Source organism: Pseudomonas sp. CBZ-4, from assembly GCF_000346755.1.
Lineage (GTDB): Bacteria > Pseudomonadota > Gammaproteobacteria > Pseudomonadales > Pseudomonadaceae > Aquipseudomonas.
In genome coordinates, this window is the sequence record NZ_ANNV01000170.1 from 1 (window position 1) to 49387 (window position 49387).

Consider the following 49387-nt stretch of genomic DNA (forward strand, 5'->3'; position numbering starts at 1 on the left):
ACTGATAGACCGCTATCGCAGGCAAGCCAGCTCCCACATTTTGATCCGGTTTCTTCAGGTAGACCTGATTAGACCGGCGCAGGCGCCCGACGCTTGTCCGGCTGTTGCCAGCCATCTGCCGCCGCTTCTTCAATCGCTTGCTGGATCGCTTTCTTGCGTTTCTCTTCGGCACGACGGCTGAAGAACCACACCAGGAAGGTCACCAACGACACCGCCAACAGAATCAAGCTGGCCACGGCGTTGATCTCGGGTTTAACCCCCAGGCGCACCGCCGAGAATACTTCCATCGGCAACGTCGTCGAACCCGGCCCCGACACGAAGCTGGCAAGTACCAGGTCATCGAGGGACAGCGCGAACGACATCATGCCGCCCGCCGCCAGCGACGGCGCGATCATCGGGATGGTGATCAGGAAGAACACCTTCCACGGCCGCGCCCCGAGGTCCATTGCCGCTTCTTCAATCGACAGGTCCAGTTCACGCAAGCGCGCCGACACCACCACCGCCACATACGCCGCGCAGAAGGTGGTGTGGGCGATCCAGATGGTGACGATGCCACGCTCTTGCGGCCAGCCGATCATCTGCGCCATCGCCACGAACAGCAGCAACAGCGACAGACCGGTGATCACTTCCGGCATCACCAACGGCGCCGTCACCAGGCCGCCGAACAGCGTGCGGCCCTTGAACTGGCTGATACGGGTCAGCACGAATGCCGCCAAGGTACCCAGCGCCACCGCCGCCACCGCCGTGTAGCAGGCGATTTCCAGGGAGCGCATCACCGAACCCATCAGCTGGGTGTTGTCCAGCAGGCCCACGTACCACTTGATCGACCAACCGCCCCACACCGTCACCAGCTTGGATTCGTTGAACGAGTAGATCACCAGGATCAGCATCGGCAGGTAGATGAACAACAACCCCGCCACCAGCATGAAGCTTGAGAAACTGACGCGCTTCATATCTTGCCCTCCATCTCTTTGGCTTGGCTGCGGTTGAACAGGATGATCGGCACGATCAGGATCGCCAGCATCACCACCGCCAGGGCAGACGCCACCGGCCAGTCACGGTTGTTGAAGAATTCTTGCCACAACACTTTACCGATCATCAGGGTTTCCGGGCCGCCCAGCAGTTCCGGGATCACGAACTCGCCCACCACCGGGATAAACACCAGCATGCAGCCGGCGATGATGCCGTTCTTGGACAGCGGCACGGTGATCTTCCAGAAGCTGTTGAAGGTGCTCGAACCCAGGTCGGACGCGGCTTCCAGCAGGCTCTGGTCGTGTTTCACCAGGTTGGCGTACAGCGGCAGGATCATGAACGGCAGGTACGAATAGACCACGCCGATATACACCGCAATGTTGGTGTTGAGGATCTGCAGCGGCTCGTTGATCAACCCCATGGACATCAGGAAACCATTGAGCAGACCGTTGTTGCTGAGGATACCCATCCACGCATACACGCGAATCAGGATCGCGGTCCAGGTCGGCATCATGATCAGCAGCACCAGCACGGTCTGCATCTCTTTGCGCGCGGTGGCAATGGCGTAGGCCATCGGGTAGCCGATCAGCAGGCACAGCAGCGCGCTGAAGAACGCCATTTTCAGCGAGCCCAGGTAGGCGGCGATGTACAGCTCGTCGCCCGCCAGCAAGCTGTAGTTCGCCAGGTTCAGCACCACTTGCAGCTTCTGCTCAACGTAGGTGTAGATCTCGGTGTACGGCGGGATCGCGACGTCGGCTTCGGCGAAGCTGATTTTCAGGACGATGAAAAACGGCAAGGCGAAGAACAGGAACAGCCACAGGAAGGGAATCCCGATGACCACCTGCTTGCCGCTGGGGACAATGCGCTGCAAGCGCCGCTTGAGTTTTTTTGTGTTCATGAGCGCAATACCACGCCGCTGTCGTCTTCCCACCACACGTACACCTGGTCACCCCAGGTTGGGCGCTGGCCACGGCGTTCGGCGTTGGCGACAAAGGACTGCACCAGCTTGCCGCTCGGCAGCTCCACGTAGAACACCGAGTGGCCGCCGAGGTAAGCGATATCGTGGACTTTTCCGCTGGACCAGTTGTGCTCGCAGGTCGGCATTTCGGTGGTGACCAGCAGCTTTTCCGGGCGGATGGCGTAGGTCACCGACTTGTCTTCCACCGCCGTGGCGATGCCGTAGCCCACGTAGATGTCGCGGTCCAGGTCCGGGCACTTGAGCACCGCGTGGCCTTCGGCGTCGTCCACCACCTGGGTGTCGAAGATGTTGACGTTGCCGATGAACTCGCACACCAGGCGGCTGGTGGGGGTTTCGTAGATGTCGATCGGGCTGCCGATCTGGGCGATCCAGCCCAGGTGCATGATCGCGATGCGCTCGGCCATGGTCATGGCCTCTTCCTGGTCGTGGGTCACCATCACGCAGGTCACGCCGACGCGCTCGATGATTTCCACCAGCTCCAGTTGCATCTGCGAACGCAGCTTCTTGTCGAGGGCGCCCATGGGCTCATCGAGCAGCAGCAGTTTCGGGCGCTTGGCCAGGGAACGGGCCAGGGCCACACGCTGGCGCTGGCCGCCGGACAACTGGTGCGGCTTGCGCTTGGCGTACTGGCTCATCTGTACCAGCTTGAGCATCTCGGCCACGCGCGCATCGACCTCGGCCTTGGGGATCTTGTCCTGTTGCAGGCCGAAGGCGATGTTCTGCGCCACGGTCATGTGCGGGAACAAGGCGTAGGACTGGAACATCATGTTGATCGGCCGCTCGTAGGGCGGCATATCGGTGATGTCCACGCCGTCGAGGTAGATGCGGCCCTCGGTCGGGCGCTCGAAACCTGCGAGCATGCGCAGCAAGGTGGACTTGCCCGAACCCGAACCGCCGAGCAAGGCGAAGATCTCGCCTTTCTTGATTTCCAGGGACACATCGTCCACGGCAATCGTCTCGTCGAACTTCTTCGTGACCCGGTCGATTTTGACCAGCACCTTCTTAGGTGTCTGGTCGCCCTCGAGGGCTTTCTTATAGGCGCCGGAGGCAACTGCCATTTACGAAACTCCCAACAAAAATGTCTGTTCGCCCGAAGCAGGCGAACCTTGGATAGTTTGGGCTTTACTTGCCCGTCTTGACCTTGGTCCAGCTACGGGTCATTAAACGCTGCACTTTCGGGGGTAGCTCGAAGTTGACAAATGTCCGGTCGAGAACCGCCTGCGGTGGGTAAACCGCTTCGTCGGTGCGTATCGATTGCTCCATCAGCTTGTCCGCCCCTGGATTAGGGTTGGCATAACCGACGTAATCACTGACCTGAGCGATCACCTCAGGCTGCAGCAAATAGTTGATGAAGGCGTGGGCTTCCTTGACGTTGGTGGCATCCTTGGGGATCGCCAGCACGTCAAACCACAAGTTGCCGCCTTCTTTCGGAATTGCGTAGGCGATGTTCACGCCCTTGCCCGCCTCGGCCGCGCGGGCCTTGGCCTGGAACACATCGCCGGAGAACCCGGCGGCCACGCAGATATTGCCGTTGGCCAGGTCGGAGATGTATTTCGAAGAATGGAAATAGGTCACGTAGGGCCGCACTTTCAGCAGCTTTTCTTCGGCCTTCTTGTAGTCGTCCGGGTTGGTGCTGTTGGGGTCCAGGCCCATGTAGTTGAGCACCGCCGGCAGCATTTCATCCGCCGAGTCCATGAACGACACACCGCAGGTGGCCAGCTTCTTCATGTTCTCCGGCTCGAACAGCACGGCCCAGGAGTCGATCTTGTCGACGCCCAGCACTTCCTTCACTTTATCGACGTTGTAACCGATGCCGTTGGTGCCCCACAGGTACGGCACGGCGTACTGATTGCCCGGGTCGTTCTTTTCCAGGCGCTTGAGCAGCGCCGGGTCGAGGTTGGCGTAGTTGCTCAACTGCGCCTTGTCGATCTTCTGGAACGCGCCCGCCTTGATCTGCTTGCCCAGGAAGTGGTTGGACGGCACGACCACGTCGTAGCCGGTGCGCCCGGCCAGCAACTTGCCTTCCAGGGTTTCGTTGGAGTCAAACACGTCATACACGGGCTTGATGCCGCTGGCCTTTTCGAAGTTGGCCAGGGTGTCGGTGCCGATGTAGTCCGACCAGTTATAAATATGCACCGTCGGTGCGGCCTGCACGCTCAGCGTCAGCGTGATACCTGCACCCACCAGCATGGCTTGGCGAAATAAAGAAATTGGCAAGTGGAGGTCCTCTTAAATAGTTGGGCCTTGAAGTTGTTGCCCGGCAACAAAACCGGCGCGCAACTTACCCTCGATAAACCGATCCGGCAAAACTTTCTGTCATTTAATGTGTGGGAGCTGGTTTATGTGGGAGCAGGCTTGCCCGCGATGGCGGTGTGTCAGCCAGCATCTGTATCAACTGATACACCGCTATCGCGGGCAAGCCCGCTCCCACAAAAGAAACCTCCCACAGGTCCTACGGGTTATTTACCCGACTTGATCTTGGTCCAGCTGCGCGTCATCAAGCGTTGGGTTGCCGCTGGCAAATCGGCAATGGCATACAACTTGGCTTGCACGTCCGCAGGCGGGTAGATGCCTGGGTCGCTGGTGATTTCTTTATCCACCAGGGCAGTGGCTTTTTCGTTGCCGTTCGGGAAACGTACCGAGTCGGTGATCTTAGCCATCACTTCCGGCTTGAGCAGGTAGTTCATGAACGTGTAGGCGCCGGTGACGTTTTCGGCATCCTTAGGGATGGCGACCATGTCGAAGAAGCTGCCAGCACCTTCTTTCGGAATGTCGTAGGCAACCTTGACCTTGCCACCGGCTTCGGCAGCGCGGGACTTGGCTTGCTGGATGTCACCCGAGTAGCCCACCGCCACGCAGATGTTGCCGTTGGCCAGGTCGGAGATGTACTTGGAGGAGTGGAAGTAGCCGATCGATGGGCGGATCTTGAGGAACAGTTCCTCGGCTTTCTTCAGGTCGTCCGGCTTCTGGCTGTCGGTCGGCAGACCGAGGTAATGCAGGGCGATTGGCAACATTTCGGTTGGCGAATCGAGGAAGCTCACACCGCAGCTTTTCAGCTTGGCGATGTTCTCAGGCTTGAGCAGCACGTCCCACGAGTCGATCTTGTCCACGCCCAGCGCAGCCTTGACCTTCTCCGGGTTGTAGCCGATGCCGATCGAACCCCACATGTACGGGAAGGCGTGCTTGTTGTCCGGGTCGCTGACCGACACGGCTTTGAGCAGGGATTTGTTCAGGTTGTCGTAGTTGGACAGCTTGGACTTGTCCAGCTCCTGGTAGACACCGGCCTTGATCTGCTTGGCGAGGAAGTTGTTCGACGGCACGACGATGTCGTAGCCGGACTTGCCTGCCAGCAACTTGGCTTCCAGGGTTTCGTTGCTGTCAAAAACGTCGTACACCACTTTGATGCCCGACTCTTTTTCAAAGTTGGCAATGGTGTCCGGTGCGATGTAGTCGGACCAGTTATAGACGTGCAGCACTTTATCGTCGGCCTGGGCCGCGCCCGCCATTGCGCCCATCAGGGACAAGGCGAGGAGGGTCTTGCCAGCGTTCTTCAAACCTAATGCCTTCATTTGGTGATGCTCCAATTTTTCTTTTTTGGGCCACATGCTTACTAAGTTCTGCGGCCCGTCTAAAGGGCAACAAAACAGGGCGACAGTCTGGCAAGTTCAGGGGCCGGCTTTCAACCAAAGCCCCTACATTTATAACCGCCCGGAAGCAGCGCCTCCTGAGCCTAGCACTTAGCCCTGCAATGCCGCCAAAGTCAGGTCCAGGCACTGGCGAGCCTTGGTGACCAACTCGTCGATTTCCGCCTTGCTGATCACCAGCGGTGGCGAAATGATCATGGTGTCGCCCACGGCGCGCATGATCAGGCCATTTTCGAAGCAGAACGTGCGGCAGATCATGCCAGCACCACGGCCTTCGTAACGCTTGCGCGTGGCCTTGTCCTGCACCAGCTCGATGGCGCCCAACATGCCCACACCGCGCACTTCACCCACCAGTGGGTGATCCGCCAGTTCCCTCAGACGTTTCTGCAAATACGGTGCCGTTTCGTCATGCACGCGGCTGACGATTTTTTCATCGCGCATGATGCGGATGTTTTCCAGGGCCACCGCCGCTGCCACCGGGTGGCCGGAGTAGGTGAAGCCGTGGTTGAAATCGCCCCCTTCGTTGAGCACCGCCACCACTTCATCGCGCACGATCAGGCCGCCCATGGGGATGTAACCCGAGGTCAGGCCCTTGGCGATGGTCATCATGTCGGGCTTGAGGTCGTAGAAATCGCTACCGAACCACTCACCGGTACGGCCGAAACCGCAGATCACTTCGTCCGCCACAAACAGGATGTCGTACTTGGCGAGGATTTCCTTGATGCGCGGCCAGTAGGTGGCGGGCGGCACGATCACGCCACCGGCGCCCTGGATCGGCTCGGCAATAAAGGCACCGACGTTGTCCACGCCCAGTTCCAGAATCTTCTCTTCCAGCTGGTTGGCGGCCCACACGCCGAATTCTTCCGGGCTCATGTCGCCGCCTTCGCCAAACCAGTACGGCTGGGCGATGTGGCTGATGCCTGGGATCGGCAAGTCGCCTTGCTCATGCATATAGGTCATGCCGCCCAGGCTGGCGCCGGCCACGGTGCTGCCGTGGTAGCCATTCTTGCGGCTGATGATGGTTTTCTTGTTCGGCTGGCCTTTGATCGCCCAGTAGTGGCGGACCATGCGCAACATGGTGTCGTTGCCTTCGGAGCCGGAACCGGTGAAGAACACGTGGTTCATGCCGGCCGGCGCGATGTCGGAAATGGCCTTGGCCAGTTCCAGCACCGGCGGGTGAGCGGTCTGGAAGAACAGGTTGTAGTACGGCAGTTCTTTCATCTGTTTGGCGGCGGCGTCAGCCAGTTCATCGCGACCGTAACCGATCGCCACGCACCACAGGCCGGCCATGCCGTCGAGGATCTTGTTGCCTTCGCTGTCCCACAGGTAGACGCCGTGGGCTTTGGTAATGATGCGCGGGCCTTTCTCTTTCAATTGCTTGAAGTCGCTGAACGGCGCCAGGTGGTGCTCACTGCTCAAGGCTTGCCATTCACGGGTTTGCGGGTTGTTGCTGGACATACCAATCTCCTAGACTTTTCAGTGAAGGGCGCGCCGTTTAAAGGGCGCGCCCGGCGCATCAGACGGCGAAGAGCAGGAATTCCCGCTCCCACGAGCTGATCACGCGCTTGAAGTTTTCATGCTCGGCCCGCTTGACCGCGACGTAGCCTGTGATGAATTTCTGACCCAGGTATTTCTCGATGGTCTTGCTGTTTTCCATGCGCTCCAGGGCGTCTTCGATGGTCAACGGCAGGCGCAGGTTGCGTCGCTCGTAACCACGGCCGACGACCGGCGCGCTCGGGTTATGGCCTTCGACCATGCCGATGTAGCCGCACAGCAAACTGGCGGCAATCGCCAGGTACGGGTTGGCGTCGGCGCCCGGCAGGCGGTTTTCCACACGACGGTTCTGCGGGCCGGCATCCGGTACGCGCAGGCCGACGGTGCGGTTTTCTTCGCCCCATTCCACGTTGACCGGCGCCGAGGTGTCGGGCAGGAAGCGGCGGAACGAGTTCACGTTGGGGGCAAACAGCGGCAGCAATTCGGGGATGAATTTCTGCAGGCCGCCAATGTGGTTGAGGAACAGTTGGCTCATGGTCCCGTCTTCATTGGAGAAGACGTTCTTGCCGGTGGCGATGTCGATGATGCTCTGGTGCAGGTGCATCGCGCTGCCGGGCTCGCCGGTCATCGGCTTGGCCATGAAGGTGGCCGCCACGTTGTGCTTGAGCGCGGCTTCACGCATGGTGCGCTTGAACACCAGGATCTGGTCGGCCAGGGACAGTGCATCGCCGTGACGGAAGTTGATTTCCATCTGCGCGGTGCCGTCCTCGTGGATCAGGGTGTCGAGGTCCAGCTCCTGCAATTCGCACCAGTCGTAGACGTCTTCGAACAACGGGTCGAATTCGTTCGCCGCTTCTATAGAGAAGGACTGGCGACCGGTCTCCGGGCGCCCGGAACGGCCAATCGGCGGTTGCAGCGGGAAGTCCGGGTCTTCGCAGCGTTTGGTCAGGTAGAACTCCATCTCCGGCGCCACGATGGGCTGCCAGCCTCTGTCGGCGTAGAGCTGGAGGACTTTCTTGAGCACGTTGCGCGGCGACAGCTCGATCGGGTTGCCTTGCTTGTCGTAGGTGTCGTGGATCACCTGGGCGGTCGGCTCGATGGCCCACGGCACCAGGTACACCGCGTTCTGGTCGGGGCGGCAGATCATGTCGATGTCGGCCGGGTCGAGCAATTCGTAATAGATGTCGTCTTCGACATAGTCGCCGGTCACGGTCTGCAACAGAACGCTCTCGGGCAGGCGCATGCCTTTTTCGGCGATGAACTTGTTGGTCGGCGAGATCTTGCCCCGGGTGATGCCCGTGAGGTCGCCAATCATGCATTCGACTTCTGTGATCTTGTGGTCTTTCAACCAATCGGTGAGCTGGTCGAGGTTGTTACTCATAAATGCCTCTGGGCTGGGTTTCCTGACATCCATTAAAGGTCAGGCGTTGGTTGACGCAGCATCCGCGTCGCGTTGCATCGCCCGCTTTCGACAGGCGGTGCCAAATGCCTGGAAGATCGCGAGATAGTGCGGGTTAGAGCTTACCTGCCATTCGGGGTGCCATTGCACTCCTAAAGCAAAAGCCTTGCCCGCTGTTACAGAAAAAGCTTCGATCAGGCCATCCGGCGCAGTGGCTTCGACCTGCAAGCCGGGCGCCAGGCGGTCAACGCCCTGACTGTGGATCGAGTTGACCTGAATCGTCGGCGGCAAGCCCAGGCTGGCCAAAACGCCGTTCGGCGCAATCGCCACGGCGTGCGCCGGGCCGTACTGGATCGCCAGCGGCTGGGTGTCGTCTTCGCGGTGGTCCATCATGCCGGGCACTTCATGAACCTTCTGGTGCAGGCTGCCGCCAAAGGCCACGTTCATCTCCTGGAAACCCCGGCAGATGCCCAGCACCGGCACACCCGCCGCAATCGCGGCACGCAGCAGCGGCAGCGTGGTCTGGTCCCGTGCAGAATCATGAGCAGTCCCGGGCGCGCTGGCCGGACCGTCGTAGTGAAAGGGTTCGATATTGGAGGGGGAGCCGGTAAATAGAATGCCGTCCAGACCGTCAAGAATATTGGCCGGTTCGAACAAATCCCCAAGGGACGGAATGATCAATGGCAAGCCCTTGGCAGCGGTGGCCACTGCACGGACGTATTTGTCGCCACTGATGTGATAAGCATGCAGACCGACCTGTTTGGAGCAGGCGGTGACGCCGATTAACGGCAGGCGAGACATGAAGCACCCCGGTATTATTGCTGTTATGGGTTTGAATCGAGCTTAGCCTTGTTCATTTTTTTACACAACACCCCCGTAAAAAATCCTACACGGCCCGCTCAAGCCCGCGAGTCCTACTCGCTTCAAACCGATAAAACCGCCCCAAAACGCCGCAAAAAAGCCCTCGCGGCGCTTTTTTAGGGCAAAAAAGGCCTCGCTTGACTTCGGCATGCCGTTCGGGTTGACTGAAACCAGAAAAGATCAATGATTGATATTTTTAACAACAAAGGTGTTGCATCATGTCGGTACCCCCGCGTGCCGTTCAGCTTAACGAAGCGAACGCGTTCCTTAAGGATCATCCTGAGGTTCTGTACGTAGACCTTCTAATTGCGGATATGAATGGTGTGGTGCGCGGCAAGCGCATCGAACGCACCAGCCTCCACAAGGTTTACGAGAAGGGCATTAACCTGCCTGCCTCTTTATTTGCCCTGGATATCAACGGCTCGACGGTGGAAAGCACCGGCCTGGGTCTGGACATCGGTGATGCTGACCGAATCTGTTATCCGATCCCTGACACCCTGTGCAATGAACCCTGGCAAAAGCGCCCAACCGCGCAACTGCTGATGACCATGCACGAACTTGAAGGTGAACCTTTCTTCGCCGATCCGCGCGAAGTGCTCCGCCAAGTTGTAAGCAAATTTGACGACCTCGGTCTGACCATCTGCGCCGCCTTCGAGCTTGAGTTCTACCTGATCGACCAGGAGAACGTGAACGGCCGCCCACAACCGCCCCGCTCGCCGATCTCCGGCAAACGCCCGCACTCGACACAGGTCTACCTGATCGACGACCTCGACGAATACGTCGATTGCCTCCAGGACATCCTGGAAGGTGCGAAGGAGCAAGGCATCCCGGCCGACGCCATCGTCAAGGAAAGTGCCCCGGCGCAGTTCGAAGTGAACCTGCACCACGTCGCCGACCCGATCAAGGCTTGCGACTACGCGGTACTGCTCAAGCGCCTGATCAAGAACATCGCCTACGACCATGAGATGGACACCACCTTCATGGCCAAGCCTTACCCAGGCCAGGCAGGCAACGGTTTGCACGTGCACATCTCCATTCTGGACAAGGACGGCAAGAACATCTTTGCCAGCGAGGATCCCGAGCAGAACGCCGCATTGCGCCACGCAATCGGCGGTGTGCTGGAGACCCTGCCCGCCCAAATGGCGTTCCTGTGCCCCAACGTCAACTCCTACCGTCGTTTCGGCGCACAGTTCTACGTGCCGAACTCGCCGTGCTGGGGCCTGGACAACCGCACCGTGGCGATTCGCGTACCGACCGGCTCGTCCGACGCCGTACGTATCGAACACCGTGTCGCCGGCGCCGACGCCAACCCTTACCTGCTGATGGCCTCGGTCCTGGCAGGCGTGCACCACGGCCTGACCAACCAGATCGAGCCCGGCGCACCGGTGGAAGGCAACAGCTACGAGCAGAACGAACAGAGCCTGCCAAACAACCTGCGTGATGCCCTGCGCGAGTTGGATGACAGCGAGGTGATGGCCAAGTACATCGATCCTAAATACATCGATATCTTCGTCGCCTGTAAGGAAAGTGAGCTGGAAGAGTTTGAACACTCCATCTCCGACCTTGAGTACAACTGGTACCTGCATACCGTCTAAACGGCGGCTGCATTAAAAGAACGCCGCAGGCTTTTGGTCTGGGGCGTTTTTTTATGGTTTTTTCCAGGTAGACCGAGGTGGATTCATCGCAGGCAAGCCAGCTCCCACATTTTGATCTGTGAACACATTCAAGTGTGGGAGCTGGCTTGCCTGCGATGGCGGCCTTGAAGACAACACCCATTACTGCTCATACAATGCCCCCTGCCTTGTAGGAGACATCCATGACCACCCGCCCCGCCGCCCCTCGCAAACCCCGTGCCCGCAGCCAGGCACGGATCGACGCGATCCTCGACGCCGCCCGCACCTTGCTGGCTGCCGAAGGCGTGGCCAGTTTGTCGATCTACAGCGTGGCCGAGCGCGCGCAGATCCCGCCGTCGTCGGTGTATCACTTTTTCGCCAGCGTGCCGGCGCTGCTGGAAGCGTTGACGGCAGATGTCCACGCCGCCTTCCGCGCGGCGATCCAGGCCCCCATCGACCATGCTTCACTCAAGCACTGGCGGGACCTGTCCTACATCGTTGAACAGCGCATGCTGACCATCTACGACCACGACGCCGCCGCACGCCAGTTGATCCTGGCGCAGCATGGGCTGACGGAAGTGACCCAGGCGGATCGTCAGCATGATCTGGAATTGGGCGACCTGATGCTGACCGTGTTCAACCGGCACTTTGACGTGCCGACACTGCCAACCGATGTGGATGTGTTTGCCTTGGCGCTGGAGCTGAGCGATCGCGTGTATGCGCGTTCGGTGCATCAGCATGGGCTGATCACGCCGCGCATGGCGGAGGAAGGGATGCGGGTGTTTGATGCTTACGTGGGGCTGTATTTGCCGGCTTATCTGCCTAAGCGTTGAGTCTTGTGGTGGCTGGGCTGGCCTCATCGCAGGCACGCCAGCTCCCACATTTTGATTTGTGAATACAGTCAAATGTGGGAGCGGGCTTGCCCGCGATGACGGCCTCAATTACGCCGCCAATCACAACTTGGCAATCGACACCTCAGTCGACTTAACAAACGCAATCACCTCACTGCCAATCACCAATTCCAGCTCTTTGACCGAGCGCGTGGTGATCACCGAAGTGACGATACCCGACGCCGTCTGCACATCGATTTCCGACAGCACGTCGCCTTCGACGATTTCCTTGATGGTGCCTTTGAACTGGTTACGTACGTTGATCGCTTTAATAGTCATGTCGTTCTCTCTTCGTGGGACGCGTGAGTTATTGAGCCCAACGCAATTGCGTAGGCAGCGGTGAAACAGGTTCGGGTTCCGGTGGCGTGCCGGGCAGCGACAGCACACGGTTGAGCACTTCGGCTTCCAACGCGGCCAGGCGATGTGAGCCGCGAGCACGTGGGCGTGGCAGGTCTACGATCAGGTCCAGGCCGATTTCGCCGTCTTCGATCAAGATCACCCGGTCGGCAATCGCCACGGCTTCGCTGACGTCGTGGGTGACCAACAACACGGTGAAACCGTGTTTCTGCCAAAGGTTTTCGATCAGTTGCTGCATCTCGATGCGGGTCAGCGCATCCAGCGCGCCCAACGGCTCGTCGAGCAACAGCAAACGCGGCTGGTGGATAAGAGCACGGGCCAGTGCCACGCGTTGCTTCTGGCCACCAGACAACGCCGCCGGCCACTCATTGGCGCGTTCGGCCAGGCCTACTGCTTCCAGGGCTTCCAAGGCTTTTGGGCGCCAGTTGCCTTTAAGGCCCAGGCCGACGTTGTCGATGATCTTTTTCCACGGCAGCAGGCGCGCTTCCTGGAACATCAACCGCGTGTCTTCAAGCGCTTCGCTCAGCGGCGCGGAGCCGGCCAGCAGCTCGCCGCCGCTGGCTTTGTCCAAACCAGCCAACAGGCGCAGCAAGGTACTTTTGCCGCAACCGCTGCGGCCGACCACGGCCACGAACTGGCCCGCCGGAATATGCAGATCAATCTCTTTGAGCACTTCCCGCGCACCAAAGGCCTTGCGCAGTTTGCGCACCGCCAACGGGATGCCCTTGAGCAGGCGCGGAGGTTGTTGAGCCGTCATGCCGCACCTCCTTTGTTCACTTGATACGCCGGATGCCAGCGCAACCACACACGCTCCAGGCCGCGGGCGGCGAGGTCGGCGAGCTTGCCGAGGATGGCGTACATGACAATCGCCAGCACCACCACGTCGGTCTGCAGGAATTCCCGGGCGTTCATCGCCAGGTAACCGATACCGGAGCTGGCCGAAATGGTTTCCGCCACGATCAACGTCAGCCACATAAAGCCCAGGGCAAAGCGCACGCCCACGAGGATCGACGGCAGCGCGCCCGGCAGGATCACCTGGCGGAACAGGCTGAAGCCGGACAAACCGTAGCTGCGCGACATTTCCACCAACGCCGGGTCGACGTTGCGAATGCCGTGGTAGGTGTTGAGGTAGATCGGGAACAGCGTGCCGAGGGCGACGAGGAAAATCTTCGCCGTCTCGTCAATGCCGAACCACAGGATCACCAGCGGAATCAACGCCAGGTGCGGCACGTTGCGGATCATCTGCACCGAGCTGTCCAGCAGGCGCTCGCCCCACTTCGACAGGCCGGTGATAAAGCCCAGGGCCAGGCCGATGCTGCCGCCGATGACAAAACCCAGGCCCGCGCGCCAGCCACTGATGGCCAAGTGCGTCCAGATCTCGCCGCTGGCGACCAGGTGGACGCCCGCTGCGATCACCGCGCTCGGCGCCGGCAGAATGCGCGTGGACAACCAACCGGCCGACACCGACAACTGCCATATCGCCAGCAACAGAATCGGCAGCACCCAAGGCGCCACGCGATGGCTCAATTTTTCATAGTTCATGGGCTGCCTCAGCTCGCCGACGCAGCTTTGGGAAGGATGTCGTTGGCGACCATTTCGCCGAACGGGCTCACATACCCGGCGCCCTTGGGCAGCTCGGGACGTTCGATATCCAAGTGGGGGAACAGCAATTCGGCGACGCGATACGACTCTTCCAGGTGTGGATAACCGGAGAAGATAAAGGTGTCGATGCCCAGCGCCGCGTATTCATTTACCCGCGCCGCCACGGTTGGGCCATCGCCCACCAGCGCAGTGCCGGCGCCGCCACGCACCAGGCCGACGCCGGCCCACAGGTTGGGGCTGACTTCGAGGTTGTCGCGGCTGCCGCCGTGCAAGGCCGCCATGCGCTGCTGGCCCACCGAGTCGAAGCGCGACAGCGAGGCCTGGGCGCGGGCGATGGTGTCGTCGTCCACATGGGAGATCAGTTTGTCGGCGGCCTGCCATGCCTCTTCGTTGGTTTCGCGCACGATCACATGCAGGCGGATACCGAAGCGCAAGGTGCGTCCGAGGTTCTCGGCCTTGGCCCGTACTTGCGCAATTTTCTCTGCAACGGCCGCCGGCGGCTCGCCCCAGGTCAGCACCATTTCCACTTGTTCGGCTGCCAGATCCTGGGCCGCTTCGGAGGAACCGCCAAAGTACAGCGGCGGACGCGGTTGCTGGATCGGCGGATAGAGCAACTTGGCACCTTTGACGCTGATGTGCTCGCCGTCGTAATCCACGGTTTCGCCTTCCAGCACGCGGCGCCAGATGCGGGTGAATTCCACCGAGGCCTGATAACGCTCTTCGTGGCTGAGGAACAAGCCATCGCCCGCCAGTTCTTCCGGGTCACCGCCGGTGACCAGGTTGAACAACGCACGCCCGCCGGACAGGCGGTCGAGGGTCGCAGCCTGACGCGCGGCCACCGTCGGCGAAATGATGCCGGGGCGCAGGGCGACGAGGAATTTCAAACGCTGGGTCACCGGGATCAGCGACGCCGCCACCAGCCACGAATCCTCGCAGGAACGCCCGGTGGGGATCAGTACCCCGCCGAAGCCCAGGCGATCAGCGGCCTGGGCCACTTGCTGCAAATAACCGTGATCAACGGCGCGAGCGCCTTCGGCGGTGCCAAGGTAATGGCCGTCGCCGTGGGTAGGCAGGAACCAGAAAATATTGAGGCTCATGGAGTTGTCTCCTGAAGTAGTCGGATTACGGCGCTTTGGCAACGGCGGCGGGTGGCGTCCAGATCACGTCCTTGATGCTCAAGGGTTTCGGGATCAATTTGAGTTGGTAGAAGGTGTCGGCGATTTTTTGCTGGGCGGCGACCACTTGCGGCGTGAGGAACAGCGCGCCGTAGCCTTGGCGTTTCACCGAGGTCAGGGTGATGTCAGCCGGCAGGCCGAGCAGCGGCGCGACTTGATCGGTGACTTCCTGCTGGTTGGCCTTGGACCATTCGCCCACGGCGCGCACTTCCTCGATCAGGGCCTTGACCACTTCCGGGTGTTTTTCCGCGTAAGGCTTGGTGGCCAGGTAGAACTGATGGTTGTCGGCGATGCCGGTGCCGTCACGCAGGGTGCGCGCTTGCAGTTGTTTCTCGGCGGCGGCCTGGTACGGGTCCCAGATCACCCAGGCGTCCACGCTGCCACGTTCGAACGCGGCACGAGCGTCGGCGGGCGGCAGGAAGACGGTCTGCACGTCGGTGTATTTAAGGCCCGCGTCTTCCAGCGCACGCACCAGCAGGTAGTGCACGTTGGAGCCTTTGTTGAGCACGATTTTCTTGCCCTTGAGCTCGGCCACCGATTTGATCGGCGAGTCTTTCGGCACCAGGATCGCTTCGCTGGTCGGCGCCGGCGGCTCGTAGGCGACGTAGAGCAGATCGGCGCCAGCCGCCTGGGCAAACACCGGTGGGGTTTCGCCGGTGACGCCAAAGTCGATGGAGCCGACGTTGAGGCCTTCAAGCAATTGCGGGCCGCCTGGGAACTCGGTCCACTGCACGTTCACGCCCTGGGCAGCGAGGCGCTTCTCCAGCGTGCCCTTGGCCTTGAGCAGCACCAGCGTGCCGTATTTCTGATAACCGATCCGCAGGGTCTCGGCGGCTTGGGCTTGAACAATGGCGCCGAAGGACACAGCCGCAGCAAACAGTGCGACCAGACCACGACGCAAGATGACAGTGCGCATGGCGCTCTCTCCAATCAATGCGTTTAGGGGGTTGGCTGCACCTGCTTGGCCGTTGGCGGCTGAGTAAGGTGAGTACTTCCAGGTTTCGATGTGGCTTAAATGCTCCAGCGAGCACTCAACAAACGTTCATTCAACAGATTCGGGTCCAGCGGTTTCGGGCGACGGGCCATGGCGCCGTAGAGCGTTTCCAGGGCCTCGTGCAAGCGCTGCTCGAGCACCGGCACCAACTGCGCCTGGGCGCTGCCTTCGGCGTAGGCGATCTGGCTGTCTTCGGCAAAGATGCCGTGGAGCAATTCCTGGGCCTTGAGCGCCGACAGCACCGGCTTCAAGGCGTAATCCACCGCGAGCATGTGGGCGATGCTGCCGCCGGTGGCCATTGGCAACACGATCTTGTGGGCCAGGGCGCGCTCGGGCAGCAGGTCGAGTACAGTCTTCAACGCACCGGAGAACGACGCCTTGTACACCGGCGTGGCAATCACCAGGCCATCGGCGTTGGCGACTTGCTGCAACAGGTCGATGACCTTGGGGCTGTCGAAGCGCGCGTGCAGCAAGTCTTCAGCCGGGAAGTCCCGTATCTGGTAACTCACCACTTCCACGCCTTTGTCTTGTAGCCACTGACGGGTTTTTTCCAGCAAGACCCCGGAGCGGGAACGCTGGCTGGGACTGCCTCCAAGTGTTACGACCAACATGCAGGAATTCCTTGAGCTAGTGCCGGCGGTTCGCTGTGTGGCGATGGCGCCAAGATGGGACAGACCATATCAGCAGATTTATATATCTTTAAATCTTATTTTTTCATGTGTTTATTCTTTAAATGCATATGGGCTGTATGAAACGCCGGGCGAAAAAAAAGGCCGTGGAAACGGCCTGAAAACCCCTGCATTGTGAGACGGGTCCTGCTTGATGGAGGTGGTGTCTGGACTGGCGCTATCGCGGGCAAGCCCGCTCCCACAGTTGACCGCATTCCCCTGTGGGAGCGGGCTTGCCCGCGATGGCGGTATCAGCGGTTAGGCTGAGGTGTCAGGCGCAGGTAAGGCTTCACTGCACGGTAACCCTTCGGAAAGCGCTTCTTGATCTCGTCCTCATCCTTGAGCGACGGCACGATCACCACTTCATCACCGTCCTGCCAGTTGGCCGGCGTGGCGACTTTGTAGTTGTCGGTAAGCTGCAACGAGTCGATCACCCGCAGGATTTCATGGAAGTTACGCCCGGTACTGGCCGGATAGGTAATGGTCAGGCGAATCTTCTTGTTCGGATCGATCACGAACAGCGAGCGCACGGTGAGGGTGTCACTGGCGTTCGGGTGGATCAGGTCGTAGAGGTCCGAGACTTTGCGATCGGCATCGGCCAGGATCGGGAAGTTGACGATCGTGTTCTGGGTTTCGTTGATGTCTTCGATCCACTTGTGGTGCGAATCCACCGGGTCGACGGACAGCGCGATGGCCCTGACGCCGCGCTTGGCGAACTCGTCCTTGAGCTTGGCGGTGAAGCCGAGTTCGGTGGTGCACACCGGAGTGAAATCCGCCGGATGGGAAAACAGCACGCCCCAGCTATCGCCCAGCCATTCGTGGAAACGAATCTTGCCGGCGCTGGAATCCTGTTCGAAGTCGGGGGCGATGTCGCCCAGTCTTAGGCTCATGGTGTGGCTCCTGGTGAGTGCTTATGGAGCCTACTGTGCATGGGTTGCAGATTATTTAAAAAGAATAAATATCTACTTATCTAGACGATAAAGGAATATTAAAAATCTGTTCATTGGACGCCACAACGGGCGAGGAGCACCATCCGCTGCAAGGTTCGAGAAGGCCTTGAGACGCTGTACAAAGAGGGGTTCAGGAAGGGCTTGCGGGGGTTTAGCCCGACTTGAAATGCAAGACACCTTGCCCGGCATCGCGCCGGGCAAGGTTTAACAACAGTCTTACAGGATCGGCAGGGTGTAGCTGACGATCAGACGGTTTTCGTCTTGGTTACGCTGGGAAGCCACGTCGGAACGCAGCGAAGCGTTTTTCCAGGCAACGCCCAGACCTTTGAAAGTGCCTTCCGGTACTACGTAGCCCAGGTTGAAGTCACGTTCCCACTCGCCTTTGTCACCGGTCGCAGTGGCAACGTTGTCGCCCTTGAGGTACATGACGGAAGTGGTCAGGCCTGGCAGGCCGACAGCAGCGAAGTCATAGGCGTACTGGGCCAACCAGGTGCGCTCGCCGGCACGTTGGAACTTGCCGATCTGCACGTCGGTGATCAGGTACGAGGAAGCACCGTCACCCTGGTTGAGGAACGGGAAGTCGCTCGTGCCGTTTACGCGCTGATAGCCGGCGCTGATCGCGTGGCCTTGCAGGGCGTAGGTGAACTTGGCGCTCCAGGTGCGGTTATCGACTTCACCGTTGTTCTGGTAGCCAGAAGCGCGGTAGCCGGCAACACGACCTTCCTGGCTGGCGTTCTTGCCATCGGAGTCACTGTTGAAGTAACGCAGGTCGGTCTTGAACACGCCCACTGGCAATGCCCAGTTGTGGGACAGGCCCAGGAAGTGCTGCTTGTAGAAGTCGGACAGGTTGCCGTAGTAGTACTGGGCAGTCAGGTCCTTGGTGATCTTGTAGTCACCACCGGCGTAGTAGAACTCGTTGCTGCGGGCGTTGGCGGTAGCGGTGCGGGTAGCGCCGTTGGAACCAGCGATGGTCAGCGAGTCGTTGTTCGACGAGTTACGGCCCTTGGCGTGTTCCAACTTACCGCCAACCAGGGTCAGGTTGTCGATGTCGTTGGAGGTGATCTGGCCACCTTCAAAGGTTTGTGGCAGCAGACGACCGTCGTTGGAGGTCACAACCGGCAGTTTTGGCTGCAGGGTGCCCAGCTTCAATTCAGTCTTGGAGATCTTGACCTTGCCGGTCAGGCCGATGCTGCCGAAATCGTTCACCGCACGACCGTCGCTGTCGCTTGGGAACACAATGCCGCCCTTGTTGGCGCTATTGTTGTTGTAGGCAGTGCCTTTACCGGAGTCCAGACGCACGCCGTACAGGCCAATGGCGTCAACACCAAAACCAACGGTGCCTTGGGTGTAGCCGGAAGCGAAGTTGAAGATGAAGCCTTGGCCCCATTCTTCTTGCTTGTTCGGCTTGGCGGTGCCGTCACGGTTGTCTTGGTTGATGTAGAAGTTGCGCGCAGTAACGCTCGCCTTGCTGTCTTCGATGAAACCGGCAGCGCCTGCTTGCTGGGCGATTGCGCCCAAAGCTACAGCCAAAGCCAAGGTGGACTTATTCATGTACCGCTCCTCTCATTTCTAATTTTTGTATTTCTTTGGTCTCGGGTCTGACGCCCTCGATCCACAGATGCGCGATTAGCACCGGATAGTGACTGACAAGTCAATCGTAACCTTGTGTGTCTACTACCTTCGTCTAACAGCAGTTAGATTTGGTCCCTGCAGGGTAATGAGTTTTTCATACACCCAAAAAGAATTGTTTCATTCTTTTTCATACGATTTGGGAATAAGCCTTTTCATGGCACGGAAGGGTCAGGGTAGACGCCCCGTTCCATAAGCTAATTCCTAAAGGGTATTTGTTAGCACTTTTTTAGATCGCTTAGTGTGGCCGTAGGGTTTCATACGTCACCCACGATCAAAAAGGCGACGCCATCATGGCCAAACGCGCATCCTCCCGTCAATTTGTTACAGTTTTTGTATCGCTTATATTTTTTTTGCTACCCAAGCCGTCGATTCAACACTGAACCGCGAGTTGTGACCGCTGTGCGCAATCTACCCATCGTCGCGCTTAACGTATCGGCGCAGATCAATACTTCTGAAGCATTGGCAAGGCGAGTGGACGGGCGGCGAAGTTCTTGAAGGAACAGGGGGAAGGTTGAGGGGGTGCTGCCGGATTATTCGGCCTTTGCGACCGACAACTTTATCCAAGAGTAAACGCGATTACCTGTGGGAGCTGGCTTGCCTGCGATTGCATCACCTCGGTCTTGCTGAAAGACCGAGTTGTCAGCATCGCAGGCAAGCCAGCTCCCACAGAAGCCAGGCCTGGGCTGGATCAGAGGGCCTTTTCGAAGATCTTCGAATTGCGCTGGTAGTTGTACAGCGACGCCCGCGCCGACGGCAGGCGGTCCACGCTGCTCGGCACAAAGCCCCGCTCGCGGAACCAGTGCGCAGTACGCGTCGTCAACACGAACAAGGTCTTCAAGCCCTGCGCCCGTGCACGGGTCTCGATGCGCTCCAGCAATACATCGCCGCGTGCGCCGTGGCGGTATTCGGGGTTCACCGCCAGGCACGCCAGCTCGCCCGCGTCCGAATCGGCGATCTGATACAGCGCCGCACAGGCGATGATCATGCCTTCACGCTCGACCACGCTGAACTGCTCGATCTCACGCTCCAGCACTTCCCGCGAACGGCGCACCAGAATGCCCTGCTCTTCCAGCGGGCTGATCAAATCCAGCAAACCGCCCACATCTTCGATGGCCGCTTCACGCACCTGCTCGAACTGTTCCTGGGCCACCAGCGTACCGCCGCCGTCCCGGGTGAACAGCTCGGTGAGCAGCGCGCCATCTTCGGCGTAGCTGACGATATGGCTGCGCCCTACCCCGCCACGGCACGCTTCGGCGGCGGCATCGAGCAGTTCGGCCTGGTAGTTGTTGCCCAGGCGTTGCAGGTGCGCCGGCACTTGTTGCGGGCGCAACTCACGCACCAGGCGGCCGTTTTCATCGATCAGACCCTTGTCTGCGCCAAACAGCAGCAGCTTGTCGGCACCCAGGTCGATGGCGGCGCGGGTGGCGACGTCTTCGCAGGCCAGGTTGAAGATCTCGCCGGTGGGCGAATAACCCAGCGGCGACAGCAGCACGATGGAGCGCTCGTCCAGCAGGCGGCCGATGCCCTTGCGGTCAACCCGGCGCACTTCGCCGGTGTGGTGGTAGTCCACGCCTTCCAGCACGCCGATCGGCCGCGCGGTTACCAGGTTGCCGCTGGCCACGCGCAGGCGCGAGCCCTGCATCGGCGACGAAGCCATGTCCATCGACAAGCGTGCTTCGATGGCGATCCGCAGGTGGCCGACCGCGTCGATCACGCACTCCAGCGTCGCTGCATCGGTGATGCGCAGGCCTTCGTGGTAAGCCGGGGTCAGGCCACGGGCTTCAAGACGGGTTTCGATTTGCGGGCGCGAACCGTGCACCAGCACAAGCCGCACGCCCAGGCTGTGGAGCAGCACCAGGTCGTGGACGATATTGCCGAAGTTGGGATGTTCCACACCATCGCCGGGCAACATGACCACAAAGGTGCAGTCGCGGTGGGCGTTGATGTAAGGAGAAGCGTGACGAAGCCAATTAACGTAGTCGGGCATAACACCTGGGCCTGTAATAAAAAGCAGCCGAAAAAGGATCATTCATGAAAGCGCACAGCGGGCTGATGGTTATCGTCGGAACAGGCTTGGCGACACGCTCACTCTCCTCAATATGGACGAACAGGCAGGGGTTAATTTATGCGGGTTTCAGGCAGTAATGTTCGATCAGTTCCCGCAATAGACGCACTGTAGGCGTCAAGCGTGACATTTCGAGGTACTCGCCCGGCTGGTGGGCGCAGGCGATATCGCCAGGGCCGAGCACCAGGGTTTCACAACCAAGGCGCTGAAGATAAGGCGCTTCGGTGCCGAACGCTACTGCTTCGGCACGATGACCGGTCAAACGTTCCGCAACCCGCACCAGTTCAGCGTCTTCAGGCTGTTCGAACGGCGGCACTTCGGGGAACAGCGGCGCGTAGTCGATCTGCACCTGATGGCGCTCGGCCAGGGGTTCGAGCTTCTGGCGGATCGCAGCGCGCAACACCTCGGGGTCCATGCCCGGCAGCGGGCGCAGGTCGAACTCCAGGGAGCACTGGCCGCAGATGCGGTTGGGGTTGTCGCCACCATGGATGCAGCCGAAGTTCATCGTCGGCTGCGGCACGCTGAACTGCGGGTTGCGATATTGGCCCTGCCACACCTGGCGCAAACCGCGCAGTTCGCTGATGGCATCGTGCATGGCTTCCAGGGCGCTGTGGCCCAGGCTCGGGTCCGACGAATGGCCGCTGCGGCCGAGGATGTCGATGCGCTCCATCATCACGCCTTTATGCAGGCGGATCGGCTTGAGGCCGGTGGGCTCGCCGATCACCGCCGCACGGCCCAGCGGGCGCCCGGCTTCGGCCAGCGCGCGGGCGCCGGACATGGAGCTTTCTTCATCGCAAGTGGCGAGGATCAGCAACGGTTGCTTGAACGGCTGATCCAGCAGCGGCAGCACGGCTTCAATCGCCAGCGCGAAAAAGCCCTTCATGTCGCAGCTGCCCAATCCCACCCAGCGGCCGTCAACTTCCGTCAGTTTGAGGGGATCGGTCTTCCACAGCGCCGCATCATAGGGAACGGTATCGCTATGCCCCGCCAGCACCAGGCCGCCGGGGCCGCTGCCAAAGCTGGCGAGCAGGTTGAACTTGCCGGGGCTGACTTGCTGGATGTCGATGGCAAAACCCAGGTCCCCCAGCCAACTGGCGAGCAAATCGATCACGGGGCGGTTGGTCTGGTCGAGAGACGCCTGGGTGCAACTGACCGACGGCGCGGCAATCAATGCGGCGAACTGCTCTTTCATAGACGGTAATGGCATGCGCGGTCTCTCAACTTCCCGGATGAAGCCCACTATAGAGCCATCTGCACGACACAATAAACCGTTGCGGCGCGTTGCCGGGCTCAGTCCTGTACACTGCACGGCCTTGGCAGCCACTCTTTTTCCCGGCTGCGCTCCCGATCCTGGATTTTCCGGCCATGCAGAAAGAAACCGAAATCAAGCTCCGCGTCAGCCGCGAAACCCTCGCCGCGCTGCGTGAGCACCCGCTACTGAAAAAACGCAACAAAAGTGGCTGGGAACGCCGTGAGTTGATGAACCAGTATTTCGACACCCCCGAGCGCGACCTGGCCCAGGCCAAAGTCGCCCTGCGCCTGCGCAAGGACGGTGACGAGATCATCCAGACCCTCAAGACCCGTGGCCAGAGCGTCGCCGGCTTGTCGGAACGCAACGAGTACAACTGGGACCTGGCCAAAGCCAAGCTCGACGTGAAGAAACTCGACGGCGAATGCTGGCCCGAGCAACTGGCCGAGCTGGACAAAAAGACCCTCAAGCCAATCTTCACCACCGACTTCGTGCGTGAACGCGCCGAGATCGCCTGGGGCCGTGGCAAGGCCAAGGTGGTGATCGAAGCCGCCCTGGACCTGGGCCACGTTGTGGTCGGCAAGCAGAAAGAAGAAATCTGCGAGCTGGAACTGGAACTGCGCGAAGGTGAACCGGCCGCCCTGCTGGAACTGGCCGCCGAACTGGCCGCGACCCTGGCGCTGATGCCGTGCGACATCAGCAAGGCCGAGCGCGGCTACCGCCTGTATGACGCCAGCAGCTACTCCCTGAGCCTGCCGGCGCCGCAGATCCACGCCGAAATGCCGCTGGACGACGCCTTCGCCGCGATCATGTGGCACCTGCTCGGCAGCAGCCAGCGCCTGGCCGAGCAATACCGTTTCAATGGCCACTGGCGCCTGCTGCAAGACTGGGTCGAGAACCTCGGCGAACTGCGCGCCCTGATCGGCAGCCTCGGCCAGGCCGCACCGCGCCAATCCACCAGCGAACTGCGCAGCGCCCTGGATGCCCTGCTGGAAGACTGGCGCCCGCTGGTGCAAGCCGGTGATGACGACGAAGACATCCGCAAAGCCGCCCCCGAGCAATTCGTTGAAGAATTGGACGACGTGCGCTGGGGCCTGTTCTCACTGAACACTTCGCGCTGGCTGCTGGCCCGCACCTGGACCGCCGAACGCAACGTGCGCGGCAACCGCCAGGGCGCAGCGCAAATCACCAACTGGCTGCCGCGCCTGCTGGCCGACGACGCCGTCGCCCTGCAACTGCCGCGCTACCAGCAACAGCCGGAAGACCTGGCTGAGCAACTGCCGCGCATCGAACGCATCCAGGCGTGGCTGCACCATGCTCGCCACGTAGTGGATATCCCGGAAATGGACCGCTTGTACGGCGAGCTGAACAAGCTGGCGCAACTGGCCAACCAGCCGATTACCGATGAGTCGCTGGATGCGCGTATGCACCAGGCGATTGCGGTGTATCAGAACCGGGCGTGGAAGACCTTGTTGCGTTTGTAAGGACGCTATCGCGGCGGTGCGACGATTCGACAAGCCCGCTCCCACATTTGACTGCATTCCAGAGTTGGAACGCGGTCAAGGTGGGAGCGGGCTTGCCCGCGATGAGGCCAGCCCAATCAGCGCAATACTGGCAAGCTAGTGGTGGACTTGATCTCCGACAACGCCACAATCGAATTGACCTCCTGAATCCCCGGCACCATCGACAACTTCTCAAAGAAAAACCGCTCGTACGCCTCGATATCCGCCGTGACGATACGCAGCAGAAAATCCACCGCCCCCATCAGCACATAACACTCCAAGACTTCTGGAAACCCGCGAATCGCGTCGGTGAATTCAGTGAAGTTGGAGCGCCCGTGAGCGTTGAGTTTGACCTCGGCGAAGATCTGCGTGTTGAGGCCGATCTTCTTGCGATCCAGCAGCGTCACCTGTGCGCGAATCACGCCCTCTTCCTTGAGCCGCTGGATCCGCCGCCAGCACGGCGACTGGGACAGGCCGACCTGTTCAGCGATCTGCGCACTGGAGAGCGAGGCATCCTCCTGCAGCAAGGCCAGGATGCGGCGGTCGTAGGCGTCCAGCTCGCTGTGCATATAAATACCTTCTATGGTGCTTTTATTGAATTGAATGATTCGATATTTCGAAATACTGGCTCATCTTAGATAAGAAATCTCCGTTGGCGAATGTAAAAATTTCTCCCGTCGAATCTGGAGAATTCCCATGCACGCCGTCGAAACCACTCACTCCGTCACCCGCGTCGATGCGTGGGCCGTCAACAGCGCCCATTGCCAGGCGCATTACCAGATCGTCGCCGAAGCGGAGCCGGATGTGCTGTGCCGGGTGCTCAACTATTTCGCCCTGCAATGCCTCACCCCACAGCAGGTGACGGTGAACCGCGAACAGGACCTGCTGACGATCGACATCACTCTGGACGGCCTGAGTTGGCACCGTGCCCAGGTGATCGGTGAAAAGATTCGAAACCTGATCAGCGTGTGTTCGCTGGAACTGTGGCCGGCTGATGCCGTGCGGGCTGCGGCGCTGGTGGCGGCGGCTCAGTAAAAGTCTGCAATACACCCTGGGAGGAAGATTTTTCGGGGCTGACTAGCCTGGGATTACGTCCAACACCTCCCAGGAAAACCTTGATGCCTGCTGATCAGCGATTGGAATTGCTGCCGTTGTTGCCGCCCTTGATCGACGCGGGGCTGGTGACTGCCGATATGGCAAAGCGCCTGTCTGCGCTTGCGCCCAGCCACACCCAGCACCCCCTGGAAAGCATCGCTGCCCTGGGGCCGTCGCTGGAAAGCCTGACCCAATGGCTGGCTGGACACGCCGGGCAACCGTATTGGCGCATCGACCCGCTGAAGATCGACGTGGCGACCATCGTGCCATTGATGTCCCACGCCTTCGCCCAACGCCACGCCATTCTTGCCGTGGCGGTGGATGCGCACACCGTCACCATCGCCAGCGCCCAGCCATTCGTCACCGGTTGGGAAGCGGGGTTGGCCCAGGTCCTCAAGCGCTCGATCAAGCGCGTGGTGGCCAATCCCCAGGACATCCAGCGCTGCATCGGTGAGTTTTATCGGCTGGCGCAGTCCGTCAGCGGCGCCGATCAAAAGATGGCTGCACCGGGCCCTTTCGAACTGCTCAACCTCGGCGCCAGCGACCAGGAGCCCGACGCCAACGACGCCCATATCGTCAATATCGTCGACTGGCTGTTGCAGTACGCCTTTGCCCAGCGCGCCAGCGATATCCATATAGAACCGGGCGGTGAACTGGGCCGCGTGCGCTTGCGCATCGATGGGCTGCTGCACGACGTGTACCAATTTCCGCAGCAGGTGACGATGGCGGTCGTCAGTCGCCTGAAAAGCCTGGGCCGGATGAACGTGGCGGAAAAACGCAAACCCCAGGACGGTCGGGTCAAGACCAAGGGCCCAACGGGCACCGAGGTTGAACTGCGCCTCTCGACCCTGCCCACCGCGTTCGGCGAGAAACTGGTGATGCGCATCTTCGACCCCCAGGTGCTGCTCAAGGACTTCGACCAGTTGGGCTTATCCACCGAGGACCAACGGCGCTGGCACACCATGACGCACCAGGCCCACGGCATCATCCTGGTCACCGGCCCGACCGGTTCCGGCAAGACCAGCACGCTCTACACCACGCTCAAGCAACTGGCGACCCGCGAGGTCAACCTGTGCACCGTGGAAGACCCTATCGAGATGGTCGAACCGGCGTTCAACCAGATGCAGGTCCAGCACAATATCGACCTGACCTTCGCCAGCGGCATCCGCGCCCTGCTGCGCCAGGACCCGGACATCATCATGATCGGCGAGATCCGCGACCAGGAAACCGCAGAAATGGCGATCCAGGCAGCACTGACCGGGCACCTGGTGCTGGCCACCCTGCACACCAACGACGCACCCAGTGCAGTCGCCCGTTTGCAGGAGCTGGGAATTGCTCATTATTTGATCAGGGCTACCCTTATAGGAGTGATGGCGCAACGCTTGGTAAGGCTGTTGTGCCCCCACTGCAAACGCATGCGCGAAGGCGCCCATGAGGCCGTTGGCTGCGGGGAATGTCGAAACAGTGGTTACCGGGGACGTGCCGGCGTCTATGAAATCATGGTGCTGGACGAACACCTCAAGGCGTTGATCACCCCCGGCGCCGACGTGCAGGCCTTGCGCCAGAGCGCGATGGCCCAAGGCATGTGCAGCCTGCGCATGGCCGCCACGGAAAAGGCCAGCGCCGGCCTGACAACAGTGGCCGAAGTGTTGCGGGTCACACCCGGGGATTCAGAAACAAATCCTTTGATTGTTGCGGCGTGAAACCGTTTTTATCGGTGACAACACCGTTACACTCCGCTCACTGACAACATCGGATAGGGAATCGCTATGCAGATCGGAACCGTACTGCTTATTTTCGTGGGCTTGGCCGTGGCCTTGCTCATCATGGGCTTCAAGGTGGTGCCCCAGGGCTACCAATGGACGGTCGAGCGTTTCGGCCGCTACACCAACACCCTCAAGCCCGGCCTGAACATCATCATCCCGGTCATGGACCGCATCGGTCGCAAGATCAACGTGATGGAAAGCGTGCTGGATATCCCGCCACAGGAAGTCATCACCGCCGACAACGCCACCGTGCAGATCGACGCCGTGTGCTTCTTCCAGGTGGTCAATACCGCCCAGGCCGCCTACGAGGTCAACAACCTCGAACACGCCATCCGCAACCTGCTGCAAACCAATATCCGTACCGTCCTCGGCTCCATGGAACTGGATGCGATGCTCAGCCAGCGTGACGGCATCAACGAGAAACTGCTGCGTACCGTCGATGAAGCCACCGCGCCATGGGGCATCAAGATCACCCGGATCGAAATCAAGGACATCAGCCCGCCAGCAGACCTGATGGCCGCCATGTCCGGCCAGATGAAAGCCGAGCGGATCAAGCGTGCACAGATTCTCGAAGCCGAAGGCCTGCGGGCGTCGGCGATCCTGACGGCCGAAGGCAAGAAGCAGGCGCAGATCCTGGAGGCCGAAGGCAGCCGCCAGGCAGCATTCCTCGAATCCGAAGCCCGTGAGCGTCAGGCCGAAGCCGAAGCGCGCGCGACACAAGTAGTGTCGGAGGCAATTGCTTCGGGCAACGTGCAGGCGGTCAACTATTTCGTCGCGCAAAAATACATCGACGCCCTCGGCAAGCTGGCCTCGGCCAACAACAGCAAGGTGATCCTGATGCCGCTGGAAGCCAGCCAGGTGATCGGCGCGGTCGGCGGTATCGGCGAGATCGTCAAGGCGACCTTCGACAGCAAGAAAGGCTGAGGCGACCACCATGTGGGATTTCCTGCAGCATCTGTCGTTTTGGGATTGGCTGGCACTGGGCACGGTGCTGCTGATTCTTGAGGTCTTCGGCGCCGGCGGTTACCTGTTGTGGATGGGTATCGCAGCGGCGGCCGTGGGTGTGATCAAGTTCCTGGTGCCGTCCCTGGGGCTGGAATGGCAACTGCTGCTGTTCGCGGTGCTGTCGTTACTGACGGCAGTGGGCTGGTGGAAGCGCCTGCGCAGCAGCGCCAGGCCCAGCGACCAGCCCGGGCTGAATGAACGGGGTTCGGAGCTTGTCGGCCGTGTCTTTGTGGTGCATCAGCCGATTATCGATGGCCGGGGCAAGGTCAAGGTCGGCGATGGCGTATGGATGGTGACCGGTCCTGACAGCCCTGCAGGCGCTCAAGTCCGGGTGGTTGGCCAGGACGGGGTGATTTTAAAGGTTGAAACTGTTTAGTCACTGATGGAACTCGGGAGGCCTGACTACAATCATAAAGTACAGATAACCACCCGGAGTCACCCATCATGCGTCTCAAATATGCAGTCGCAACCCTCGCTGTGCTTTCCCTCCCTGTCGGTTCAGCCATGGCCGACAGTTTCTGGCGCAATGTCATCTCGTCGGGCGCCACTACTGGCTCGACGTACCTGACCTTCAAGGAGCACAAGCTGGTGGTCGCTGCGCAAGATGACGCGGGCAGCTTTGTTGCCAGCGACGGCGGCATTCGTGGCCCGTACCTGGAAGCCGCGATGCAGAAAGTCCGCGCCGACAACCCTGGCCTGCAGGCCACGGACATGGAGCTGGCCAACGCCATCCTCGCGAAAAATGCCGTCACCGAGTAATACTCGGCCCATAAAGAATGCCGCTTTTAAGCGGCATTCTTATATTCGTTCTTACAGCCATCAGTGCTGATAACTACACATACATTCTGCTTTTCGCCAACTGATCGAGATAGGTCCTGTCGTGACAGGCAGGGGCCAGATCACAAGCTATGGATTCCTTTTATACAAAGCGAATCACTGCCCATGCAAAAGCTTGTCTACGCAATACTTCTCGCGACATTCACAACCTCTCACGCGCAAGCAGAAAGCTGGTACGGCTCGGCAAAACTCAACAGCGCCCGCCAAAGCCTCTCGAGTGCGTTACTGACCAGCCCCCGCGTCACCGAGCGAGTGCAAGCCCCCGATAGCACCAAGTCACTCGTCGCCTCGTTTGCAGTGGGTTATGCCTTTACCGATGGCTGGCGTATGGAAGGGGAATACACGATGCCAAACAGCTCCGCGTTCAAATCCTACTGGGCGCCCTTCAATGCCAACGTCAACAACCTGCAGGTCAACAGCCAGCGCTTGATGCTCAATGGCTACAAAGACATTCCGATCAACCATTGGTTATCGTTTTACGGCATGGCTGGGATGGGGGTTGCACGGATTGAGGCCAAGGGCTACCAAACCATTGATACCCGCCGTTTCGCCAATAACCGCCAGCATAATTTCGCCTACAGTGTGGGCATGGGCCTGGAGGCCAAGGCCAACGAACAACTCACCCTGGGCGCCGGATACCGATACGTCGCCATGGGCGATGTAGAAACCGGCTACAACACCTTCGCCAATCGAATAAATGCCCGGGATGAACAGCTCAAAGGCAAACTCAAGGAGCAGAATGTGTTTCTGGAGGCACGTTTGTCCTTCTGACTTGCCAAAGGGAATGCCGCTCATCAAGCGGCATTTCCATCGTCACCATGACGATTCATTCACGGGCGACAGGCTATATTCAGTCGAGCCGTGCAACCATGCCGGTTCTGATAAGCCTTTTCTCATCGCCAATCTGAAACGGATGCCTTCGTCGTCATGAGCCAACAGCCCTTCCTGCCGTTTTCCAAACCCACCATCGACGAAGCCACTATCTCGGCAGTCGGCGATGTACTGCGCTCGGGCTGGATCACCAGCGGGCCGAAAGTGCAGGCATTCGAAGCCCAGCTGTCGGAATATTTCGGCGGCCGGCCGGTGCGCACCTTCAACTCGGGCACCTGCACCATGGAGATCGCCCTGCGCATCGCCGGGATCGGCCCGGGCGATGAAGTCATCACCACGCCAATCTCCTGGGTCGCCACGGCCAATGTGATCCTGGAAGTGGGTGCTACGCCGGTGTTTGCCGATATCGACCCGGTCACCCGCAATATCGACCTGGCTCAGGTCGAAGCGGCAATCACGCCGCGCACCAAGGCAATCATCCCGGTTTACCTGGCTGGCCTGCCGCTGGATATGCCAATGCTTTACGCGCTGGCCAACAAGTACAACCTGCGCATCGTCGAAGACGCCGCCCAGGCCCTGGGCTCCAGCTGGGATGGCGAACGCATCGGTGCCACCGGGGACTTCGTGTCGTTCAGCTTCCAGGCGAACAAGAACATCACCTCTTCCGAGGGCGGCTGCCTGGTATTGAACAATGCCGAAGAAGCGCGCCTGGCCGAGAAGTATCGCCTGCAAGGCGTGTCCCGCACCGGCTTCGACGGCCTGGATGTGGATGTGTTGGGCGGCAAGTTCAACATGACCGATATCGCGGCGGCGATCGGCCTGGGGCAGTTCGCCCATATCGAGAAGATCACCGCCCATCGCCAGAACCTGGCGCGGCATTACTTCGATTGCTTCGGCAGCGACTTCGAAGAACAGTACGGCGCACAACTGCCGCCGGCGGATTTCGAAAACAGCAACTGGCACCTGTTCCAACTGGTGCTGCCGGAGCGTCAGGACGGCCTGCCGGCCCGCGCCACCTTCATGGAACAGATGCAAGCCCACGGCGTCGGCATTGGCTATCACTACCCGCCGATCCACCTGCTCAGCCTTTATCGGGCACAGGGGTTCAAGGAAGGCATGTTCCCGGTAGCGGAAAAGGTTGGGCGTTTGATCGTGTCGTTGCCGATGTTCACGGCGATGACCGAGGCGGATGTGGAGCGGTCGGTGGCGGCAGTCAAAGCCGTACTGAAAGCGAACTGAAAACTCTGGCTCACCCCAATCAAATGTGGGAGCTGGCTTGCCTGCGATAGCATCACTGCGGGGTAACTAATACACCGAGGTATCTGCATCGCAGGCAAGCCAGCTCCCACAGGGGTTACTGCTGTTTCTACTGCCAGCGTTTACTCGCCGATGGCAGCCTTGTAGCCAGCAGCATCCAGCAGTTTTTCCAGGTCAGCCGGGTTGCTTGGCTTGAGCTTGAAGATCCAGGCGCCATACGGATCGGAGTTCAGCAGCTCAGGCTCGCCGCTCAGGGCCTCGTTCACCGCAATCACTTCGCCAGCCACTGGCGAGTAGATATCCGAAGCGGCCTTCACCGACTCAACCACACCCGCCTGATCCGCTGCGGCAAACACGTTGCCCACTTCGGTCAGCTCGACAAACACCACATCCCCCAACGCTTCCTGGGCATGGTCGGAGATACCCACGGTCACGGTGCCGTCAGCTTCCAGACGGGCCCATTCGTGACTTTCGGCAAAACGCAGGTCGGCAGGGATATCGCTCATAGTCTGTGTCCTCAAGAAGTAATGTCAGCGGCCATTGGCCTGCCGGAAATAGGTTAGATCAAGGTTTTGCCATGGCGCACGAAGGTCGGCTTGACCACTCGAACCGGATACCACTTGCCGCGGATTTCCACTTCAGCCCGATCGGCCGTCGCCGTCGGTACACGCGCCAGGGCAATGGATTTGCTCAACGTAGGAGAGAAACTACCACTGGTGATCTCTCCTTCGCCAACATTGGCGATACGAACCACCTGGTGAGCGCGTAAAACCCCGCGTTCTTCCAGCACCAACCCGACCAATTTGAACTGCACGCCGGCCGCCAATTCAGCCTCCAGCGCGGCGCGGCCGATGAAGTTGCGCCCGGCAGGCTCCCAGGCGATGCTCCAGGCCATGTTGGCGGCGAGCGGGGAAACGTCCTGGTGGATGTCCTGGCCGTACAGGTTCATGCCGGCTTCAAGACGCAGGGTATCGCGGGCACCGAGGCCGATAGGAGAAATGCCGGCGCCCACCAGGTCGTTGAAAAAACCCGGGGCCTGATCGGCAGGCAACACAATCTCCAGGCCGTCTTCGCCGGTATAACCGGTGCGGGCGATAAACCAATCGCCATCGGCCAGGCCTTCGAACGGCTTGAGCTGGTGAATCAGGGCGCCGCGGGACTGGGTGACCAGCTCGGCGATCTTCTGCCGGGCGTGGGGGCCCTGGATGGCGAGCATGGCCAACTCGGACCGCTCATTGAGCTGCACTTGGAAGCCGCCCAATTGCGCCTGCATCCAGGCCATGTCCTGGTCGCGAGTAGCGGCGTTGACCACCAGCCGGTAACCGGCTTCGGTGCGGTAGACGATCATGTCGTCCACCACGCCGCCCTTGTCGTTGAGCATGGCGCTGTACAACGCACGGCCGCAGCCATGCAGACGCTCGACATCATTGGCCAGCAGGTGCTGGAGCCAATCCTTGGCCTGGGGGCCGCTGACATCGATCACGGTCATATGAGATACATCGAACACCCCGCAGTCGCGTCGCACCTGATGGTGTTCTTCAACTTGCGAGCCGTAATGCAGAGGCATATCCCAACCGCCAAAATCGACCATTTTCGCGCCGAGGGCGAGATGCAGGTCATACAGAGGCGTACGCTGTCCCATGGGTTTCTCCTTCCGGGCTTGGCGAAGGTGCGCAGCGTTGCCATATGCGCTGGATGCCTTGAGTTACAAGGCCTGTAGCCACATACCGCAACCCGACCAGAAAGACGGAGCGCACCGAATGCCGCGCATTGTAGCCGCAAGCCGTGGGCCTGGCACCTAAGCGATTTGTCGGGCAGAGCGCCGAATCAAGCCGATCACCGGCAGCAGGCCGACCAACACCAGCGTCAGCGCCGGCAATGACGCCCGCGCCCACTCGCCTTCGCTGGTCATTTCAAAGATCCGAACCGCCAGGGTGTCCCAGCCAAACGGGCGCATCAGCAAGGTCGCGGGCATTTCCTTGAGCACGTCGACGAACACCAGCAACGCCGCACTCAGCGTCCCCGGCAGCAACAGCGGCAGATACACTTTGCAAAACAGTCGCGGTCCACTCACCCCAAGGCTGCGGGCAGCTTCCGGCAACGACGGGCGGATGCGCGCCAGGCTGTTTTCCAGCGGCCCATAGGCCACCGCCAAAAAGCGCACCAGATACGCCAGCACCAGCGCCGACAGGCTGCCCAGCAGCAACGGCTTGCCCGCACCGCCCAACGAGCCGGACAGCGGCACCACCAGTTCGCGGTCCAGGTAGCTGAACGCCAACATGATCGACACCGCCAGCACCGAACCCGGCAAGGCATACCCGACGTTGGCCAGGCTGATGCCGGAGCGGATCGCCCGGGTCGGCGCCAGGCGGTTGGCGAACGCCAGCACCAGCGCCACGCTGACCGTGATCAACGCCGCGATACCGCCCAGGTAAAGGGTATGCACGATCAGGCCCGAATAGCGCTCATCCAGGTCGAAACGGCCGCGCTGCCAGAACCAGGCGACCAGTTGCAGCATCGGGATGACAAACGCGCAGGCAAACACCAGACCACACCAACTGCTGGCTGCTGCGGCCTTGAAGCCGCGCAGGTGATACAGCGCCTTGCCCCGTGGCCGCTCATTACTCGGCCGACTGGCGCCCCGGGCCCGGCGCTCGCCGTACAGCACCAGCATCACCACCAGCAGCAACAGGCTGGCCAACTGCGCCGCACTCGACAGGCTGAAAAAACCGTACCAGGTTTTATAGATGGCAGTGGTGAAGGTATCGAAGTTGAACACCGAGACCGCACCGAAATCCGCCAGGGTCTCCATCAGCGCCAACGCCACACCCGCGCCGATCGCCGGCCGCGCCATGGGCAGGGCGACGCGCCAGAACGCTTGCCAAGGCGATTGCCCCAGCACCCGCGCGGCCTCCATCAGCCCTTTGCCCTGGGCGAGAAACGCGGTGCGCGCCAGCAGGTAGACGTAGGGATAGAACACCAGCACCAGGACAATGATCACACCGCTGGTGGAGCGCACACGCGGCGGGCGCAGGCCGCTGCCGAACCATTCGCGCAGGAGGGTTTGCACCGGACCGGCGAAGTCCAGCAGGCCGACAAACACAAAAGCCAGCACATAGGCCGGAATCGCGAAGGGCAGCATCAGCGCCCAATCCAGCCAGCGTCGCCCGGGGAATTCGCAGAGGCTGGTGAGCCAGGCCAGGCTGACGCCAAGCAAGGTCACGCCGACACCGACGCCGAGCACCAGGGTCAGGGTGTTGCCCAGCAGGCGCGGCATCTGGGTTTCCCAGAGGTGGGACCAGATTTGCGCATCGATGCTTTGCCAGGACAGCAACAGCACGCTCAGCGGCAGCAGCACCAGGGCGGCGACGGTGAAGACCGGCAGGTACCAGCGGCGTTGGGCGGGGTGGGCCAAGGAAAAGCTCTCAGAATAATGAAGGATTCGAAGCCGCCGCTAACAGATGTGGGAGCTGGCTTGCCTGCGATGCAGGCACCTCGGTGTATCAGTGATACCGAGGTGATGCTATCGCAGGCAAGCCAGCTCCCACACAAACCTGCTCCCACATTTGGAGCTGCGGTGTCCTACAGAGTGTACTTAGTTCCAGCCAGCGCGATCCATCAGGCGAATCGCCTCAGCCTGGCGCTTGCCCGCCACTTCCACCGGCAAGGTGTCCGCGACGAACTTGCCCCAGGTCGCCACTTCGGCCGACGGCGGTACCGCCGGGTTGGCCGGGAATTCCTGGTTCACGTCGGCAAAGATCTTCTGCGCCTCAGGCGTGGTCATCCACTCCACCAGCGCCTTGGCCGCTTCCGGGTGCGGTGCGTGCTTGGTCAGGCCGATGCCCGAGAGGTTCACATGCACGCCACGGTCGCCCTGGTTCGGCCAGAACAGCTTCACCGCCAGCTTCGGGTTCTGCTTGTGCAGGCGCCCGTAGTAGTAGGTGTTGACGATACCCACGTCGCATTGCCCGGCGTTGATCGCTTCCAGCACCGCGATGTCATCGGAGAACACGTCGGTGGACAGGTTGTTGACCCAACCCTTGACGATTTCTTCGGTCTTGGCCGCGCCATGGGTTTCGATCAGGGTGGCGGTCAGCGACTGGTTGTAGACCTTCTTGGCCGTGCGCAGGCACAGGCGACCTTCCCACTGCTTGTCGGCCAGGGCTTCGTAGGTGGTCAGGTCACCCGGTTTCACGCGGTCGGTGGAATAGGCGATGGTCCGCGCGCGCAGGCTCAGGCCAGTCCAGGCGTGGTTGGAGGAGCGGTATTGCAGGGGAATGTTCTTGTCGATCACCGGCGAGGTGAACGGTTGCAGGATGCCCATCTGCTCGGCCTGCCAGAGGTTGCCGGCATCGACGGTGAGCAGCAGGTCGGCGGTGGCGTTTTCGCCCTCGGCCTTGATGCGCTGCATCAGCGGGGCTTCCTTGTCGGTGATGAACTTCACCTGTACGCCGGTCTTCTGGGTGTAGGCGTCGAATACCGGCTTGATCAGTTCGTCGATGCGCGAGGAGTAGACCACCACTTCGTCGGCTGCCTGCACGGTGGTGCTGCCGATCAGGGTGAGTGCCAGGGCAGTCAGGAGGCGCTTGGGTGCCAACATGGGGGCGGTCTCTCATTTGCAAAAAGAGGGCAAATGATAAGGACTCACATTTGCTGGCGCTTGGTGGAGGCGTTACCAGATGTTGCATGAGTGGGATTTGTAGTGGGGCTGATGGCCTCATCGCGGGCAAGCCCGCTCCCACAGGGACTGTATTTCAAGGTCAGGGTTTGGCGAGGTCTGGGAGATCGCCACTTAAACCCAACGCTTGACGCACAAACACCGCTTTAGCTTCGGGCATCTGGTCGACCATCTTCAGCCCGGCATTGCGCAACCAGCGCAGTGGCAGTTGGTCGGCCTGGAACAAGCGCTCAAAACCCTCCATCGCCGCCATCAACGCCAGGTTGTGCGGCATGCGCCGACGCTCATAACGGCTCAACACTTTCACATCCGCCAGGCGCTGGCCGCGTTCGTTGGCTGACAGCAGCACTTCGGCCAGTGTCGCCGCGTCGAGGAAGCCCAGGTTCACGCCCTGCCCCGCCAATGGGTGGATCACGTGGGCCGCGTCGCCGATCAACGCCAGGCCTTCGGCCACGTAGCGTTTGGCGTGGCGCTGGCGCAAGGGCACGCAGACGCGCGGGTCGGCGCTGATCACCGTGCCCAGGCGGCCTTCAAAGGCGCGCTCGAGTTCGCGACAGAAGCTCTCATCGTCCAGCGCCATCAGGCGTTCGGATTCAGCCGGTGTGGTGGACCAGACGATCGAGCACCAATCCTCCTGACCATCGCGCACCAACGGCAAGAACGCCAGTGGGCCGGTGTCGGTAAAACGCTGCCAGGCTGTGCGCTGATGCGGTTGGCTGCTGCGCACGCTGGTGACGATGGCGTTGTGCAGGTAATTCCATTCACGGGTCGCGGTGCCGGTGAGGCGGCGCACGGCGGAGTTGGCGCCGTCGGCCGCCACCACCAGCGGCGCGCGCAAGGTGCGGCCGTCGGCCAGGGTCAGCAGCCAGTCATCGCCGGAGCGGCGCATCTGTTCCAGGCGCGCATTGGCCAACAGGCCCAGGTCGCAGTCGTGCAAACGATCGAGCAAGGCGTCCTGGACCACACGGTTTTCGACGATATGCCCCAGCACTTCGGCATGCACGCTGGCCGCCGAAAAATGGATCTGCCCGGTGCCGCTGCCGTCCCACACCTGCATCTCGCCGTAAGGGCTGGCGCGGCGCTCGACAATGCCGTCCCACACGCCAAGGCGTTCGAGGATGCGCTGGCTGGCCGCCGACAACGCGCTCACGCGGGGTTCAAAGGCCGCGTCACGGTCGAAGGGTTTGACACTCAGCGGGCTGCCGTCCAGCAGCAGCACTTGCAGGCCACTGCCCTGCAACGCCAGCGCCAGGGCGCTTCCGACCATTCCGGCCCCGACAATCAGCACATCTGCGCGCATGTCCATGGTTTAAGCCTGTCTCGCTGGCGGCTTGCGCCGCACGTAAAGGGTTTTGTCGACGCGCGCCACCAGGGTGCCGGCGCCGTCATAGATCTGCACCTTGAGGTGGGGCAAGTACTTCTCGCCCCCTTCGGTCTGCCGGCGGATCTCGTCGAGCAAGGCGTCGTCGATGGAAAACTCGGCAAACACCGGGCCTTTGCCCGGCGAGATGAAGTCGATGCTCGCGGCCTTGTCCCAGACGATGTAGTCGCGGCCCAGGTTCTCCATGAGCATCAACATGTAGAACGGATCGACCATCGAATACAGGCTGCCGCCGAACTGCGTGCCGACGTAGTTGCGGTTGTACCAGCCCAGGCCCATGCGCACTTTGACGTGACGAAAATCGGCGCTCATCTGCTGCACGCTCACCCCCGCGCCCAGATACGGCGGGTACAGGGTCATGATCCAACGCAACAGCCGCGCCTTGCCCAGGCGCTCGATCAACCACTTACGCATCGGGACGCGTGCCCAGGCCCATGGCCTGACGGGCGAACCAGCGTTTGGCCGGCGGCAGCAGGTCGAGGCCAAGCAGGCCCATGTTGCGGCCCAGGGCGACCAGCGGTTGGGCGCTGCCAAACAGGCGCGTGACCTGGTCGGAGAAGCCCACGGTCAATTTCTGATCCAGGCGCTGGCGTTCGCGGTAGCCCTGCAAGGTCGCCAGGTCACCCGGCACTTGCGGCCCGGCCAGCAAGGCTTCGGCCAAGGCAACGGCATCACGCAGGGACAGGTTGAAGCCCTGCCCGGCAATCGGGTGCAGGCTGTGGGCGGCATTGCCGAGGATCGCCAGGTGGGAACGCACTTGTTCTTCGGCTTCCACCAGGGTCAACGGATACAGGTGACGCGCGCCAACTTGCTTGAGGGTGCCCAGGCGGTAGCCAAACACGCCCTGCAATTCGCTGAGGAAGCTGCGCTCATCGAGGTTGGCCAGACGCTGGGCGTCCATGCCGATGCGCGTCCAGACCAGCGCGCAACGGTTGTCCGGCAGCGGCAACAGGGCCATCGGGCCGTCGTCGGTGAAGCGCTCGAAGGCTTCGCCGTTGTGGGCTTCGCTGGGGGTGATGTTGGCAATCAGCGCGCTCTGGTTGTACGGGCGGGTCTTCACGCCGATGCCGAGTTGCTCGCGCAGGCCGGAGCGGCCGCCATCGGCGAGTACGGCGAGGTCGCATTCCAGCACGGTTTCATCGTTGAGGGTCAGGCGATAGCCGTCGGGCAGCGGTTCCATGCGCGTGACTTCGGCCGGGCAACGCCAGCTGACCACGTCTTTGTCCAGGCCTTGCCACAGGCATTGGCCGAGCCAGGCGTTTTCGACCACATAGCCGAGCGCCGGCACGCCCTCTTCCATGGCGGACAGGCGCGCCGTAGAAAAGCGGCCACGGTCAGACACATGGATCTGCTTGATCGGCTCGGCGCGGCGGGAAATGTCCTGCCACAGGCCCAAGCGCTGATAAATCTGCTTGGCACCGTAGGACAACGCCGACGAACGCGCATCGTAGCTCGGCTGGTAGCTGTCGCCCGGGGCGAACGGCTCGATCATCAGGATCTTCCAGCCACGGGCCTTGGCCCCGGTCTGCAACGCCAGCGCGAGGCTGGCGCCGACCAGGCCGCCGCCGATGATCGCCAGGTTGACCCGGCTCATCGGGCAGCCGCCATCAGCGCTTCGATGTCGGCGACGGTCTTGGGCACGCCGCCGGTCAGGATTTCACAGCCTTGCTTGGTCACTACCACGTCGTCCTCGATGCGTACGCCAATGCCACGCCATTTCTTTGCCACGTTCGGGTTGTCCGGCGCGATGTAGATCCCCGGCTCCACGGTCAAGGCCATGCCGACTTCCAGCACACGCCATTCACCGCCTACTTTGTACTCACCTACGTCATGCACATCCATGCCCAGCCAATGGCCGGCGCGGTGCATATAGAAGGCTTTATAGGCTTCACTGGCGATCAACTCGCCGACGTCGCCCTGCAACAAGCCCAGCTTGACCAGCCCGGCGGTGATGACGCGCACCGTGGCCTCGTGGGCCTGGTTCCAATGTTTGTTGGGGGCGATCTCGGCAAAGGCGGCTTCCTGGGAGGCCAGCACAATCTCGTAGATCGCCTTTTGCTCCGGCGAAAACCTGCCGTTGACCGGCCAGGTGCGGGTGATGTCGCTGGCGTAGCAGTCGATCTCGCAACCGGCGTCGATCAGCACCAGGTCGCCGTCCTTGAGCAGCGCGTCATTCTGCTGGTAATGCAGGATGCAGCTGTTGCGTCCGGCGGCGACGATGGAGCCATAGGCCGGCATCTTCGCGCCGCCCTTGCGGAATTCGTAGTCCAGCTCGGCTTCCAGGCTGTACTCGTGCAAACCCGCGCGGCTGGCCTGCATCGCCCGCACATGGGCGGCGCAGGAGATGCGTGCGGCTTCGCGCATCACCTTCACTTCTGCCGCCGATTTATACAGGCGCATGTCGTGGAGCAGATGATCCAGGGCAACAAATTCGTTCGGCGGCTGGGCGCCGAGGTGCGCTTTAGAGCGGATCACGTTGATCCACTCCATCAAGTGCCGGTCGAATTCGGCATTGCTGCCCATGGCCGAATACACCCGGTCGCGGCCTTCGATCAGGCCGGGCAGGATGTCGTCGATATCGGTGATGGGAAACGCGTCGTCGGCGCCAAAGTCACGGATCGCGCCTTCGGTACCGGCGCGCAGGCCGTCCCACAGTTCGCGTTCGGCATTGCGTTCGCGGCAGAACAGCACGTACTCGCCATGCAGGCGACCGGGCATCAGCACGATCACCGCTTCCGGCTCGGGGAAACCGCTCAGGTACTGGAAGTCGCTGTCCTGGCGGTAGACGTGCTCGACATCACGGTTGCGAATGGCCACGGCGGCGGCCGGCAGGATCGCGATGCTGTTGGGTTCCATCTGCGCCATGAGCGCCTTGCGGCGCCGGGTGTATTCCGCTCTCGGGATATGAATCATGGGCAGATGGGCGTCCTTTCTTAGTGCAGCGACGGCTTGGGTGCGGCGGGCTCAGCGGACTTCTTGGTCTCGGTGAACAGCAGCAGCGGCGCGACGCGCAGGTATTCCATGACTTCCATGTAGTCGCCTTCGCCGTCTTCGGACTCTTCCAGGGCGTCTTGCACCTGGGAGATCGCGGCCAAATCCTGCAACACTTCCTTGGCGTCAGTGCTCAGTTCCAGGCCGCCGGCGTTGACGCCGAAACCGTGGAGGAAGCCCTGGCACCATTGGCCCAGCGCGGCGGCGCGTTCGGTCAGTGGCGCGTCGTCGGTCGGCAGCAGCAGGACCACGGTGACGTCGTCACCGGTCAGCTCGCCCTTGACCATTTCCTGCAGGCCGATCAGCGCATTACGCACGTTCTCGGTCGGCTCGGTTTCCAGCAGCTCAGCCACATCGGCCAGCCAGTTGTCGGCATCAAAGCCTACGCCGGTGCAGCTGCGGCCCAGCAACACGCCGTGCAATTCGGCAGGCGAGCAAGGGTGGCCGCTGGTGCTCAGCAGTTTGGAAAAAGCGTCGTACGGGGAGTTCTGAATAGGCATGGTGAGCTAGGCGCCAGACGGCGCAATGTCTAGAATGAAGCGCTGTATCCTAGCACCGGCAGACGTACCAAGACTATCAAGGGCGTCAGATCGTTTATCCTGCAGTTGCCATTCATCAGACAAATCCAGTGGAACCCAATGGAAGACACCGACCTGCAAGCGCTGATGGCCAGACTCGAATTGCTAATTGATCGGGTCGAGCAACTTAAGAGTCAAAATGGACTCCTACTAGCTCAGGAAAAAACCTGGCGCGAGGAACGCGCTCACCTCATTGAAAAAAACGAAATCGCCCGGCGTAAGGTCGAATCGATGATTTCGCGCCTGAAGGCCCTGGAGCAAGACTCATGAGTTCAAGCAATAGCGTCACCGTGCAGATCCTGGATAAAGAGTATTCGATCATCTGCCCCCAGGAAGAGCGCAACAACCTGGTGAGCGCTGCCCGCTACCTGGATGGCAAGATGCGTGAAATCCGCAGCAGCGGCAAAGTCATCGGCGCCGACCGTATCGCCGTGATGGCCGCGCTGAACATCACCCACGATCTGCTGCACAAGCAGGAACGCCCTGACGTACAGGCCAGCGGCTCGACGCGCGAGCAGGTGCGCGACCTGCTGGAACGTGTGGATCTGGTGCTTTCCAGCGATTCAGACGCACCCAAGGGCTGATTGCCGCCGACGTTTAAGGTATACTCGCCCCACTCCCTGGCGTGTTTGCCAGTCGGCGATGTCCCTGAGCCGATTCGCACTACCCTGGAAGTTGCACGTTGGGCTGGTGTGCATGTCCGCTAGACGGAAAGCCTTAAAGCCTACTGCTTCTTCCACCTTGAACTTTCGGGTTCAAGGGCTAAGTCGACAGCGGCTCTGTCGGGGAGCCTGAATTCCCAAACTCAATGCCAGTCTTCGGACTGGCATTGTTTTATGAGCCGAAACCATGACCGAACCTGCGCCGCTTTCCCGTCCGCAACTTCGACGCATGTTGCGCAAAGCCCGCCGCGAACTCTCGCCGAGCGAGCAGCGCAAGGCCGCCCTCGGCCTGTATCGGCAACTGGCACAGCAGCCGCTGTTTCGCCGGGCCAAACATATTTCCTTGTATCTACCGACGGACGGTGAAATCGATCCGCGCCTGCTGCTGCGCGCCGCCCAGCGCCGGGGCAAGGCCACTTACCTGCCGGTGCTCAGCGCGTGGCCACGGACCAAGATGGTGTTCCAGCGCGTGCGGCCGGGGGAAAAGTTGCGGCCCAACCGCTTCCGCATCCTCGAGCCACGGGTGAACATCGGCCAGCAGCGCAAGGTCTGGGCGCTGGACCTGGTGTTATTGCCGCTGGTCGGTTTCGATGACGTGGGTGGACGCCTGGGCATGGGCGGCGGTTTCTACGACCGCAGCCTCGCTTACCTGGCGCGCCGCAAAAGCTGGCGCAAGCCGACGCTGCTGGGCCTGGCCCATGAATGTCAGAAGGTCGAGAAGTTGACGCAGGCGAGCTGGGATGTGCCGTTGGCTGGCACCGTCACGGATAAGCAGTGGTATATCGCGCAGACGCCGCAGTAAACAGCGGCGTCTGGAAGAAGGGTCAGCGCTTGAACGGTTGCGGTTGTTGCTGAGTCAGTTCAATGGGTGCATCGGTCTTGTTCGACCAGAGGCTTTGGGCATATCCGGTGGTCACGACGCCCAGACCAAACAAAATAACCAAAATCCATAGTAAATCCGGCTTACGTTGCATCGATTGCCCCCCTTCAGGCACCTCGTACACGATGACAACAACGTTCCAAAGTAGTCCGTTGCAGCGGCGTCAAGCTTAAAAGCGGGCATTCTGCGGTAACGTGAACCAACACGCAAACCTTGGCGCCAACCGACTGTCGGTTTGTCATTTAATTGCCTGACAACTTGCCCAATCCCATTTTCAGGAGCGCAAAAATGGCCTATTGGCTGATGAAATCCGAGCCCGACGAACTCTCCATCAAGGGCCTGGAAAAGCTCGGCGTAACTCGCTGGGACGGGGTGCGCAACTATCAGGCGCGCAATTTCCTGCGCGCCATGGCCGAGGGTGACGAGTTTTTCTTCTACCACTCCAGCTGCCCGGAGCCGGGAATTGCCGGCATCGGAAAAATCATCAAGGCGGCTTACCCGGATCCCACAGCGCTAGAGCCAGAAAGCCACTATTTCGACGCCAAGGCCACCCCGGAGAAAAACCCGTGGAGCGCCATCGATGTGGCCCACGTCAAAACCTTTCCCAAGGTGCTGGGCCTGGGTTACCTGAAACAACAAACCGCCCTCGCCGAGTTGCCGCTGGTGCAAAAAGGCAGCCGGTTGTCCGTGATGCCGGTGACTGCCGAGCAATGGGCGGCGGTGCTGGCCCTGGGTTAACGGGGCAGAACCCGGCGGTCACGCGCCTGGCGCATGCATCTGCGCGCCAAGCGCGTTAGGCTTGCGCTTCATTTGACCGGTATCAACCGCCTGCGGGCGCCGCCCGGTCAAACTAGGACGCTAATGCCGCAGGAAGCCGCCATGTCGCAGAACAACCACACCTCCCGTATTTTCGCCATCGCCTTGATCGCCCTGCTGCTCGGCGCCGGCGGCTTCGGTTACTGGCGCTCCACCCAGGACCGCCTGCCCGAAGGCCTGAGCATGGGCAACGGGCGCCTGGAATCAACCGAAGTGCAGATCGCCGCGAAGATCCCCGGGCGCCTGGCCGAAGTGCGTGTGGATGAAGGCGACAAGGTGCTCAAGGGCCAACTGCTCGCGCGCATGGACACCCGCACCCTCGAAGCCCAGCGCGCCCAGGCCGAAGCCGAAGTGCTGCGCGCCAAGGAAAACTTCGCCGCCGCCGAGGCCAATGTGCAACTGCGCCAAAGCGAGCAGTTGCTGGCCAACCAGGAACTCAAGCGTACCCAGGAGCTGTACAAGCGCGGCTTCGCCAGCAGCCAATTGATCGACCAGCAACAAGCCCGGCAAAACACCGGCAACGCGGCGGTGATCGCAGCCCAAGCCCAGGTCAATTCGGTAAAAGCCGCCATCGGCGCCGCCCAGGCCCAGGTCGCCCAGCTCAACAGCGAAATCGACGACAGCAGCCTGCGCGCGCCCATCGACGGAATCATCCAACTGCGCCTGGCCGAGCCCGGTGAAGTGCTCGGCGCAGGCGGACGCGTGCTGCTGCTGATCGATCCGAATGACCAGTACATGAACCTCTACCTGCCCGCCTCCGTCACCGGTCGCCTGACCGTCGGCAGTGAAGCGCGCATCCTGCTCGACGCCCTGCCCCAGCAACCGCTGCCGGCGAAAATCAGCTTTGTCGCCGCCAAGTCACAGTTCACCCCCAAGGAAGTGGAAACCCGCGACGAACGCCAGAAACTGGTGTTCCGCGTCAAACTGCGCCTGACCCACCCCGACGCCGTGCCCCAAGCCAAACCGGGCATGCCCGGCGCCGGCTACGTGCGCACGGCCGATATCGACTGGCCGGCCAACCTGCAATGACCGGCCTGGCGCTGCACGCCACCGGGATCAACCATCGCTACGGCAAGCAACAGGCCCTGCTCGACATCGCCTTCAGCCTGCCCGCTGGAACGCGCTGCGGCTTGATCGGCCCGGATGGCGCGGGCAAGTCGAGCCTGCTGGGGCTGATCGCCGGGGTGAAAAAGCTTCAGGCGGGCGAATTGCAGGTGCTCGGTGGTTCGATCCAGGACCGCCGCCACCGCAACAGCCTGTACCCGCGCATCGCCTTTATGCCCCAAGGCCTGGGCGGCAACCTGTACCCCGAACTGTCCATCAGCGAAAACATCCGCTTCTTCGCCACGCTGTTCGGCCTGTCGAAAGCCGATTGCGACCAGCGCATGCACAACCTGCTGCTGGCCACCGACCTCGCACGCTTTGCCGAACGCCCAGCGGGCAAGTTGTCCGGCGGGATGAAGCAGAAGCTCGGCCTGTGCTGCGCACTGATACATGACCCCGACCTGTTGATCCTCGACGAGCCGACCACCGGCGTCGATCCGCTGTCGCGCCGACGCTTCTGGGAATTGGTCGAAACCGTACGCAGCGAACGCCCGCAACTGACGCTGCTGGTGGCCACGGCCTACATGGAAGAGGCCGAGCAATTCGAACACTGCCTGATGCTCGATCGCGGCAAGCTGATCGCCGACGGCCTTAGCCGCGAGCTGGCCGCCGTCACTCCCAGTGGCAAGCTGGATGAGGCCTTCACCCACTTCCAGGGCGACAGTGCCCACAACAACCAGCCGTTGGTGATCCCGCCGCGCGAGAGCGACAACAGCGACATCGCCATCGAAGCCCACAACCTGACCCTGCGTTTTGGTGATTTCACGGCGGTGAACCAGGTCAGCTTCGCCATTGGTCGCGGGGAGATCTTCGGTTTTCTCGGTTCCAACGGTTGCGGCAAGACCACCACCATGAAAGTCCTCACCGGCCTGATGCCGGCCACTGAAGGCAGCGCCAAGCTGCTGGGCAACCCGGTGAACGCCAAGGACCTGGCCACCCGCAAGCGCGTGGGGTTCATGTCGCAAAGCTTTTCGCTGTATGGCGAACTCAGCGTGCGCCAGAACCTGGTGCTGCATGCGCAGCTGTTCGACCTGCCCAAGGCCGCCAGCGGCCCGCGTATCGATGAGCTGATCCAGCGATTCGACCTCGTTGACGTGGCCGAGCAACCTTCCGGCGAACTGCCCCTCGGCTTGCGCCAGCGTTTGTCGTTGGCCGTGGCGGTGCTGCATCGCCCGGAAGTGCTGATCCTCGATGAACCGACCTCGGGCGTTGACCCGGCGGCGCGGGATGATTTCTGGCGCTTGCTGATCGAACTGTCCCGCGAACAAGGCGTGACCATCTTCCTGTCCACGCACTTTATGAACGAAGCCCAGCGCTGCGACCGCATCTCGCTGATGCACGCGGGCAAGGTGCTCGCCTGCGACACGCCGGACGCGCTGCAACGGCAATTCCACGGCGACACCCTGGAAGCCGCCTTCGTCACCTGCCTGGAACAGGCCCAGGGCGAACCCGAACCCAGCGCGCCCACCGCCACCGTCAGCGAAACCGCCGCGCCGCCGGTGAGCAAACGCGGCTTCAGCCTGACACGCCTGTTGGCGGTGGCCAGCCGCGAAGGCAAGGAACTGCTGCGCGACAAAGTGCGCATGGCGTTTGCCCTGCTGGGGGCGATGTTCATGATGGTGATCTTCGGCTACGGCATCTCCCTGGACGTGGAAAACCTCGCCTTTGCCGTCTACGACCAGGACCAGACGCCGCAGAGCCGCGCCTACCTGGAAGCGTTCCGCAGCTCGCGCTACTTCGCCGAGCAGCCTGCGATCCAGGATTCGAACGAACTGCACCGGCGCCTGCAACGCTCGGAAATCAAACTGGCCCTGGAGATTCCACCGGGCTTTGGCCGCGACCTCTACGCCGGGCGCCAACCCACCGTGGCGGCGTGGCTCGACGGCGGCATGCCGTTTCGCGCAGAAACCAGCCGTAACTATGTCGAAGCCGTGCACCAGGCCAACCTCCAGCAACTGGGCGAACTGAGCAGCCAGCCGCAACACAGCCAGGCGGCCGCCAAGCTGGAGACGCGCTTTCGTTACAACCAGGACGTGGTCAGCGTGAACGCCATCGGCCCCGGCGTGATGGCGCTGATCCTGGCGTTTATCCCGGCGATGCTCACCGCCCTCGGCATCGTGCGGGAAAAAGAGCTGGGCTCGATCACCAACTTCTACGCCACGCCGCTGACACGTCTGGAATTCCTGCTGGGCAAACAGGCGCCGTACCTGGCCGTGAGCCTGGTCAACCTGGCGCTGCTGGTGGCGATGAACCGCTGGCTGTTCGGCGTGCCCTTCAAAGGCAGCGGCCTGACGCTGGCGTTCGGCGGCCTGCTGTATGTGCTGGCCACCACCGGCATGGGCCTGCTGATTTCCGCGTTCACCCGCACCCAGATCGCGGCGATCCTCGGCACCATGATCATCACCAGCCTGCCGACCATCCAGTTCTCCGGGCTGATCGTGCCGCGCTCGTCCCTGGAAGGTGCGGCAGCCTTGATGGGTATGCTGTTTCCGGCCGGGCACTTCCTTGATATCGCCGTGGGCACCTTTACCAAAGCCCTGGACCTGCGCCAGTTGTGGCCGCAATGCCTGGCGCTGTTCGGGTTCTTTGTCGCGTTTACCGGGCTGAGCCTGATCATGCTCAAGAAGCAGGAGGCCTGATGCACAAGTTCGCGCACATCCTGCGCCTGGGTCTGAAGGAACTCACCAGCCTGCGCCATGACAGCGTGTTGCTGCTGTTTCTGTTCTACGCCTTCACCGTGGCTATCTACATGCCCGCCGCCGGTTCGGTGATTGGCGTGCATAACGCCAGCGTGGCGTTTGTCGATGAAGACCACAGCGCACTCTCGCGGCAGATGGCCGAGGCCCTGCAACCACCCGAATTCCAGGCGCCCGCGCCGTTGCCCTACGACCAATTGGACAAGGTCATGGACAGCGGCGAGTACACCTTCGTGATCAACGTGCCGGCGAACTTCCAGGCCGACCTGTTGGCCGGTCGCCAGCCCGGCGTGCAGGTGAACGTGGACGCCACGGCGATGAGCCAGGCATTCATGGGCGCCGGTTACATCGGGCGGATCTTCCAGCGCGAACTGCTGGCCTACGGCGGCCAGACCGACGCCGCCAGCCAGGCGCCGGCGCTGCTGACGACGCGGGCGCTGTTCAACACCAACCTCGAAGGCGGCTGGTTTTTGGCGGTGATTCAGATCGTCAACAACATCACCATTCTTGCCATCGTGCTCACCGGTACTGCGCTGCTGCGCGAGCGGGAACACGGCACCCTTGACCACTTGCTGGTGCTGCCGCTGACGGCGCTGGAGATCATGCTGGCGAAAATCTGGAGCAACATGCTGGTGGTGGTGGTGTGTACGTGGATTTCGCTGGAGGTGGTGGTCAAGGGCTTGCTCGGCGTGCCGCTGGCGGGGTCCCTAAGTCTGTTCCTGTTTGTGACGGCGCTGTATCTGTTTGCCAGTACGGCGCTGGGGATCTTTCTGGCCACGCTGGCGCGTTCGACGCCGCAGTTTGGCTTACTGGCGATTCCGGTGATTATCCCGATGCTGTTGTTGTCCGGCGGCAGTACGCCGTTGGACAGTATGCCCGAGTGGTTGCAGTGGGTGATGCAGGGGTCGCCTTCCACACACTTTGTGAGCTTGAGTGCGGCGATTCTGTTTCGCGATGCGGGGGTTGGGGTGGTGTGGCCGGATTTGCTGGCGCTGGCGGGGATTGGGTTGGTGTTTTTTTTGGTGGCGTTAGGGCGGTTCAGAAAGAGCTTGGCATCCTGAGGTGACTGGTAGATTGCTATCGCAGGCAAGCCAGCTCCCACAGTTGACTGCATTCCAACGTTGGAACTCGGTCAACTGTGGGAGCTGGCTTGCCTGCGATGGCCGCGCCGCGGTTACTGAATGATGAGGTTGTTGAACAACAGGTCTTCCACCACCGGCTTGCCGGTCTCGTCATTCATCACTTGCTGAGTCTGCTTGAGGGCTTCCTGGCGCAGCTTCTCCTTGCCTTCGACCGTGCTCATGGTCTCGTTGGTCTGCTGGGTAAACAGCGCCACCAACTGGTTGCGGATCAACGCGTCATTGGCTTTGACCGCCGCAGCGGCTTCGGTGCCGGTCACGCGCAGGGCGATGTCGGCCTTGAACACCTTGAGCTTGGCCGTGCCATCCAGGCCATAGTTGCCCACGAACGGTGGCGTCAGGCTGATATAGCTGACTTTCGGCGCCTCGCCTTCTTTGGCTTCTTCGGCCTGGGCCGCCATCGGCAGGGTCAGGGCCAGCATCAACAGGATCCACGCTTTCACAGTTCATTCCTCACATTCGGTTGCGCGCTAGCATAACGCTAGCAACGCTAAGCACAAGCTTATGGCGACTTATCAGGTACGAGCATGCTCGTTGACCCACAGACCTGCCCTTCTACACTTATCGGCCACGACGCCCAAAGGAATAGTCCGATGAAAGCTGTGCTGTGCAAAGCCTTCGGCCCTGCCGAAACCCTGGTGCTGGAAGAGGTCGCCAGCCCAGCGATCAAGAAGAACGAGATCCTGCTGGACGTGCATGCCGCCGGGGTCAACTTCCCGGACACCTTGATCATCGAGGGCAAGTACCAGTTCAAGCCGCCCTTCCCGTTCTCGCCGGGTGGCGAGGCGGCGGGCGTGGTCAATGAGGTCGGCGAGAAAGTCAGCCACCTCAAGGTCGGCGACCGGGTCATGGCCCTGACCGGCTGGGGCAGCTTTGCCGAGCAGGTCGCGGTGCCGGGCTACAACGTATTGCCGATCCCGCCGAGCATGGACTTCAACACCGCCGCCGCCTTCAGCATGACCTACGGCACCTCGATGCACGCGCTGAAACAGCGCGCCCACCTGCAACCCGGCGAAACCCTGCTGGTCCTCGGCGCCTCCGGTGGCGTAGGCCTGGCCGCCGTGGAAATCGGCAAGGCCATGGGCGCCCGCGTGATCGCCGCCGCCAGCAGCGCCGACAAACTCGCGGTGGCCAAGGCGGCCGGCGCGGATGAGTTGATCAACTACAGCGAAACCAGCCTGAAAGACGAGATCAAGCGCCTCACCGACGGCAACGGCGCCGATGTGATCTACGACCCGGTGGGCGGCGACCTGTTCGACCAGGCCATCCGCAGCATCGCCTGGAACGGGCGCTTGCTGGTGGTGGGCTTTGCCAGCGGGCGCATTCCCGAGCTGCCGGTGAACCTGGCGTTGCTCAAGGGCGCGGCCGTGGTCGGCGTGTTCTGGGGCTCGTTTGCCCAGCGCCAGCCGCAGGACAATGCGGCGAATTTCCAGCAGTTGTTTACCTGGTATGGCGAGGGCAAGTTGAAGCCGTTGGTGTCGCAGGTGTATCCGCTGGAGCAGGCGGCGCAGGCGATCAATGATTTGGGGCAGCGTCGGGCGGTGGGCAAGGTCGTGGTCCAAACCCGGTAGAACATTTGCAATGCGGTCAATGTGGGAGCTGGCTTGCCTGCGATAGCGGTGGGT

48 protein-coding genes, 1 other RNA gene and 1 pseudogene are annotated in these 49387 nt (G+C 61.2%); 20 read left to right on the forward strand and 30 right to left on the reverse strand.

Going from position 1 to position 49387, the window contains the following annotated elements:
* Positions 1–68: 68 nt before the first annotated feature.
* The 8 genes from B348_RS0126410 to B348_RS0126445 form a co-directional block, all read right to left on the reverse strand.
* On the reverse strand, positions 69–953 hold the full coding sequence (locus B348_RS0126410; RefSeq protein WP_017739035.1) for an ABC transporter permease subunit: 885 nt from the start codon (positions 951–953) through the stop codon (positions 69–71).
* On the reverse strand, positions 950–1870 hold the full coding sequence (locus B348_RS0126415; RefSeq protein WP_017739036.1) for an ABC transporter permease subunit: 921 nt from the start codon (positions 1868–1870) through the stop codon (positions 950–952). The genes B348_RS0126410 and B348_RS0126415 overlap by 4 nt, the downstream gene beginning before the upstream one ends.
* Positions 1867–3009 carry an ABC transporter ATP-binding protein gene (locus B348_RS0126420; protein WP_003176776.1) on the reverse strand — a complete coding sequence of 381 codons (1143 nt, stop codon included), beginning with the start codon at positions 3007–3009 and terminating at the stop codon, positions 1867–1869. The genes B348_RS0126415 and B348_RS0126420 overlap by 4 nt, the downstream gene beginning before the upstream one ends.
* A gap of 64 nt (positions 3010–3073) precedes the next feature.
* Positions 3074–4168, reverse strand: a complete 1095-nt coding sequence (locus B348_RS0126425) for a polyamine ABC transporter substrate-binding protein (protein ID WP_026137085.1) — start codon at positions 4166–4168, stop codon at positions 3074–3076.
* Between the two features lie 242 nt (positions 4169–4410).
* Positions 4411–5505: a polyamine ABC transporter substrate-binding protein gene (locus tag B348_RS0126430; RefSeq protein WP_026137086.1), complete on the reverse strand. Its 1095-nt coding sequence runs from the start codon at positions 5503–5505 to the stop codon at positions 4411–4413.
* Positions 5506–5688: 183 nt separating this feature from the next.
* The gene (locus B348_RS0126435; protein WP_017739039.1) at positions 5689–7053 is read right to left on the reverse strand and encodes an aspartate aminotransferase family protein; all 1365 of its coding nucleotides are present in this window, start codon (positions 7051–7053) and stop codon (positions 5689–5691) included.
* Positions 7054–7111: 58 nt separating this feature from the next.
* Positions 7112–8470 (reverse strand): glutamine synthetase family protein, encoded by a 1359-nt coding sequence (locus B348_RS0126440; protein WP_017739040.1) that lies wholly within the window; start codon positions 8468–8470, stop codon positions 7112–7114.
* 39 nt (positions 8471–8509) lie between these two features.
* Complete coding sequence (locus B348_RS0126445; RefSeq protein ID WP_017739041.1) at positions 8510–9289, reverse strand: gamma-glutamyl-gamma-aminobutyrate hydrolase family protein; 780 nt, start codon at positions 9287–9289, stop codon at positions 8510–8512.
* A gap of 278 nt (positions 9290–9567) precedes the next feature.
* On the opposite strand from B348_RS0126445, the gene B348_RS0126450 reads away from it, so the two are divergent.
* Both B348_RS0126450 and B348_RS0126455 read left to right on the forward strand, forming a co-directional pair.
* Positions 9568–10944, forward strand: coding sequence for a glutamine synthetase family protein (locus tag B348_RS0126450; protein WP_026137087.1), 1377 nt, complete (start codon positions 9568–9570; stop codon positions 10942–10944).
* 221 nt (positions 10945–11165) lie between these two features.
* Positions 11166–11795 carry a TetR/AcrR family transcriptional regulator gene (locus tag B348_RS0126455; RefSeq protein ID WP_017739043.1) on the forward strand — a complete coding sequence of 210 codons (630 nt, stop codon included), beginning with the start codon at positions 11166–11168 and terminating at the stop codon, positions 11793–11795.
* Between the two features lie 120 nt (positions 11796–11915).
* Here the strand turns inward: B348_RS0126455 and B348_RS0126460 are convergent, their stop codons facing one another.
* From B348_RS0126460 to B348_RS0126495, 8 genes are all read right to left on the reverse strand, one after another.
* Positions 11916–12131, reverse strand: coding sequence for a molybdopterin-binding protein (locus tag B348_RS0126460; protein WP_003213899.1), 216 nt, complete (start codon positions 12129–12131; stop codon positions 11916–11918).
* A gap of 28 nt (positions 12132–12159) precedes the next feature.
* Positions 12160–12966, reverse strand: a complete 807-nt coding sequence (gene ssuB / locus B348_RS0126465; protein ID WP_017739044.1) for an aliphatic sulfonates ABC transporter ATP-binding protein — start codon at positions 12964–12966, stop codon at positions 12160–12162.
* Entirely contained in the window at positions 12963–13751 is a 789-nt protein-coding gene (ssuC, locus tag B348_RS0126470) for an aliphatic sulfonate ABC transporter permease SsuC (RefSeq protein ID WP_017739045.1), read from the reverse strand. Before ssuC ends, ssuB begins: the two co-directional genes overlap by 4 nt.
* Before the next feature lie 8 nt (positions 13752–13759).
* On the reverse strand, positions 13760–14908 hold the full coding sequence (gene ssuD, locus B348_RS0126475) for an FMNH2-dependent alkanesulfonate monooxygenase (protein WP_017739046.1): 1149 nt from the start codon (positions 14906–14908) through the stop codon (positions 13760–13762).
* A 25-nt stretch (positions 14909–14933) separates the two neighbouring features.
* Positions 14934–15902, reverse strand: a complete 969-nt coding sequence (locus B348_RS0126480) for a sulfonate ABC transporter substrate-binding protein (protein WP_017739047.1) — start codon at positions 15900–15902, stop codon at positions 14934–14936.
* A 95-nt stretch (positions 15903–15997) separates the two neighbouring features.
* Entirely contained in the window at positions 15998–16591 is a 594-nt protein-coding gene (gene ssuE / locus B348_RS0126485; protein WP_017739048.1) for an NADPH-dependent FMN reductase, read from the reverse strand.
* A 308-nt stretch (positions 16592–16899) separates the two neighbouring features.
* Positions 16900–17538, reverse strand: coding sequence for a peroxiredoxin (locus B348_RS0126490; protein WP_017739049.1), 639 nt, complete (start codon positions 17536–17538; stop codon positions 16900–16902).
* Between the two features lie 276 nt (positions 17539–17814).
* Positions 17815–19149 carry an OprD family porin gene (locus tag B348_RS0126495; protein ID WP_017739050.1) on the reverse strand — a complete coding sequence of 445 codons (1335 nt, stop codon included), beginning with the start codon at positions 19147–19149 and terminating at the stop codon, positions 17815–17817.
* 545 nt (positions 19150–19694) lie between these two features.
* Here B348_RS0126495 and tauA point away from each other — a divergent pair.
* Positions 19695–19800, forward strand: a pseudogene (gene tauA / locus B348_RS1000000132320) (taurine ABC transporter substrate-binding protein); the annotation flags it as partial.
* 118 nt (positions 19801–19918) lie between these two features.
* Here the strand turns inward: tauA and argA are convergent.
* Together argA and argE are read right to left on the reverse strand one after the other, a co-directional pair.
* Positions 19919–21217, reverse strand: coding sequence for an amino-acid N-acetyltransferase (gene argA, locus B348_RS0126500; RefSeq protein WP_026137088.1), 1299 nt, complete (start codon positions 21215–21217; stop codon positions 19919–19921).
* A gap of 136 nt (positions 21218–21353) precedes the next feature.
* Positions 21354–22502, reverse strand: coding sequence for an acetylornithine deacetylase (gene argE, locus B348_RS0126505; protein WP_026137089.1), 1149 nt, complete (start codon positions 22500–22502; stop codon positions 21354–21356).
* Between the two features lie 158 nt (positions 22503–22660).
* Between argE and B348_RS0126510 the strand changes: the two genes are divergently transcribed.
* Positions 22661–24028 (forward strand): inorganic triphosphatase, encoded by a 1368-nt coding sequence (locus B348_RS0126510; protein ID WP_017739053.1) that lies wholly within the window; start codon positions 22661–22663, stop codon positions 24026–24028.
* A 116-nt stretch (positions 24029–24144) separates the two neighbouring features.
* Here B348_RS0126510 and B348_RS0126515 read toward each other — a convergent pair whose 3' ends face one another.
* The gene (locus tag B348_RS0126515; protein ID WP_017739054.1) at positions 24145–24615 is read right to left on the reverse strand and encodes an Lrp/AsnC family transcriptional regulator; all 471 of its coding nucleotides are present in this window, start codon (positions 24613–24615) and stop codon (positions 24145–24147) included.
* A gap of 127 nt (positions 24616–24742) precedes the next feature.
* Here B348_RS0126515 and B348_RS0126520 point away from each other — a divergent pair, with 127 nt between their 5' ends.
* The 7 genes from B348_RS0126520 (at position 24743) to B348_RS0126550 (ending at position 30819) form a co-directional block, all read left to right on the forward strand.
* On the forward strand, positions 24743–25081 hold the full coding sequence (locus B348_RS0126520) for a hypothetical protein (RefSeq protein WP_017739055.1): 339 nt from the start codon (positions 24743–24745) through the stop codon (positions 25079–25081).
* Between the two features lie 83 nt (positions 25082–25164).
* On the forward strand, positions 25165–26844 hold the full coding sequence (locus B348_RS0126525; protein WP_017739056.1) for a GspE/PulE family protein: 1680 nt from the start codon (positions 25165–25167) through the stop codon (positions 26842–26844).
* A 66-nt stretch (positions 26845–26910) separates the two neighbouring features.
* Positions 26911–27831 (forward strand): SPFH domain-containing protein, encoded by a 921-nt coding sequence (locus tag B348_RS0126530; protein ID WP_017739057.1) that lies wholly within the window; start codon positions 26911–26913, stop codon positions 27829–27831.
* 10 nt (positions 27832–27841) lie between these two features.
* The gene (locus B348_RS0126535) at positions 27842–28288 is read left to right on the forward strand and encodes an NfeD family protein (RefSeq protein ID WP_017739058.1); all 447 of its coding nucleotides are present in this window, start codon (positions 27842–27844) and stop codon (positions 28286–28288) included.
* A 68-nt stretch (positions 28289–28356) separates the two neighbouring features.
* Positions 28357–28671: a DUF2388 domain-containing protein gene (locus B348_RS0126540; RefSeq protein ID WP_026137090.1), complete on the forward strand. Its 315-nt coding sequence runs from the start codon at positions 28357–28359 to the stop codon at positions 28669–28671.
* 183 nt (positions 28672–28854) lie between these two features.
* A complete protein-coding gene (locus B348_RS0126545; protein WP_026137091.1) occupies positions 28855–29520 on the forward strand; it encodes an outer membrane protein in 666 nt (221 codons plus the stop codon).
* 156 nt (positions 29521–29676) lie between these two features.
* Positions 29677–30819, forward strand: coding sequence for a DegT/DnrJ/EryC1/StrS aminotransferase family protein (locus B348_RS0126550; protein WP_017739061.1), 1143 nt, complete (start codon positions 29677–29679; stop codon positions 30817–30819).
* 140 nt (positions 30820–30959) lie between these two features.
* On the opposite strand, the gene gcvH is transcribed toward B348_RS0126550, so the two are convergent.
* The 9 genes from gcvH to B348_RS0126595 all read right to left on the reverse strand — a co-directional run bounded on the left by gcvH (position 30960) and on the right by B348_RS0126595 (position 40387).
* Positions 30960–31343, reverse strand: a complete 384-nt coding sequence (gene gcvH / locus B348_RS0126555) for a glycine cleavage system protein GcvH (RefSeq protein WP_017739062.1) — start codon at positions 31341–31343, stop codon at positions 30960–30962.
* A gap of 53 nt (positions 31344–31396) precedes the next feature.
* Complete coding sequence (gene gcvT / locus B348_RS0126560; RefSeq protein ID WP_026137092.1) at positions 31397–32479, reverse strand: glycine cleavage system aminomethyltransferase GcvT; 1083 nt, start codon at positions 32477–32479, stop codon at positions 31397–31399.
* A gap of 156 nt (positions 32480–32635) precedes the next feature.
* Positions 32636–34252, reverse strand: coding sequence for an iron ABC transporter permease (locus B348_RS0126565; protein ID WP_017739065.1), 1617 nt, complete (start codon positions 34250–34252; stop codon positions 32636–32638).
* A 180-nt stretch (positions 34253–34432) separates the two neighbouring features.
* Positions 34433–35437 (reverse strand): extracellular solute-binding protein, encoded by a 1005-nt coding sequence (locus tag B348_RS0126570; RefSeq protein ID WP_017739066.1) that lies wholly within the window; start codon positions 35435–35437, stop codon positions 34433–34435.
* Positions 35438–35597: 160 nt separating this feature from the next.
* Entirely contained in the window at positions 35598–36815 is a 1218-nt protein-coding gene (locus B348_RS0126575; RefSeq protein ID WP_177325360.1) for a 2-octaprenyl-3-methyl-6-methoxy-1,4-benzoquinol hydroxylase, read from the reverse strand.
* Between the two features lie 9 nt (positions 36816–36824).
* Positions 36825–37310: a DUF4442 domain-containing protein gene (locus B348_RS0126580; RefSeq protein ID WP_017739068.1), complete on the reverse strand. Its 486-nt coding sequence runs from the start codon at positions 37308–37310 to the stop codon at positions 36825–36827.
* Positions 37303–38490, reverse strand: coding sequence for a 2-octaprenyl-6-methoxyphenyl hydroxylase (gene ubiH, locus B348_RS0126585; protein ID WP_017739069.1), 1188 nt, complete (start codon positions 38488–38490; stop codon positions 37303–37305). The genes B348_RS0126580 and ubiH overlap by 8 nt, the downstream gene beginning before the upstream one ends.
* Positions 38487–39809 (reverse strand): Xaa-Pro aminopeptidase, encoded by a 1323-nt coding sequence (gene pepP / locus B348_RS0126590; RefSeq protein WP_026137093.1) that lies wholly within the window; start codon positions 39807–39809, stop codon positions 38487–38489. The genes ubiH and pepP overlap by 4 nt, the downstream gene beginning before the upstream one ends.
* Positions 39810–39829: 20 nt before the next feature.
* Positions 39830–40387, reverse strand: a complete 558-nt coding sequence (locus B348_RS0126595; protein ID WP_017739071.1) for a YecA family protein — start codon at positions 40385–40387, stop codon at positions 39830–39832.
* 138 nt (positions 40388–40525) lie between these two features.
* Here B348_RS0126595 and B348_RS0126600 point away from each other — a divergent pair, with 138 nt between their 5' ends.
* The 4 genes from B348_RS0126600 to B348_RS0126610 all read left to right on the forward strand — a co-directional run bounded on the left by B348_RS0126600 (position 40526) and on the right by B348_RS0126610 (position 41929).
* Positions 40526–40735 (forward strand): TIGR02449 family protein, encoded by a 210-nt coding sequence (locus B348_RS0126600; protein ID WP_003177365.1) that lies wholly within the window; start codon positions 40526–40528, stop codon positions 40733–40735.
* The gene (locus B348_RS0126605; RefSeq protein ID WP_003176812.1) at positions 40732–41049 is read left to right on the forward strand and encodes a cell division protein ZapA; all 318 of its coding nucleotides are present in this window, start codon (positions 40732–40734) and stop codon (positions 41047–41049) included. The genes B348_RS0126600 and B348_RS0126605 overlap by 4 nt, the downstream gene beginning before the upstream one ends.
* A 30-nt stretch (positions 41050–41079) precedes the next feature.
* A non-coding RNA gene (gene ssrS, locus B348_RS1000000131295) (6S RNA) lies at positions 41080–41258 on the forward strand.
* 56 nt (positions 41259–41314) lie between these two features.
* Complete coding sequence (locus B348_RS0126610) at positions 41315–41929, forward strand: 5-formyltetrahydrofolate cyclo-ligase (protein WP_017739072.1); 615 nt, start codon at positions 41315–41317, stop codon at positions 41927–41929.
* A gap of 22 nt (positions 41930–41951) precedes the next feature.
* Here the strand turns inward: B348_RS0126610 and B348_RS1000000131435 are convergent, their stop codons facing one another.
* The gene (locus tag B348_RS1000000131435) at positions 41952–42101 is read right to left on the reverse strand and encodes a hypothetical protein (RefSeq protein WP_085986534.1); all 150 of its coding nucleotides are present in this window, start codon (positions 42099–42101) and stop codon (positions 41952–41954) included.
* Between the two features lie 194 nt (positions 42102–42295).
* Between B348_RS1000000131435 and B348_RS0126620 the strand changes: the two genes are divergently transcribed.
* The 4 genes from B348_RS0126620 to B348_RS0126635 all read left to right on the forward strand — a co-directional run bounded on the left by B348_RS0126620 (position 42296) and on the right by B348_RS0126635 (position 47684).
* Entirely contained in the window at positions 42296–42745 is a 450-nt protein-coding gene (locus B348_RS0126620) for an EVE domain-containing protein (RefSeq protein ID WP_017739074.1), read from the forward strand.
* Positions 42746–42886: 141 nt separating this feature from the next.
* Positions 42887–43852 carry an HlyD family secretion protein gene (locus B348_RS0126625; protein WP_017739075.1) on the forward strand — a complete coding sequence of 322 codons (966 nt, stop codon included), beginning with the start codon at positions 42887–42889 and terminating at the stop codon, positions 43850–43852.
* Entirely contained in the window at positions 43849–46566 is a 2718-nt protein-coding gene (gene rbbA / locus B348_RS0126630; protein ID WP_017739076.1) for a ribosome-associated ATPase/putative transporter RbbA, read from the forward strand. The genes B348_RS0126625 and rbbA overlap by 4 nt, the downstream gene beginning before the upstream one ends.
* Positions 46566–47684 (forward strand): ABC transporter permease, encoded by a 1119-nt coding sequence (locus B348_RS0126635; RefSeq protein ID WP_017739077.1) that lies wholly within the window; start codon positions 46566–46568, stop codon positions 47682–47684. The genes rbbA and B348_RS0126635 overlap by 1 nt, the downstream gene beginning before the upstream one ends.
* 113 nt (positions 47685–47797) lie before the next feature.
* On the opposite strand, the gene B348_RS0126640 is transcribed toward B348_RS0126635, so the two are convergent.
* Positions 47798–48205, reverse strand: coding sequence for a flagellar basal body-associated protein FliL (locus B348_RS0126640; RefSeq protein ID WP_017739078.1), 408 nt, complete (start codon positions 48203–48205; stop codon positions 47798–47800).
* 150 nt (positions 48206–48355) lie between these two features.
* Between B348_RS0126640 and B348_RS0126645 the strand changes: the two genes are divergently transcribed.
* Positions 48356–49333 (forward strand): NADPH:quinone oxidoreductase family protein, encoded by a 978-nt coding sequence (locus B348_RS0126645; protein WP_017739079.1) that lies wholly within the window; start codon positions 48356–48358, stop codon positions 49331–49333.
* Positions 49334–49387: the final 54 nt, after the last annotated feature.

What these genes read in the sequence shown, in the direction of transcription:
- B348_RS0126410 (WP_017739035.1), bottom strand. Translation starts at nt 953, where the DNA reads ATGAAGCGCGTCAGTTTCTCAAGCTTCATGCTGGTGGCGGGGTTGTTG.
- B348_RS0126415 (WP_017739036.1), bottom strand. Translation starts at nt 1,870, where the DNA reads ATGAACACAAAAAAACTCAAGCGGCGCTTGCAGCGCATTGTCCCCAGC.
- B348_RS0126420 (WP_003176776.1), bottom strand. Translation starts at nt 3,009, where the DNA reads ATGGCAGTTGCCTCCGGCGCCTATAAGAAAGCCCTCGAGGGCGACCAG.
- B348_RS0126435 (WP_017739039.1), bottom strand. Translation starts at nt 7,053, where the DNA reads ATGTCCAGCAACAACCCGCAAACCCGTGAATGGCAAGCCTTGAGCAGT.
- B348_RS0126440 (WP_017739040.1), bottom strand. Translation starts at nt 8,470, where the DNA reads ATGAGTAACAACCTCGACCAGCTCACCGATTGGTTGAAAGACCACAAG.
- B348_RS0126445 (WP_017739041.1), bottom strand. Translation starts at nt 9,289, where the DNA reads ATGTCTCGCCTGCCGTTAATCGGCGTCACCGCCTGCTCCAAACAGGTC.
- B348_RS0126450 (WP_026137087.1), top strand. Translation starts at nt 9,568, where the DNA reads ATGTCGGTACCCCCGCGTGCCGTTCAGCTTAACGAAGCGAACGCGTTC.
- B348_RS0126455 (WP_017739043.1), top strand. Translation starts at nt 11,166, where the DNA reads ATGACCACCCGCCCCGCCGCCCCTCGCAAACCCCGTGCCCGCAGCCAG.
- B348_RS0126460 (WP_003213899.1), bottom strand. Translation starts at nt 12,131, where the DNA reads ATGACTATTAAAGCGATCAACGTACGTAACCAGTTCAAAGGCACCATC.
- ssuB (WP_017739044.1), bottom strand. Translation starts at nt 12,966, where the DNA reads ATGACGGCTCAACAACCTCCGCGCCTGCTCAAGGGCATCCCGTTGGCG.
- ssuC (WP_017739045.1), bottom strand. Translation starts at nt 13,751, where the DNA reads ATGAACTATGAAAAATTGAGCCATCGCGTGGCGCCTTGGGTGCTGCCG.
- ssuD (WP_017739046.1), bottom strand. Translation starts at nt 14,908, where the DNA reads ATGAGCCTCAATATTTTCTGGTTCCTGCCTACCCACGGCGACGGCCAT.
- B348_RS0126480 (WP_017739047.1), bottom strand. Translation starts at nt 15,902, where the DNA reads ATGCGCACTGTCATCTTGCGTCGTGGTCTGGTCGCACTGTTTGCTGCG.
- ssuE (WP_017739048.1), bottom strand. Translation starts at nt 16,591, where the DNA reads ATGTTGGTCGTAACACTTGGAGGCAGTCCCAGCCAGCGTTCCCGCTCC.
- B348_RS0126490 (WP_017739049.1), bottom strand. Translation starts at nt 17,538, where the DNA reads ATGAGCCTAAGACTGGGCGACATCGCCCCCGACTTCGAACAGGATTCC.
- B348_RS0126495 (WP_017739050.1), bottom strand. Translation starts at nt 19,149, where the DNA reads ATGAATAAGTCCACCTTGGCTTTGGCTGTAGCTTTGGGCGCAATCGCC.
- argA (WP_026137088.1), bottom strand. Translation starts at nt 21,217, where the DNA reads ATGCCCGACTACGTTAATTGGCTTCGTCACGCTTCTCCTTACATCAAC.
- argE (WP_026137089.1), bottom strand. Translation starts at nt 22,502, where the DNA reads ATGCCATTACCGTCTATGAAAGAGCAGTTCGCCGCATTGATTGCCGCG.
- B348_RS0126510 (WP_017739053.1), top strand. Translation starts at nt 22,661, where the DNA reads ATGCAGAAAGAAACCGAAATCAAGCTCCGCGTCAGCCGCGAAACCCTC.
- B348_RS0126515 (WP_017739054.1), bottom strand. Translation starts at nt 24,615, where the DNA reads ATGCACAGCGAGCTGGACGCCTACGACCGCCGCATCCTGGCCTTGCTG.
- B348_RS0126520 (WP_017739055.1), top strand. Translation starts at nt 24,743, where the DNA reads ATGCACGCCGTCGAAACCACTCACTCCGTCACCCGCGTCGATGCGTGG.
- B348_RS0126525 (WP_017739056.1), top strand. Translation starts at nt 25,165, where the DNA reads ATGCCTGCTGATCAGCGATTGGAATTGCTGCCGTTGTTGCCGCCCTTG.
- B348_RS0126530 (WP_017739057.1), top strand. Translation starts at nt 26,911, where the DNA reads ATGCAGATCGGAACCGTACTGCTTATTTTCGTGGGCTTGGCCGTGGCC.
- B348_RS0126535 (WP_017739058.1), top strand. Translation starts at nt 27,842, where the DNA reads ATGTGGGATTTCCTGCAGCATCTGTCGTTTTGGGATTGGCTGGCACTG.
- B348_RS0126540 (WP_026137090.1), top strand. Translation starts at nt 28,357, where the DNA reads ATGCGTCTCAAATATGCAGTCGCAACCCTCGCTGTGCTTTCCCTCCCT.
- B348_RS0126545 (WP_026137091.1), top strand. Translation starts at nt 28,855, where the DNA reads ATGCAAAAGCTTGTCTACGCAATACTTCTCGCGACATTCACAACCTCT.
- B348_RS0126550 (WP_017739061.1), top strand. Translation starts at nt 29,677, where the DNA reads ATGAGCCAACAGCCCTTCCTGCCGTTTTCCAAACCCACCATCGACGAA.
- gcvH (WP_017739062.1), bottom strand. Translation starts at nt 31,343, where the DNA reads ATGAGCGATATCCCTGCCGACCTGCGTTTTGCCGAAAGTCACGAATGG.
- gcvT (WP_026137092.1), bottom strand. Translation starts at nt 32,479, where the DNA reads ATGGGACAGCGTACGCCTCTGTATGACCTGCATCTCGCCCTCGGCGCG.
- B348_RS0126570 (WP_017739066.1), bottom strand. Translation starts at nt 35,437, where the DNA reads ATGTTGGCACCCAAGCGCCTCCTGACTGCCCTGGCACTCACCCTGATC.
- B348_RS0126575 (WP_177325360.1), bottom strand. Translation starts at nt 36,815, where the DNA reads ATGCGCGCAGATGTGCTGATTGTCGGGGCCGGAATGGTCGGAAGCGCC.
- B348_RS0126580 (WP_017739068.1), bottom strand. Translation starts at nt 37,310, where the DNA reads ATGCGTAAGTGGTTGATCGAGCGCCTGGGCAAGGCGCGGCTGTTGCGT.
- ubiH (WP_017739069.1), bottom strand. Translation starts at nt 38,490, where the DNA reads ATGAGCCGGGTCAACCTGGCGATCATCGGCGGCGGCCTGGTCGGCGCC.
- pepP (WP_026137093.1), bottom strand. Translation starts at nt 39,809, where the DNA reads ATGATTCATATCCCGAGAGCGGAATACACCCGGCGCCGCAAGGCGCTC.
- B348_RS0126595 (WP_017739071.1), bottom strand. Translation starts at nt 40,387, where the DNA reads ATGCCTATTCAGAACTCCCCGTACGACGCTTTTTCCAAACTGCTGAGC.
- B348_RS0126600 (WP_003177365.1), top strand. Translation starts at nt 40,526, where the DNA reads ATGGAAGACACCGACCTGCAAGCGCTGATGGCCAGACTCGAATTGCTA.
- B348_RS0126605 (WP_003176812.1), top strand. Translation starts at nt 40,732, where the DNA reads ATGAGTTCAAGCAATAGCGTCACCGTGCAGATCCTGGATAAAGAGTAT.
- B348_RS0126610 (WP_017739072.1), top strand. Translation starts at nt 41,315, where the DNA reads ATGACCGAACCTGCGCCGCTTTCCCGTCCGCAACTTCGACGCATGTTG.
- B348_RS1000000131435 (WP_085986534.1), bottom strand. Translation starts at nt 42,101, where the DNA reads ATGCAACGTAAGCCGGATTTACTATGGATTTTGGTTATTTTGTTTGGT.
- B348_RS0126620 (WP_017739074.1), top strand. Translation starts at nt 42,296, where the DNA reads ATGGCCTATTGGCTGATGAAATCCGAGCCCGACGAACTCTCCATCAAG.
- B348_RS0126625 (WP_017739075.1), top strand. Translation starts at nt 42,887, where the DNA reads ATGTCGCAGAACAACCACACCTCCCGTATTTTCGCCATCGCCTTGATC.
- rbbA (WP_017739076.1), top strand. Translation starts at nt 43,849, where the DNA reads ATGACCGGCCTGGCGCTGCACGCCACCGGGATCAACCATCGCTACGGC.
- B348_RS0126635 (WP_017739077.1), top strand. Translation starts at nt 46,566, where the DNA reads ATGCACAAGTTCGCGCACATCCTGCGCCTGGGTCTGAAGGAACTCACC.
- B348_RS0126645 (WP_017739079.1), top strand. Translation starts at nt 48,356, where the DNA reads ATGAAAGCTGTGCTGTGCAAAGCCTTCGGCCCTGCCGAAACCCTGGTG.